We start from the raw sequence: 57671 nt of genomic DNA, 5'->3' as shown, positions 1-57671 counted from the left end.
TCTGCCGGACGCGCCACCTTAGCCGCTGCCAAATCTTTGCTGGGACGTGTTTATCTGACAATGGCGGGGTATCCCGTGCAAGACGAATCCAAGAAAGCATTGGCGGAACAGCTATTCAGTGAGGTGATAGACTATGCCCGCGCCAATAACAAATATTGGGCACAAACGGGTGACGAATGGCAGAAAGTGTGGATCAGCGACAATGATAACAAATACCATATTTTTGAAATTCAATACATAGCTTCCAAAAACTATGGTAATCCGATGGTGTTCAACTCGGTTCCGCAAGTGAATGATTCGTATACAAAACTAGAAATGTCCGGTAATAGAATATGGTGTGAAGCCAGACTGGCAGGACGTTTCAAATTAATGGATACGGAAGGGGTGTCTTTGGATATACGTTGTCCGAGCACGATTTATACGGATGATTTCGTGGATGACGACGGTGTGCCTTATACGGGCGGTCCTTTCTTCCAAAAGTTCTTTGAACATAAGATGAAACGCAAGATGCTAGGTTACGAAGATATTGATGCACAGATTGCAGACCGTACTTATTTCCCGATCAATTATCCGATAATCCGTCTTGAAGATGTAATGTTGATGTATGCCGAAATTGTAGGACCTACCGATAAAGCAAAATCATTGGTCAATGACATTTGCGAACGTGCCGGTGTTCCAACCGTACCCGATCATGTTACTCCCGAAAGGTTTGCCGAAATTGTAGACTGGCAACGCCGTCTTGAACTGGCTTCCGAAGGCATTCGCTGGCATGACCTCGTACGCCAAAACCGTTATGTAGAGGTATTGCAGGAAATGTTTAAGTTTAATGGCTCGGACGAGAACGGTGTGATTAGCAAACCGGAAACATACGAACTATATAAATTGGTTACAAAAGACTCATATATCTATCCGATACCCGACTCGCAAATGAAGGTAAAAGAAGGGCTATATGAACAAAATAAAGGATATAATTAGACGACACAATACTAGCATTCATTTATTAAAAGGTTGATAAGAAAAGTCCTCCGGTCTGATTCTACGGATCGGAGGACTTTTCTTTATTATTATATTTTTCTTTATTATTATATAAGGTTTACTTGTATCAATTCCCGTAGCTTTGGAACGTAAAGACCGTATGCTTTATCGGAAACATATAGACGAGGTAAGCACTTCTCCCGCATAAACTAATCATTGCATACCGTAATACTAATAAAGTCTCCTAATAGAATTAAGATATTACACTTGAGCAACCTCAATAATACACAAGTGTAACCATTAAGTCAGACTTGTGCATCATCACGGTTGCCCAACAGCAACAGACTAATCGTAAACAGGCAGGCTAATATAGAACTAACAGACTGATGAACAGACTGTTATCCAGAAAGTGCAATTTTATTTCCCCAAAGAGCGAAAACGACCTTATGTTTTCTGTAAACTTACTTTAATTTAGGGGTATTTTCAGTATTAAGTATCTGATTATAAGCGATGTGACATTTTTGTTTTTCCCCGTATAAAACTTAAAATAAAGACAATTTTGTTGCACTGAAGAAAATAAGACTGGGGAAAACTGTCCTTACATACAGCTTTCCCCAGTCTTATAAAAAATGAATCTTCTATTATTTTCCTATGGCACCAGCCCAGTCTTTGGCAAAGCGGAAATTACCGATACTTCCTTTAAACCCATTACGGTTTCTGAGTGCGACAGACTTCAGACCTGCTTTCAAAGCACCTTCTTCACCAGTAACTACTATATCAGCTTTTGGCTCGCTCTGTCCCAATTCCGGATCTACAAATAATGAAACTTCATTCTTCGTATAGTCTACCTTCAAGACCAATAAATGAGTTTTATTACAATCATAAGCCATCGGAGCTTCAGCACGTTCTTTCAACAATCCTACTGCAAATTTGATTTTATCATTTCCTTCGCGTCTCACATATACCTGACCACGATTTCCACCACCTACATAACTGGCACTGGCAGCCAAGAAGTCGGCCAAGTTTGTTCCGACTTTAGAGAAGTTCACCAGACAAGTAATATAATATGTACCTTTAGAATATACTTTTCCGGATTCAACCAATGAATATACGCTGACACGAGAGCCTTTCACACCTTGCGGAAAACCCAAAGTGATAGATGGTCCCGCTTCACTATATCCCTCATAAGTCAACGCCTTTCCTATCGTAGGACTTACCGATCCTTCAACCGGTTTAGAAGTAAAACCACCACACCAAGTATCTACGTTGATAGGCGCTCTTTTATCATTATAAACTGTTTTTTCCAAAACATCACCTTCTTTATAACCTTTCAAGAGGTCATTCTTTACGATTTGAGCATTGGCTGGTAATAGTGTAAACACCGCTAATGCCATAGATAATACTACTTTTGTCATAATTCCTTTATATTTTCAATAATACAATTAAAACTTAAAATGCAAGAGTAAAACGATATTCAAATGTGTTACTCTTTACCCCTCCTGTTTGAGGGCTAGCTTTCTCTGCTGAATATTTCATATAATACATATTTGATGCATTACGTTCTGTACTAGACCAATAAGTATCAGCTATAGACATCTGACTTTCTTCATACACTTTCTTAATTTGAGGAGCAATCAACTTGGTCAATACATTTTCCTTATTCTGCAACAACACCAATTCTTGAGCAGATGGCAAATACCAATCAGAACTTATATTGGGTGCCAAAACACTATTACGATGTTCTTTCAATACCTCCAAAGCCATAAACTCTTCCGTTTGGCTTTCACTATATAATTCTATTATTCTAGTATTATTGTAGCCTAATATCCTATCACGCTCTTTGACAGTAGTTGAAGTTGTTTTTCCAGTAGACGTATCATAAAAGTTTCCAGATAAGTCTATATATTTAGAAGCACCCACAAAGTTCTTAACAAACCAGATTCTCATCTCATTTTTAGGACCAAATGTATTCTTCGCTGTATTTAAAGAAATAACTAATCCATGAGTACAATTCGCATGTTCTCTTAATAATACATCCTGGTCTGCCGTATACCCATCCGTAGGATTCTCCATTTTATTATACAAAACAGAAGGCTGAGGATTTCCCACATAATAAACCACGCCAATACATCCTTTGACCGGAGGATTTTCATCTGTCACAGAGACAATGTTACCATCTGCATAATAAAAATCACCCACCTGCAAATGATGTTTCTTTTCCTGATGACCACCATCAACAACAAAGCGTTTATATTTGCCTTTCTCCATTTTACCTTCTGTCACTAGTAAACATTTCTTTCCATTATAATACCCTGTAATCGTTTCTGCAGATGACGGTTTTCTCAACAGGCGATACTCATCCTTAGCTGCATCATAATAAGGTAATATTTTCTCTTTTCCTATCTCAAACGAAATACTCGCCGGATTCGGTTTCGCAATATAAGGAGTTTCTTCCGGAAGTACTGTTCCCTCTGCATCCGTAAATAGATAATGCGTAGAAGGCAACTTCACCACAACCAAACTCATACGATGCGATAATTGAAAACTCAATGAATAATTTCCATTTTCACCAATTAACTCCGTCTTACCCGAAGTCATCAAATCCTGTTTTGCGTACTCTTTCTGGTCACTTTGTGCATTAGTCAAATTCCAACTATCTACAAGAGGAGCAAAGAAATCATCCTCTCCTTGCAAATCAGTTTTACCTGTCATATCTGCTTGATAAGGATAATACGCATAAAATACTACGCCTTCCAATCTTTCATCATATAATATCGGCTTACCCGACCAACTAGAACCATTGTAAGTGAGTTGCATATTATTTATTTCATCCATAATCACACCATCCTTCACTGCAAACAGTCCTAATTGATCCCCCTGCGTGAAGGTAGTCACAAATCCTTCGTCAGCCGTGCGCGTCTGCGATTCACTACTTACCAACCCTGTATCAGTCACATTCAATACAACCAGATTTTGCTGATTTACTTGTGTTTCTTCATCCTGTGAGCAGCTTGCACAACCCAATGCCAACACTGCCAACAACAGCTTTTGTATAAATTTATATTGTTTCATATCCGATTCTTAGTTTTGAATATTATTCTGCATCATCAGTTCCTTCCACTGATTCATCATCCCCATCCCATGACGCTGAATTCTTCTCTACTTCTACCACGAGTCCCGGTTTTCCTACTCCTACATTATATGTATACTGGTGTCCGCTTTCCAAAATTCCTTCACCATTGCCCGGTGTATGGGTAAACTTTCTCCCATCTTTCAACTCTACCTGAAAAAACAGTTTACCTGACATATCTTGAGGAACCGTCAACATCTGATAAGAAGCAACATAATCTTTTCTAACTTCCGATACAAACGGATGCATCACGGAAGTCTCCACACCCTCCGCAGAACTGATCTTCCCTTCGGAAATAGTTGCTTTAGTCACAGTTCTTACAGTAAATACCGCACCTTCCAAATCTTTCTCTGATACCGTATCGTCATCTCCTTTTACATTAATAATCAACTTAACCGTTCCATGGCGGAAAGTAAGTTTCCGATCGCTACGGAATTTCATCTTTTCATACGCATAAAGGAAATCCGCCTGATTATACGCCTCTTCAGTAGTCTGATCTTCCGGTACAGTCCATCCGGTCAGCAATGTCTCCGAAGCCGGATACCAGGCAAATAAAGTCTCTTCCTCCGTAGTTGTGTACCAATAAAGAGGATCGTCATTCTTGGCTGTCATTTCCTTGGAAGCCAAAACCTCATATAATTTCTGCGTAACGCCATCATAAAGAGATATTTCCTCTCCACCATTCCAAGAGGTCTTTTCTCCAATAGCACGGGTAAAGGTCATATCCGCCTTTTCCGCCATCAATTCTACCGGATACTTATTATTCTGAAAGTCATCTTCTGCCATATCGGTACACGCTCCGAAGAAACCTGTTACCATCAATAAGCAAGAAAGGGCTAATTTATTTCTTTTCATACCGTTCTTTTTTTGAATCCTTATCATGCTTTATTCACTCTGTCACTGACGCTGTCACATCCTTGTCACTTTCCACAACCCAATCGGCAATTTCAGCAGTCTTAATAGTCATGGCAGGATTTTCAAATGTCACATTGTAAGGATATGCATGACCGGCCAACAGATTTTGTGCAGGAACATATTCAGTATAAGTCTCATTATTCATTCTGACTTCCAACAACACACTTTCAGTCATTTCTTGCGGGAACAGGATGATGGAAACATTCATTTCCCCTTCCGACGGTTTGGTTACATCCACTGTCAACTCAGAATCAGGAGTAGCTCCTTCTTTAGCAACCGCCTCTCCGGTATTCACATCAAATGTACCTTCCAGTTGCAGACTTTTCAGATGTACAGTCATATCATTCAATGTAGCACCATTCTTTGCTGCGAAACGAAGAATGATCTTAGCCATCCGATGTGTAAAATTAAATGTTACGGGAGAATCCGCATATACTTCGGTAGCCTCTGCGAAAAGGAAGTCAATCTGAGGTTGTTTATCGGCAGACTGGTCCGCTCCGCTTATTTTCTTTGTTATCACTCCTTCTTCTCCCGGCAAAGTACCGTTCTCTCCCTGATAAGGATAATACGCCGCCAATGTGTATGCGCCATTACCCTTCAAACGGATATTGTTATCCACAGAACCTTCGTTTACAACACGGAATGCATTGCCATTGTCTTTACGATACTGAATATTGATATAAGTATCGACTGCATTACCACTCGCCGGTCCGTCCACAGTGACTCCGATACGGTCGTCAGCTCCCCAGCTTGAACCGACGGCACGGGTATTCTGAACATCAGTCGCATCATTGATAGTTCCCAAAATCTCGATTGGATTATAAGCACGGTCCGCTTTTCCCGATTCATCATCACTACAAGCTGTAAAAGCCAATGATACTGCCATAGCGGCAGCCAGATACATGTTTTTCATTGATGTCTTCATTTTTAAGTTATTATTTTCCGATTGTTTTTTGCAAATGTAAGCCTACTTATCGAAGTGCACAATGGACGATTGTACGCAAATGACTTGGTAATCATCCATTGCTTCCTCTTTAATTACCGTCCGGTTTTTCTATCTCCGTAAATGGACATAAATTCCATTTGAAGGTTTCAAATTTATCCGGTTGGGCAGGGTTGAATCCTTTATAATCTGCTCTCAAATAATTGGAAATATCCAATTTTGCCTTTTTCATTCCTTCCACCACACACTTCGCAGTCTCATAAGCGCCATACGTACTGAAATGAGAATTATCCTTGAACTCTCTCGTTTGTCCGGGAAAAGTTCCTGCCGGATAGTGAACATATAATTTCATGGAGCCGTCAACTCCTAAAGCATCACAAAGCATGGTTGTCATCCCATTAAGCTCTATCAAAGGAACATTTTCCTTTTGCGCTACCCAACGAATGGCGTCCGGATATTCCCCATGCGTATTTACAGATTTTCCTTCTTTGTCAAAACGACGGCGGCAAGTAGGAGTGACTAGCACCGGATTAGCTCCCTTAGCACGGGCCTCATCAATAAATATTTTCAGATTATAGACAAAAGAAAAGTAAGCCCCTGTTCCCGGTTGCTTCTGCTTTTGATCATTATGACCGAATTCAACGAGAAGATAATCTCCTTTTTTAATCTGGGACATGATTTTTTTCAAACGGTTGCCACTGATAAAGGTATTAGCGGACAAACCGGATTCGGCATGATTGGCTATACACACTTTATCCGTGAAGAAACGGGGAATCATTTGTCCCCAAGCTCCCCAAGGTTCATTGTCGTAGTCCACAACCGTTGAATTGCCACAAAGATAAACGGTCGGAACATTCTCCACAGGTTCTATTATTAAAGAGTTCAAACGGGGAGATTCTCCGTTAAATTCCAGTGTCAGTTTATCATCCCAATTAAGTTTATTCTTCTCACGGGATTTGATACGTACTCTCTCTTTCCCGGATATTTTAATATTACGCTTATTAATTGTAAACGTCTCTGTTTTCAATTCCCCTTTCTTGGTAGACAGGTTTTCTATAAACAAACGGCGCGACTCACCACGTACCGTAGTGCTGGAGGGTTCATTCTTACTGCCTATTACCACTGTCACTTTATAATTTCCATCAGGAACATTCACCGAAAAGAAGAAAGGTTTGTTACTTTTGCCATCCCATGCGGGTTGCAAATCATACCCATAGCCTTGTTCATTGTTAAACAAAGTCTGAGGCGTAACCTTCAAATATCCCTCCTTTACTTTCTTATCCGAACTAAAATCGAACTTATAGGTCTGCTTTTGGGCAACACATATCGTTGCAACCAGTAAAACATTTAGCAATAATGCAATCTTTTTCATTATATCTGAATTATTTAAAGTTGAACATTTCATCGCGTTCTCTCAATTATCGCAAAGATAGCGGGAATCAGGTAATCGGATAATGGAAAATTATACGTTAATGCAGGGAGGATTATCCATTCGCGGCTTTTCCTGTCCCCAAAATCTTGGTTCTTCTACATATATACAAAAACGGTTGAAAGCCAATGCATCTTTTCCGATGAATTGTTTTCAACCGTTTCAATAAAATACAGTTGGTTTCTTTATTACTTAAAGAATGCTTATTTCAGTTTATACACTTCCGTTCCGGCAAGCAGGAAACAACCTACACCGTAATCTTCAAAATCAGGCACACTCTTATAAGTCACCGGTTGTCCGTCTTTCGGCTCTTTACCCGTCCCTTGAACATAGCCCAAGAATCCGTTCGGATGGACAGCGTCTTTTACCATAGCATTCCATGCTTTCAAGAGAATGGGCAGGTATTCATTACGGTCCAACAAGCCATTACGCACTCCCCAAGCCATTCCATACACAAAAAGAGCCGTTCCGGAAGTTTCTTTTCCACCGAAGTTGGTAGGATCATGCAGGCTGACATTCCAAAAACCATCTTCACGCTGGCATTTCTTCAATGCCTTACTCATGGTAAGGAAATCATTTATATAATCCTGACGATGCAGCTCGTCTGACGGGATTTCGTTCAGCACACGTACCAAAGCGGCATATACCCATCCGTTGCCACGACTCCAATAGCAGTCTTCACCGTTCGGTTCCTTATAAGGAGGATTAAAATCCTGATCGCGCCACCACAAGCCATCCTTCTGATTGAACATACCCGTTTCGTCATGCTGGCTGCGTGTATAGTAATACATATCCCACATCTTATCATAATATTTCTGCTCTCCGGTCATTTTTCCGAATTTGGCAAAAATAGGCATTGCCATCTGTACGGCGTCAATCCACCACCAGTCATTGACTTGCGGAGTATTTACCATCATATCAATGGATAGTTTGATATTCTTAATCATCTCCGGTTGGGGACAGATATTATATAAATCAATATAGGTTTGTCCGCAGCAATGGTCATCGGCATTGCGGGTAGTGTTGCCATTACGCATTCCCCATTTATGGAAAGCTGCCCAATCATAAGCATATTCATAATAATCCTCACGCGGATAGATAGAATGGAGCGACATCAGTCCTTCATAATAAACACCTCGTGTCCAGATATTGCTCGGACGTACACGACCGTAAAAACTGGGAATCGTGTAATCGGCATACTTTTTCATAAAGTAACCGTTCACTTTTTTCATGACCGCCAGCGTTTCCTTCCGGTCGGGCAAAGATTGGGCACTGACAGAAACCGTCAACGCAAGAAAGAATAAGAGCACTAAATTATTTTTCATGTGTATTCAAAATGATTAATTAAACTTCATGCCGCAAAAGTAGATGGATTAATCGTACGAAACAATGTACATTTGTACATAATTCTATGTATTAGTACAAATATGCATTTTTTTGAGGAAAGAATGCCGTAATTTAGCAACGTGAAAAGAAACAGCCTCACAAAGCTAATGATACATATATAAAAACATGAAGAAAAATACACTATTGATAGGTCTCCTGCTTGTCAGCGGAACCTTAGCGGCACAAGATTGGCCGGCAGTCCAAACAGAAGCACGTCCCGGCAGCAGATGGTGGTGGATGGGAAACACAGTCGATATTCCAAATCTGACTTACAACATCGATGAATATGCTAAAGCCGGATTGGGAACATTGGAAGTGACTCCAATCTACGGGGTACAAGGAATGGACGACAAAGAACTGAAATTCCTGTCACCCGAATGGACGGCTATGTTAAAGCATACCCAGGCAGAAGCAAATAGAAACGGTATGCAGATTGATATGAATACCGGAACCGGCTGGCCTTTCGGAGGACCGGAAGTTACGTTGGAGGACGCTGCCACCAAAGCCATATTTCAGGAATACAAGATAGAAGGAGGGGAAGAAAGCACTCTCAATCTGGAGGTAAAAGCCCCTAAGCAAGCAAAGGTTGCAAAGTTGAATAAAGTTATGGCCTACAATGCACAGGGACAGAAACTGGATATTACCTCAAAAGTAAAAGATTATCGGCTCACATGGAAAGCTCCCAAAGGAGAATGGCGAATCATTGCATTATATATAGGAAAGACACAACAAAAAGTAAAGCGTGCCGCTCCCGGAGGGGAAGGTTATGTAATGAACCACTTGGATAAGGGAAGCGTTAAACGTTATCTTGACAAATTCGACAGGGCTTTTCAAAGAGATAAGGTCGCTTACCCCAAAACATTCTTCAATGATTCGTATGAAGTGTACCAAGCCGATTGGACACCTACCCTATTGGAAGAGTTTGCCCGCCGAAGAGGATACAAATTAGAAAACTACTTCCCCGAGTTTCTGGATGAAAAACGACCGGAAATAACTACACGCATCATAACGGATTACCGGGAGACAATCTCCGACTTACTGATTGAGAACTTCACCCGGCAATGGACCGCATGGGCACATAAACATGGAAGTATCACGCGTAACCAAGGGCATGGTTCACCCGCCAATCTGATTGATGTATATGCCTCCGTAGATATTCCGGAATGTGAAGGTTTCGGACTTTCCCAATTCCATATCAAAGGATTACGCCAGGATTCACTTACCCGCAAGAACGATTCGGACATTTCAATGCTGAAATATGCCTCTTCCGCTGCCCATATCACAGGAAAGCCATATACATCCAGTGAGACGTTTACCTGGTTGACGGAACATTTCCGGACTTCACTGTCTCAATGTAAACCGGATATGGATCTGATGTTTATCTCCGGAGTGAACCATATGTTTTTTCACGGCACTCCCTATTCTCCCAAAGAAGCGGAATGGCCGGGCTGGTTATTTTACGCCACTATCAATATGTCACCGACCAATAGCATCTGGCGCGACGCCCCGGCTTTTTTCCAATACATCACCCGTTGCCAGAGTTTCCTGCAAATGGGTAAGCCTGATAATGACTTCCTTGTTTATCTTCCAGTATATGATATGTGGGAAGAACAACCGGGACGGCTTCTCTTATTCGACATCCACCAAATGGCCAAGCGTGCTCCGAAGTTTATAAAAACCATCCACCAGATAACCTCCAATGGTTACGATGTAGACTATATTTCGGACAAGTACCTCCAGAATACCCGCTACGAGGGAGGAAATCTCCGTACAGAAGGAGGCAGTAACTATAAAGCAATTATCGTGCCCGCTGTAAAATATATGCCGGAGAAAGTATTGGCACATCTTGTTTCATTGGCAAAACAAGGAGCAACAATTGTATTCATGGAGAATTATCCTAAAGATGTTCCCGGATTCGGTAATCTGGAAAGTCGCAGAAATGCTTTCACAAAAGTTCAAAAACAGCTTCCCGACATCAGCGATTTTAACCAAAGCATTAGCAGTTCATTCGGAAAAGGACATATCATAACCGGTACGGATTATGCTGCGACATTAGGTAAATGCAAGGTAATGCCTGAAGAGATGAAGACGAACTTCGGTCTGCAATATATCCGCCGCCAACACAGCACCGGACACCATTATTTCATCTCTTCTTTGCAAGACAAAGGAGTTGACAATTGGATTACTCTCAGTGTAAATGAACCAACAGCCATGCTGTTTGATCCGATGACCGGAGAAAAAGGAAAAGCGCAAACCCGAATAAAGGACGGAAAGTTACAAGTATATCTGCAATTACAGTCCGGCGAAAGTGTGATTCTTCAAACATTCGATCATCCGGTTGAGACTCAAACATGGAAATATATCCAAGAGCAACCTGTCAGCCTCAGCCTCGACCATGACTGGACGTTGCGTTTTGTACAAAGTACCCCCGCTATCGAAGGAACTTTCGCTATCGATAGCCCGACTTCATGGACGGAAATCAACCATCCGAACGCAAAAATCAATATGGGTACAGGGTTATACAGTCTTGAGACAGTTCTGCCTGCGCTGAACGCCGATGATTGGATTCTCGATCTGGGAGATTTGCGGGAAAGCGCCCGCATACGCATTAACGGTAAAGAAGCGGGAACTGTCTGGGCCGCACCTTTCCGGTTAAAGGTCGGCAAATATCTGCAACCGGGCAAGAATCTGATTGAGATTGAGGTGACCAACCTTCCCGCTAACCGTATTGCAGAATTAGACAGACAAAACGTTCCCTGGCGCAAGTTTAAAGAAATCAATTTTGTAGGACTCAACTACAAAAAGAATAAATACGACAGTTGGGAAGTCCTTCCTTCAGGCCTCAATGGAGGTGTGAAACTGATTCCGATAACTATTTTGTAACCAACTTCTTTACTGCATCCTTCAATCCTTTGGAGGATGCAGTTATTACTACCTCGCCACCGGAACGGTCCGAACGTAAGATCGCCATGATGAATCCTTTATGTAACTTCTTCGTATTTCCGGTAAATAACTCATCTGTAAAATGATCCCCATTGTCCACAGCAATCAGCCTTGCAGCCCCCGAAACCTTAAAAGTAACCTCGTCTTTAGTATCAGGTACTACCCTTCCTTTATTATCCACCGCATATACCTTTACATATTGTAAGTCCATCCCATCCGCTTTCCAATCCTCCGGATTCTCTACCACCATTTTCAAAGCAGTCGCCTTACCGGTTGTTTCCAACTTATGACGTGCCACTTCTTTTCCGTTATTCCGGGCAACCGCTATAATATTTCCTCCTTTACCGTATGGTATGTTTTCCCAATAAATGATATTGCGCCGGGTGATATCCGTCCGGTCATTCTTACGTATCCCCATAGATTTGCCATTAACCAGCAATTCCACTTCATCGGCGTTGGTATATGTATATAAGTTCTGCATACTGCCTGTTGCCCAGTTCCAATGAGAAGCCAAAGATAAACTTCCCACCATAATATCATTCCATTCAATGGCTTCCTTGCCATTATCCATCACTCCGATATGCACCAAAGGCTCTTCGCAGAAAGCACTCTTTATCAGATAGGCTTGCGGATAAGGTTCCAAACAATGATTGAAGAAAGAAAAGTTCCAGCCTTTCTTCGGCCATCCGTTCGATTCCCCCCAATACTCGATAGCTCCCCAATAGGCGAGTCCCACCATCTTATCATGATCCATGCCAAAGAAAGGAGCAGCAAGTTCATTCGTTGTAGCTTCGCTCTGATATACGGTCATGTGCGGACACTTTTCCAGATATTGGGCATAGTTCAGATAACGATAATTGAAACTTGACACTTCTGTTACAGTTGCCAGCTCGGGAGGATATACTTTTGTGTTAAATTCCGGTTCATTCTTTCCGATAGCTCCGGCACGTGCCGGAAACATAGCCACAGTCGTTTTACGAGTCTTATCATAACGCTTGACAAGCATATCGAAGATACGGTAGGTGGTGACACCCCAATCACCGGTAGGAAATCCGGCTAAGTCTTCCCGCATCTGCAATTCATTTCCCAAACTCCATAATATAACAGACGGATGATTGCGGTCACGTTTGATCCATTCGGGAATCATCTGATACCATAGTTGCGTGAAAGGAACTCTACCACCCCAATAGCTATTGTCGCTCCATTTATCAATCAGCTCATCCACTACCAAAATACCATATTTATCTGCCAGTTTCAAGAACGACTCGGAATAAGGGTTGTGAGACGAACGAATGTGATTATAACCGAACCGCTTCATTAGCTGAAACTGCCGCTCGATAGCTCTGTCAAAAGCGGCAACTCCTACAGCTCCCAAATCATGATGGTTGGAAATACCTTTTAGGAACAATTTTTTGCCGTTCAGTTTAAATCCGAAATCAGGAGAGAACTCTAACGTACGAATGCCGAATGTCTCCGTCATACAATCAATAACTTTGCCATCCTGCACCAAAGAAACTTCAGCAGTATAAAGATTAGGGGCCTCACAAGACCATAACTCGGGACTGTCTACCGTTACTATCGGAAGAGAAACCTCAACTGTTTGTAATTTCGATTTTTGAGGAGCCTTCCCTCTCGTACCGGCAACCGTTTTTCCGTCAGGAGCCAATATTCGGGCATTGATTTCAATATCCAGACTTTTATTGCGAATTCCTTCCAACTCTACTTGTACACTGACTTCCGCCCTTTGCTCCGTGATTTTAGGAGTAGAGACAAATACGCCATGTCTTGCAATGGCAATGGGATTCTTGATGACCAAATGAACATCCCGAAACAAACCGCCGCCCGTATACCAACGCGATCCGTCTTTTTTACCCGTTGAAGCCCAAACAGCCACTACATTATCCTCATCATATTTAAGCAAATCAGTAATATCCGTTTCAAAACCAAGATAACCATAATCGGTACTTCCTACCTTCCTGCCATTTACCCAAACATCTCCAACAAGCATAATGCCTTCAAAGTCAAGCAAGACACGTTTACCCTTCCATGCAGGATTTACCTTAAAATGTTTACGATACCAACCTGTCCCCATAGCTTTAAAGCCACGTGCCCCTCCGGCGGACTCATCCCACGTTTGCTCTATCTGGAAATCATGGGGCAAATCCAGCACACGCCAATTATCATCATCATAAGTAACCAATTGAGCTTCTTTCAAATCACCGGCCCGAAACTTCCAGTCAAAATTAAATAATTGCGATACACGCGGCTGTTCTTGCGCAAAGACTAACACTGATTGCAGTACTAAAAAGGATAATAGAATAAAATTTTTCATCTTAGATTGTTTTCTTAGTATTATTCTTAAATAATTGTACGGATGATCCATATAGTTATCATTCACCCAACAAAGATAAACCGGAAAATCATCTATCCCTATATAAATTCTACCGAATGCATATAAAATAATACACTTACAACTTCCTCATGTACTATTTTTCATGAAATCCGCACATATATCCATAGAAATGCTAAATCATATTCCCTACTTTTGCATAGTTAATATAATAAACTCAAATATCATGAAGAAATTTCTTTTTTACCTTTTTACTTTAGGACTCTTTTCCAACTATGCTTTCAGTTCAGATAGCATTTACGTCGCCCGATATAAAGGAGACAAAGCTTGTGCCATCAGTTATACCTTTGATGACGGATTGGCAGAACAATATACATTGGCTGCTCCCCAACTGGAGAAACGGGGATTTCGGGGAACTTTCTGTGTGAATGGCGTCAAAGTCAACAAAGACAACAAACACATCACAGATACCACGCGAGTGACCTGGACACAGTTAAAAGAAATGTCCGACAAAGGTCATGAAATCACAAATCACGGATGGGCACATAAGAATTTCTCTCGTTTTCCCTTAGAGGAAATCCGGGAAGATATAGTAAAGAATGATAGTGCCATATTAGCCAATACCGGCGTCATGCCCCGTACTTTCTTTTATCCCAATAATAACAAAAAAGAAGAAGGCAAACGAATTGCCGTACAGAACCGGGTAGGAACAAGGACCAAACAACGTTCCATAGGAAGAAAATCCACTCCACGAGACTTGGAAAAATGGGTGGCGACATTAATTGCTACAAATGATTGGGGAGTGGGTATGACACATGGGTTGACGTATGGTTACGATGCCTTCCCGAATCCACAACGTTTATGGGATCATTGGGACAAAGTAAAAGCTATGGAAGATAAGATCTGGGTAGGTACTTTCCGGGAAGTAGCAGCTTATACCGAAGAACAGAAACATACGCGCCTGGACATTCGCCAACAAAAGAAAGGACTCATCATAACCCCGCAACTGGATCTGGATAAAGAGATTTTCACAGAACCGCTTACAATGGTCATTCAAAAAGAAGATGTCAGAAAGATGACAGCCAGACAAGGAAAGACAAAACTGGCAGTTCATAAAATTGGCGATAAATTCATATTCGATTTTAATCCTTTCGGAGAAGCAATCAAAGTTTATCTTAAATAAACAAGAAGGAGGGTGATACAAAAAACGCAGGATTAACGCAAATTATCGTATTATTTCAGTTATTAATCAACGACTTATAACATTATTTCTGCGATAATTTGCGTTAATCAGCGTTTTACTTTTGAATTTCCATCCACCCCGTTAGCGTACCTCTTGCGAATTGACCTTTACATTCTTAACTACAAAACGGTCAACAATATCCTTATCAAACTGGCCTTTCTTCGCCCGGATATTCAGATCCTCAAAACAAAAATCGGACAACCGATATTGGTCAGACTTTTTCACATTGAAGAAAGTAGTACAATCCAAATCTATATTACGCATAGTAATATTATTAGAATATGAGATAGGGATATCTTTCCGGTCTCCTAAATTATAGAATTGAGTCCACGGCGCCACATAGATAAAATCTCCGGCATTTCCTTTTATATCTTCCACCAAAATATATTCGTATTTCTGCGGAGTATCGGGACGCATCTTTAAATGCAGAAGAATACGTGCCTGATCCATCGTACTGCGACGGAATATTACATTGCGGTTATGTATTGACTCGCTCCCGCAGGTCAAAGCACTGTGACAATAACCATATCGGCAATCTTCAATAACAATATCATAGTTGCCGCCATTATTGACATCTTTGTCCGCCCAAGGACCTTTGCCTCCCTTTAATGCCACCGCATCATCGCACACTGACATATAACAATTCTTTATCAACACATTGTTACAGACATCCAGATCAACAGCGTCCGTACTCGGGGCCTCCATCGGCTTGCGGGGAGACGTTATATGAAGATTCAATAGTTTCACGTAACTGCATTTATAGTAATGAGTAGTCCAAAACGGAGAATTGGCAATACTGATTCCTTCTATCTGAACATTCTTGCAATTAGACAAATAAATGATACGGGGACGCTGCTCATCCATATTCGTACAGTTCGGATTCCACTCCCGACGCAACCAAAACGCTTTCCAATAACGGAAACCATTACCATTAAGCATACCTTTTCCAGAGATAGTAAAACCGTCAATGCCGTCTGCATTAATCAAAGCTGTATAATACTTTACCGTTTGTCCTTCCATGCGGGTAAGCTGAATTCGGAAATCACCCGCATCATCACTTCCTTTCAATACGGCATTTTCTTCAAGATACAAATGCGTCTTCGGTTTAAAGAAAAGCGAACCGCTTAGAAAAGTCCCTTTAGGAATCACAATAACTCCCCCGCCATTCTCCGCCGCCCGGTCAATCACATTCTGTATCTGTTCGGTTTGTAGTTTTGTACTGTCATTAACTACCCCATAATCTGTTATCCTATACTGCTTACCGAGCGAATTTATATTCACGCTCTCATTATTCCTGAACCAGTCAGGAATCAGTTTACCATCAGGGAACTTATCTTGTCCCAAAACCTGCAAGCAGCAGCAAAGTGTGATAAATGCAATGATCAATTTCATCTTCGATATTACTTTTTTTGATTAAACTTGTACATTGCAAAGTTATCACATCCACCGTAAATAGGAATGGACTAAAATAACAGAAGAATGCACTTTTGTACATTCTTCTTTAATAATTCATATAAAATCGTTCATTCCTATTAGTTTTCCGGTCTATTTTCTTTTTGTTCACCGGTTTTCTCTTCCGGTAGCTCTTCCTCCGATACAGCATCTCCGTCTACTCCGCGCTGATACACAGAAGGCGCTACACCAAAATACTCCTTAAAACATTTACTGAAATAGAACGGACTATTAATCCCTACCCGATAAGCCACTTCCGAAACCGTCAACCGTTCATCCGACGATAATAGCTCGGCAGCTTTCTTCATACGTACTACACGTAGATATTCATTAGGGGAATAACCTGTCAAGCCACGTAGTTTTCTATAAAATACCGTCCGCCCCAATTTCATAAATTGTGCAAACTCATCTACAGAAAACTCCGGTCGGGACAGATTACGCTCCATCACAATATCCAACCTTTTGGCAAACTCTTTATCCCGGTCGGTAGCACAAATCGTAGTGCGCACTCCCTTCTCACTGGAGAATTTCTCTTTCAGTTTATCACGCTGTTCTATCAAACGGAATACCCGTGCCAACAATAGTTTGATGCTGAAAGGTTTCGCAATGTATGCATCGGCTCCGGCCTCAATACCTTCCAAGTGTTTTTCCGCAGAATTCAATGCCGTCAACAAAATTATCGGTATATGACTGGTTGCAAAATCCGTTTTCAGCTTCTTTGTCAATTCAAACCCCGTCATTCCCGGCATTAGCACATCACAGATTATCAAGTCCGCATCATACGTAGTCGCTTTTTCGAATCCGGAAATTCCATCGGCAGCCACTTCCACTTCAAAATACATGCCAATCTCTTCCTGCAGGAATTGACGGATATCATTATCATCCTCAATGATCAAGATTTTCCGTTTATTCAAAGGAGTCGTCATTTTATCCTGTTCGGGCAATTCTTCCGGCAATTGTTCCGAATGGTGATTCCAGCTATCCGCTTCTTGCAACAGCACATTACCGGCAACCAGAAAATCTTTCTCTTCATAAACTGTCTTATCTGTCGGAATGCACACCGTAAACACAGAACCGCCACCTTCGTTATCTCTATACTCAATAGTCCCCTTATGCACCTGTACCAGTTCATGACTCAAATGCAAACCTACTCCAATACTGTCACCGGAGAAATTACTTTGCATAAAACGTTTGAATAACTCATTCTGCTTCTCTTTCGGAATACCGACTCCCGTATCTGAAACCTGAATTTGCAAAATCTTCTTCACCTCATCCACATTTACAGACAGGATAATAATGCCGTTGGAAGGAGTATATTTAAATGCGTTCGAAAGCAAATTATAAGTCACCTTATCCAAGTTACCCTTATCAATAAACATTTTGTAAGAAGGGACGGAAGGCTGGAATCGAAAATCCATCGCTTTTTGTTCCGCCACATCACCGAAACTCAGAAATATCTCGTAGAGGAAAGCAATTACATCCGTCTCTTCAAGGGAAAGAGCCAGTTTATTATTCTGCATTTTCCGGAACTCAAGCAACTGATTAATAAGGCGCAGCATACGTTGAGTACTCTTATCCATTGTCTTTAACGGATGTACCAACTCACGCGGAATATCAGTCACACGCTGTATCTTTTCCAAAGCCCCGTGAATCAATGTCAGAGGGGTACGGAACTCATGAGATATATTTGTAAAAAACACAAGCTTGTATTCCGTCAGTTGCTTCTCTATATTGATACGATTGCGTAAGCTATTGAAATTATGGATAATACGGAAGGCAAGATACAAGGCTATAATCAATACCAGAATATAACCGAATACCGCCCAATTAGTCTTCCAGAACGGAGGAACCACAACAATCTTCAAAGTAGTCTCATTTTCATTCCATATTCCCGAGCCATTGCAAGATTTTACATGCAACAGATAGGTTCCCGGATTGAGATACTTAAAAGATGCGAAATTAAGAGAAGACGGAGCACTCCATCCTTTATCATAATTCTCCAGCCAATACATATATTTCGTACGTCCGCTATCCGAATAGTCCAGTGTTGAGAAGTCTATCAGAATGGAGCTTTGATAATATTTCAAAGAAATCTCATCCGAATAAGCCAGTGACTGTTGCAAAGGCGAATCCTCCATTTCGGGATTCATCTGGATTCCATTCACATACAAATTAGTGAAAACAACCGGAGAAAAAGAATCACTGTTTTGTATCTTCTCCGGATCAATGACAATCATTCCATAGTTTGTTCCAAAAAGCAACTTGCCGTCTTTTCCCACACAAGCACTGTTCTCACTATATACATTTCCTAAAGTATAAGAAGAGAAATAATAATTATCAGAAGAATGAGTAACCGGATTAAACTTCGAAATACCATACTCGGTAGCCACCCATAAGTCACCGTTTTTATCTCCGAGAATGGATTGGATAACATCGTTTACCAACCCTTCGTCTGTTCCGTAATTCTCATATTTCAGCAAATCATAGTTTTCTTGTGGTTCACAAAGATTCAATCCCGACCCCGACGTACCAATCCACATACGCCCCTCATCGTCCCGATAGATACATTTAATTTCATTACTACAGAATTTACCGTTCGTGTAGCTGAACAAATGATAATTATCAGCATCGGCAATCAATGAGTCCGGATGGAAAATGCATATTCCCTCGCTGGTTCCCACCCAAACCATACCGTTCTCATCTTCTTCTATCACACGAACCATCCGCAGGCCTAACCTTTCCTGAAAAAAGTGCCTGAATTTATATCCCCCGTCCGCAGTTGGTTCAGCCAAATCAAGTCCTCCCCCGAAAGTACCTACCCACATCCGGTCTTTCCGGTCACGATAGATCGAAAAGACATCATTAGCGGATAATGTAGTCGGATTCGAAGGATCATTGACATACCATGAATCCGCTATCTTTAATCCGTTTCCACGAGTACCCATCCACATTTTCCCTTCTTTATCCTCAGTAATGGCATAAATGTTGGAATGAAAATACTGATTTGTCATCTTCGAATGGAAATCCGAGTCAATGGTATACAGTCCTCCCCTACGCGTACCAAACCAGATATCTCCGTCGGATGTCTTAGTCAGCATACGAATGGTATTCGAACGATCGAACAAATCGGGAGATTCCGGATAAATACGGGAAGTACCTTCGTTCAGAACAGAGATATGGGATAACCCGGAATACTCCGAACTTACCCAGATTCCACCGGAACGATCCTCCATCACATAAAGCAGGAAATCTGAAGCGATATGACTTTTATCGTTTATATTGGCCAGAAAATGTTCCAATTTATCCTCAGCCGTATCATAGGCAAAGAGACCATTACCATACGTAGATATCCAGATAATGCCACGCGAATCGTGCACAATATGATAACGCTCAAAATCGATATAGCTCAACTTATCTTGGGGAATCAACCGGAATTCCTTTATTCTTCCACTATCGGCTGTGATATAGGTAAGACACCCTGTGTGATTAAAAATCCAGTAATCACCACGATTATCCATCGTTAATTTGCCATTTTTGATATTCAGGCGGGAATCCGCAGCTATTTCTCCGGTACTGAAATCATACGTATACACTCCGGTAGTAGTAAGGATCACCCATTGGTCCTTCAACAGAAAATTCCCGGTAGGTGATGTTTTTCCCGCAATAGAAGCAATAGAAGCACATTTTTTCATCTTTTGCGTAGTAGCCTGATAGCAATAGACATCTCCCTCTTCCGTCAGAAAATACATATCATTCTTATAGGGCTGAGAAAAAGCAAAATGAACCAACCGGTCTTCAATCCTGTATTGACCGTTAGAAACGGATACTAATCCGCTCTGTGTCCCAATCCATATCCGCCCATCTGTATCCTCACTGACAAACCGCACTCTGTTGTCCGGCATATTGCCCCGTTCTGTTTTAAACACAGTCGATGTCATCTCTCCGTTATCCTGATGAACGATTCTCCGACAACCATTTCCGGAATGCCATAACCACACATCACCATTGTCCGCTACGAATATAGTCGAATAGTTCTGCCTCAAATCTCCGCAACCTGTATAATCAACGAAACGTGCACGCTGAAGGTCATAGCAACTGATCAATTCCGGTGTCGTAGAAATCCATAGAAAGCCATCCTTGTCTTCTGTAAGGTCAAAAATACGGTTATCAGACAACGATACTTTATCTCCGGCTTGCGGGCGGAATGTCAGAAACGAATTACCATCATAACGGCTCAGTCCATTCAAGGTTGCCAGCCATAAGAATCCTTTAGTATCCTGATATATATAGCGAATAGAATTGTTGGGCAAACCATCACTTGTTCTCATTTGTGTAGAGCGAAGTTCAGTCGCCCCGTAAATGTTCAGCACAAGACCAATAGATAAGATGAAGAATAAGATATGTCTGTTTATCATAATAGATTTTCAGATTAATAATGAATTAGACAGGCAAAAGTACTAAAAAAACAATACACAAAGGTACAGGCCATAGCTTTTTATTAAAATAGAATATTGTACGTAATTATATAGAAATTGTGATATAACCTCATTCAGACTGTACTATGCACAATATTGAATAAATATGAATGAATTTATATTGAAAAGAAGAAGAACACATCGTACTTTTGCACCAATTATCTATAAAAAATAAATCATGAGAAACAAGTTATTTTATTATTTATGTTGGCTGACAGCCGTTACAAGCAGTTTGCAGGCGCAAGCACAAAATAAAGTGGCTGCTCCGATGAAAGATGTCAATCAAGTAATCGACAACACGTTGGATAGTCTGAACAAGGCACGTACAGCCAGACCGATAGCCGGTTCCAGCCGGAAAGGCGATAATCCGGTATTATTCCTAGTCGGTAACTCCACCATGCGTACAGGTACATTGGGAAACGGAAACAACGGACAATGGGGATGGGGATTTTATGCGGGCGACTACTTCGATCCGGACAAGATCACAGTAGAGAATCACGCATTGGGAGGAACCAGCAGCCGTACTTTTTATAACCGTCTTTGGCCGGATGTCATCAAAGGGGTACGCCCCGGAGACTGGGTTATCATAGAACTTGGCCATAACGACAATGGCCCTTATGACAGCGGCCGTGCCCGTGCCTCTATTCCGGGAGTAGGCACAGACAGCCTGAACGTGACAATCAAAGAAACCGGAGTGAAAGAAACGGTATATACATACGGAGAATATATGCGTCGTTTCATCCGTGATGTCAAAGCCAAAGGCGGACATCCCATCTTGTTCTCCCTTACTCCACGTTACGCCTATGAAGATAAAGACAGTACTATCATCAAACGTGTCAATAAAACATTCGGTCTATGGGCAAAGCAAATAGCAGAAGAACAGAACGTACCTTTTATTGATCTGAATGACATTTCAGCCCGCAAATTTGAAAAGTTCGGTAAAAACAAAGTGAAGTATATGTTCTATATCGACCGTATTCATACCAGTGCATTCGGAGCAAAGGTCAATGCCAAATCTGCCGCTGACGGTATACGAGCCTACGAGGGACTGGAACTTGCCAATTACCTAAAGCCTGTCTCGCAAGACACAAAGACCGGTTCCAGCCGGAAAAAAGGACGACCGGTATTATTCACCATCGGCGACAGCACGGTGAAAAATAAAGATAACGACAAAAATGGCATGTGGGGATGGGGCAGCGTAATAGCCGATGAGTTCAACCTTGACAAAATATCCGTCGAGAACTGTGCTATGGCAGGACGTAGTGCCCGCACTTTCTTGGATGAGGGACGTTGGGATAAAGTATACGAAGCTTTGCAGCCCGGTGATTTTGTACTCATTCAGTTCGGACACAACGATGCAGGAGCTATCAATACAGGAAAAGCCCGTGCAGAACTACGTGGTTCCGGAGAGGAAAGTAAAGTCTTTCTAATGGAAAAGACCGGCAAATATCAGGTAGTATATACTTTTGGCTGGTATCTTCGCAAATTCATCATGGATGCTCAGGAAAAAGGAGCAATACCTATCGTATTGAGCCATACTCCACGCAACAAATGGAAAGACGGAAAGATAGAACGCAACACCGATTCTTTTGGAAAATGGACACGTGAAGCAGCAGAAGCTACCGGAGCCTATTTTATTGATTTGAATAAAATCAGTGCCGACAAACTGGAAAAAAAAGGTATCGAAAAGACAGCCGCTTATTACAATCACGACCATACGCATACTTCTTTAAAAGGAGCACACATGAATGCCGAAAGTATTGCGGAAGGATTGAAAATGGTTAATTGTCCGTTGAAGGATTATTTGAAGAAATAAAACATAAGAATCCCTCGATATACGTAAGAACCACGTTATATCGAGGGATTTTTATGTTTTATTTCATTGTTTCCGCACCTACATAATATCCTAGGTTAGTACCTTGGTTATACCCCATATTCTGCATAGCTTGAGACATATCATAATTATGATCTGTCATCAGATGGCGAAGTCGGTGAGTAGTCGGATGATTTGTAGAGAAAATATAAATAGAACGATAATCACTAGAGCCTAAGATAACCTCTTCACGATAATCTCCCAAGAAATCTCCGTAATAACAAGGATTATATTTGGTCCCATGATTTCCATCATTACTACCATAATGACCAAAATACACTAAACGGCTCTTATTCGTTTTATTTACATCCGGATTATCTTTATAACTTACAATACAAGCACGATCATACATTTCCCGTGTTCCTTGCCCGCTCCAATAGATAGCAGCATTATACATCACACCACTACCGATACCTGTCGGGTAATTGGTAGAAACAACTCCACCACCATTACAACTATACATACCGGACTGTAAAGATGAATAATACTCAAATCCCGGACTGTCCGGATCTACATCGCCAACAATACAACGTCCCACATCACCATTCTTACCCGCTCCGTGCCCGGTTATCAGGCTGCCGTCCCTCGCATCAATTACTTGACAAGCATATCCAAGCCCCTGCACGCTATAAGTATCCTCTTCTTCAAAGCTGGCAACTATTTGTAATCCGCTACGATTTTGGATGAATTTACCCACATACAGACAGTCACCATGTCCGTTTCCGGTACACCATAATTCTTTCCCATTATCATCAATCGCCGCCGAACCATACAGTATCTCATCTTTTCCATCACCATCCAAATCTGCAACACGGAAAGCGTGCGAACACATTGCCAACCATTTTTCGCTATGATCAGCAGTATCAAATTTCCAACGATTCACTAACTGGTTACTTTGCAAATCAAGTGCCCATACTTGCCAGTTTTTATAAATACCTCGAGAAATAATCAGGCTTGGATTGCTTTTTCTTACACCAGTCTTCTCATCAGGTATACCATCCAGATAGGCTGCTCCGATAAAGAAACGATCCATACGATTTCCATAATCATCTCCCCAATAAGAATTCCAATATTGGGCACGTGCTACTTTTGACTCATCCTCACGGCCACGAGGTATGTTGGGAGTTCGGGTAATTTCACAACCGTCAAAGCCACGACAGATAGAAATATACTCAGGACCTTCCAACACTAGTCCGGCAGTAGAATACAAACTTTTTCCGGAATACCATCCCACACCGTTCGTATCTCTTAAACGATAATCATTCACGAACCCATTGGCATCAGTAATAATTCTTCCGTTAGGGAATTTAGTACCTTCGGATGAACGGAATGCAATTTCACACAAACCATCTCCATCGAAATCATATAAGATATAAGAGGTATAATGTGAACCGGAACGAATGTTTAGTCCTAAATCTATACGCCATAAAAAGGTACCATCCATTTTGTAAGCCTCCAAAAGAGTGGTCCCATTGTGCCATCCTCCTTGATTAGCTCCATCATACGGTTCTCTCTTGACTACAATTTCCAATTCTCCATCTCCATCCAATTCACCCAATTGTATATCATCAGGAGCATACGTCAATGCTGCATCAGGTACATCACTTCTTAGCACAATTTCCCGATAAAATTTTGTTGCCATATCAGAAGTATACGTATAGTCGCATAATGTTTCTTCTTGACCGGCCAATGTCACCCGATAATAATTAGTCTTTGTGGGATCAATATTCTCATCCACCCAACAAGTAGTCTTCGTTATCGCTTCTTCATTCAACTTAACTTCTTCGCCCCCATCCTCCGACTTATAAATATCGAAACCTACATCTTCCGGATCTGTCAATAACATTCTCCAACTAACTAACGCAGAAGAAATTCCTGTTGCATTATGTTCATTAGTATCCGACATAGGGTCATAGCTCACCCACATTGCACGGCTTCCCGTAATAATCTCCGTAGGCAGGTCTTTCAATGGTTCTTCCACAATATTATTATTGAAATCCGGTTCCTCATCCACTATCGGTTCAGTATCCGAACATGCTCCAAATGTTAATAATCCAAACAGTCCTAGTATATATAATAACTTCTTCATATTCTGCTTTTAATATTAAACAATCATTTTTCAATTCCGGGGTAACCTCTACCACCCCGGATTCTGTGTCAAATTAGGATTCTTTGCTTTCTCACTTTGCGGAATAGGAAAGAAATACATCTTATCATCCCATTGTCTATTCACAGTAACACGCCTATATGAATACGAATCCCCACTCTTATATATTTTCATTTCATCAATACTGCTGAAATGTTTGTCGCCTTCCTTCCAACGGCGCACATCCCAAAAACGATGTCCCTCGAATGCTAACTCTACCATACGCTCATTTTGGTATTTCTCCCACCATAACTTATTATCCAGACCTGCGGGAAATTTAGGCATATTTACCTTTGTACGCCGACGAGTTTTGCTCACCATCTCATTGGCAGGAATAGGGAACTCATTATTGGTAGCATAAGCAGTACCTAAATATTTGAATAACGCTTCTGCGTAATTCAGGTAGAACTCACCCAAACGATATATAATCCATGTATGATTATCCGTCGTAGGTTTCGCTGTCGTAGTATTAATACTTGTTTGGCAATATTTTTTCAAATAATAACCTGTAGGCGTCCCTCCGCTCAGGGGTTCCGCATTTGCACCTCCCTGATAGGTTTCCAACGCAGTTTCATTCCAATTCGGCCATTTTGTATCACCATTCTTAGCAATAGTTTTCTCAAATCGAGGATCACGTCCTTCGTAATAAGGTTTATTTTTATCATAATCCGCTTTCTTATCAGGTCTTTCACCACCGTCCTTCAACTCATAGGCATCCACCAATGTCTGTGTAGGGCAGTTTCCACCTCGACAGTTCTCCAGTCCGACAGGAAAATTATATTTCTCAAAAGAATTGGTAGCACGTATGGCACGACAACCGAAAATGAGTTCATCGATTGCAATACTATAACTTTTTGCATCCCATAAATTCTCGTAGTCATCTATCAGTCTCATACCGGCATCTTCGCAAGTCTCGATCAATTCCTTATTGGCCTTGGCCGCGCGATACCACAACTCCTTGTACCCTTGACTCCCTTCCTGGTGAGAATTGAATAACGGACTTGCAGCATACAGAGCCGTACGCGCTTTCAACGCCAGTACAGTACGCTTGTTGGCACGCCCTGTTTCCGCCGATTCACCGGAAGGTACCAAAGCCCCCAGGTTATTATAATCCGGTATAATCAGATCTTTTATCTCGTCACATTCTTTAATAATCCAGTCGAATACCTCTTGGGCAGGTTTACGTGTTAGCGTATTCACCTCAGTGGTTGACAATACATGGTCGGTAAATGGTACATCCCCATATTGTCTTACCAAATTAAAGTAGAAATACGCCCGTAGGAAACGGACTTCATACTGATAGTTATTATAGCGATACATTTCAGCTTCATAGTCAGAAATTTGTTCATACTCCGAGAATGTCAGTCCGGTAAATTCCTCCAGATAATTGTTACAATTAGCAATTGCTTTATAACAGGAAGTCCACATACTGCTTTGCGCATTCACCGGACTCCATGCCCCATTGTAAAAAGTCTCAATAGCATTGCCTGTATAGGAATATTGTGATTCATCCGTAGCAGAACCAAGAATAGCACCACTATAATTTCCGAAATCAGAGTCGAGCGACTGGTAAATGTTAGATACCAATCCTCCTACATCATAAAAAGTACGCTTTACATAACCCGCATCATAAGGATTGTATTCCGAATATTCCATCTGGTCCGCACAAGAAGAAAAAGCGAAGATGGTCAGAATACCATATATCAAATTATTCAGTTTCATTCTTTACCTCGTTTTTAATAATTAAAACCCTATCTTAACACCTACTATCACACTCTTAGTCAATGGATTCGTCGCACCGTAAGATTCAGGATCCGCCACGTCAATATGGTCAAAGCAGAGCAAATCTACTCCCCGTACATACAATTTGGCACTACCTAATATTTTTGTCCGCTTCATCAGACGTTGAGGGAATTTATAATAAACTTCCACATTGCGCAATTTCAAGAATGAACGGTCGGCAAGCCAGATCGTATTAGTCTGATAATTATTGGCATTACTCTGCGAACTCAGACGCGGATATTTTGCATTCAAGTTCTCCGGAGTCCAGCGATTTTCATAATAGTGCGTGGAAAGTGATGTATTGTTAATCAACGGCCAAAACATACTCTTTGTATTCAAGACGGCAGAATAGTTTCCTGTTCCCTGAAACATAGCATCTAATCCAATCCCCTTCCATTCTGCTCCCAAATGGAAAGAATAATAAATTTCCGGAGCAGCCGTACTATATCCAATAGCGGTCACATCGTTTGCATCAATCACTTCATCTCCATTTACATTCTTATATTTGATATCACCGGGAACTACTGTACTGAAGTTCTGTACCGGGCTACTCGCGATCTCTGCCTCATCTCTGAAAATTCCTTCTGCTACCAAGCCATATACTTGATTCAACCGGTGTCCTGTCCGTTTCAAATTATCATATAAACGCGGTTCTTCTCTCTGTTCCTTAATCTCGTTCCGGTTAAAAGCAAAGTTTCCTCCGGCATTAACAGTCCAGTCACCCCATCGCTTCGTATAATCCAAACCGAACTCAGTGCCCCAACTATCCACAATACCAGCATTTTCATAAGGAGAATCCATACCAAGTACTGTTGAGTATTGACCGCTAGGGTCCACCCAAATATCTTTTCGACGTTGATAATATCCTTCTACCGTCAAATTCAATCCTTTGAACAGTGTCGCATCCACCCCCACATTATATTTATAAGCTTTCTCATGTGTCGAATTTATTGTAGCCAACCGATTCATGTAAGTAGTTCCAAAATTGGATCCATAACCGACATCAAACAGATAGCGTGTACCCGTTGTCGTATAGATTTGTTCCCAATAGTTATACACTGAGTTGTCACCGTCTTTCGGTAGATAATCAGCATTAATAACACCAAACGAAGCACGTAACTTTAAAAGATCAACCCAAGAAACCTCTTTCATAAAGTCTTCTTCCGAAAGCACCCAAGCTGCAGAAACAGTTGGTGAGAAAGCCCATTTATGTCCTGGAGCCAATAGATTTGAGGCCGATCCGACCAATGCCAGATCTACATAATAACGCTTATTGAAGCCATAGTGAGTATACCACGATACATTTTGACGATATATACTGGTATTCACTCCATAAGTGTCACGAAATTCATACTCCCATTTCAACTGCGAATAAACATCATGTTTGCCGAACGAACGATTATAATCAAAACCTCCGGAGAAATTGAACTGACGTGCCCAATCGTTTGTATCGGCACCGGTTGCCATCTCACTGGGTTTTCCACCTGTAACAACTGTGTACAACGGACCACCGGCGCTTGAATCCTGCCAGCTAGGTGTATATCCCCTATAAGCATACGTCTTGCTATGATCTTCCCAGATGGAAGAGTAGTTGTCATAAGCCAAACGAAAACTCACACCTAGCCCCTTCACTAATCCGGACAAATCTTGAGATAAAGTCAGATCTGCCAACAAGCTACGTGTATGTCCCTTACTATAAGCTGCTCCTTGCGATTGTGCCACCGGATTCATCGTACCTGACCAAGTGGAACTTCCTCCCCACGAGCCATCATCTGATAGTATAGGAAAGGCTGCGGAAGGAATCGAATAAACCATATCCCACAAATCCGTACTAGAGGTTCCCGGACGACTTGATTCAGACAATGAGCCGAGAAGATTTAATTTGAGTTTGGTAGTACTCGTCAGGTCAATATCTAAATTTGTGCGTAAGTTAGCACTAGAATATTTGTCTTGTGTAGAATAACCGTCATTCATATTAGTATTGGCAACAAACCCTTTGTCTGTCATCAACCCCAACATAGCATAGTAACGGAATTTACTGCCACCTCCTGTAAACTCAATATTATATTTATTAGAAACTCCCATATCACGAAATGTTTCATCAATCCAATCCACATTCGGATAAAAATAAGGCAATTGCACATTGATACGATCACCTAGTCCCTTCACTCTTCCATAACGGAACGCATGAATTTCGAGAGGAGTATAACGTACGTCTAATCCTTCGTAACCTCGTGCCTCGTTCACAGCTTCAGCATAAGTAGCCGCATTTACAAAATCAGGACGACGTGATTGGAAATTGATTACATGATCGTAAGTAAACTTTATTTCCCTCGAATGATATTTTCCCCGTTTGGTTGTTATCAGAATAGCTCCATTAATACCTTTATAACCATATAACGCCACTGCAGCGGCATCTTTCAATATAGAGACCGATTCTACCTCTTCCGGTGACACAAGGCTCATATCACGTTCCAACCCGTCTACCAAAACTAACGGTGAACTGCTAGATAGGCTTTGTAAACCACGTACGTAAAAAGTAGGTTCCGTACTGGAAAAGTTACCCGCATTCTGTAAGGCTGTTAATCCTAGTCCCTGTCCGAAAAGAGAGTTAGAGATATTCTTTGACGCCCTTTTATCAAATTCTTCATTATAAACGGTAGAGACTGCCGCAGTCGATTCATGACGACTGAACGTCCGGTTAGCCCCTACATCTACAGTGACGGAATCTCCAGACACTCTTCCTTTATTATCCATATTCTGTGCTCCTATCGGCATACCCAAAGATGCCAACAGAGCCAGTACCAGCATTTTATTATTTTTCATATCACTGTTCTAAAATCAATTTTACTCATGTTTCTCATCACCAGCCGGGATTTTGAATCAAACCGTATCCTTTGTTGATTTCATTCTGAGGAAACGGAGACAGATACCATTTCGGATCGAATCCCTGCGTCCACCAAACACGTGCTCTGTTATGCAACTCAAATTTCTGATATTCGAATCTCGTAGGCTGCATGGCATTTTTACCAAACGCATCTGTTCCATCTCTCCAAGGTTTCTCTATACGGTTACCCGCCTCATCCAAGCGATAAATTAATAGGCCATGCAGTTTCTTTTCAAAGCGATCTGCACGTTTGTAACGAATCAAGTCAAAATATCGACTGTCTTCCATACCTAATTCACAAGCACGTTCGCGAAGTATTTCCTCTAATAAAGCATCTTTATCACTCGTCAGATTCTTATTCGGGAGACAATCTTCCAGTTTACCTAAACCAACGCGCTTACGTACTTCATTCACCCAATAAAGAGCATCTGTGAAATTATTATCGGCTTGTAATAAAGCCTCTGCATACGTCAAAAAGAGATCAGACAAACGAAGATAAACCCAATGAATAGGCTGGCGTTCATAATCACTATCGCTCAAATAATATTTCATATTATCATATCCGGTAGCAAAACGCATATTTTCCAATGCAGGAGCCGTCTTTGCATCTGTACCTCCCACCCACAATTCCCATGGGTAATCACTCATTTTAGGAGAAGACCATCCCAAATTTCGAGGTATATTGTTCACAATAACAGATTCGTATAACCGTGGATCACGAGTCAGTATGAGATTGGAAAGAGTATTTTCTCCATTAACAAACTCGCCAGTCAAAAACATATCGTTCAACTTACCTTCTGTATCCGCCTTATTCCAGTCAAAAGGTGTTCCATCCGCCCAAGGAAACATTTCAACATACTCTTGGGTGGGAGTATAAGAGTTACGTCCATTATTACACCAAGTACGCCATATATAAGTAGAGGACCCACCCGGACGTTCATAGCCCGCTACACGTACGGAATGCAAGACCTCAGGACTATCCAGAAGGATATATCCCATCCGGTAAGCATACCGATATTCAGTAGGAGTAGGATTGTCACCTGTTGCTTTCCGCAACTCATAGAAGCCATTTGCCTCTATGGCGTTGAAAAACTGCCTGCAATATTCAAGACATTTATTCCACAAATCGGGACGTTTACCTCCATACCACACCAAATGTTGTTGCTCCGCCTCACTACGTCCACCGGCATATCCTTGAGTATCATTGAACAAAGGAGAAGCAGCAAACTGCCATAGCTTACATCTCAATGCCATAGCCCCTGCTAATGTCCAATGACCACCATCGGAATTAAAATCAGCTCCTTCATACGACCATTTCAGGCCACCGGAGCCAATAGCCTCCTCCAGCATTTTATCCATATAGTTCACGGTTTCTTCCACCGTGGCGCGCGGTAATTGGTAGTTTGTCTCTGTTCCCGTAAACGATGAATAAATGAGCGGTAACCCGCCATAGTGGCGGAACATATCAAAATAGCGAGCAGCAATAAGGCATTTTGCTTCTGCTTTCATCTGCACTTTTTCATCTTCTCCCATACCAGGAACTCTGTCTACGTTTTCCAACAGTAACCAGCACCACCGCACAGTCTGCCAAACACCTTCACGAGTATATCCGAAAATATCCCCACGAACACCGTAATTAGCAGTATGTGTACCACTATAATAACTGTTATAAATTGTAGTTCCCGAATAGTGAAGTTGCCAACAATCAGTCAATGCATCAAACTTTCCTGTATAGGGATTAGAAGAATCCGGAAAGTCGTCAACAGAGGAATTTACGTAAGGTAAACCATAATATTGGCGGCTATAACAGGTGTTCAGAAACTGCCGGGTATAAGTAACACTATTGAATATAGTATCTTGAGTAGCAGATCCACCCGGTGCTTTTTCGAGAAAGCTGTTACCGAATTTAATCTCGTCTACGCAAGAAGTCGCTCCTATACCAAGCACTCCTGCTATCATTGCTCCGATAAACCATTTATATTTTTGTTTCATAATAATCAATCTTTAAATCTGTTTTTAGAATCCCAGTTTCAGCCCCAGTGTATATGTCTTTGTCAATGGGTACGAAGGTGCATTACTAGCTCTTGCTTCCGGGTCTCCCCATAGATAAGGTGTAAGAGTCCATAAATTATAACCGCTAAACGATAGCTGACAAGTACTCATCCCCAACTTCTTCATCAAAGGGAACTGAAAATTATAAGCAATAGTAAGGGTCTTGAGACGCAAATATTTGGAATCCTGCTCGTAAAGGGTTGATTCCGCATAGTTGTTATCAGCATTCTCCCATGTAGCACGTGGATATTTCGCATCTTGCGACGGATTCTCTTTTGTCCATGTATTCGTCAAGTGATAGGCAAGCAAACCACCCGCAACATTACCGGAACTAGATAAAAAAGGCCGACGGAACACATCCGAAATCATTCGACTCACATTCCATGCACCGGTCCATTGCGTATTCACTTCCAGATTCTTCCAAGAAAATCCGAGATTCATACCTACCATGTATTCCGGATCATCCGTAAATCCGTAATCATAGCCCATATCATTTTCATCGATTTTTCGATCACCATTCAAATCGACATACACAGCATCCCCGTCTTGCAGAACAACCGAATGAGTAGGAAACGGACGATGGAATGTTTGTTCATACAGTGCCGGTGTCTGTTCATCATAATAACGCCAGAAAGCATATTGCTTACGTGAGCCGATACGATGTCCTTTTTGGTACAGATAGTCGTACTCCTGAGGAGCTTCTTTACGCTCGATAATTTCATTTTGATTATAAGAAAGGTTTATACCCGCCCAATAACGGAAATCTTTTCCAATCTTATCGTTCCATTTCAACGAAAGTTCCCATCCCCAGTTATTTACCTCACCTAAATTGGAGAAAGGTTGAGCAAAACCTAACATACTCGGAGCTGTTCCGTCTTGCAGAAGGATGTCCCACCGGTGTTCCTTATAGTATTCTATTGTAGCAGATAAACGATCGTTTAAAAAGTTGATATCAACACCATAGTTCTGTTTAAACGCTTTTTCCCATGTCACATTCGCATTGTTAATCGCCCACTCATGTGCTCCTAAACTCACAGTAGAAGTCTGTCCTCCCTGACCGAAAAGATATCCATAGGCAGCCTGTAATTGAGCAAGATTACCAGTTCCATAACCAGAGTTACTTACATATCCGTTCAAATTAACATGATAAGGATTAGCAGTATACATAAAACGAGAGCCACCGATTTTATCGTTACCTACTAAACCGAAACTGGCGCGTAGTTTCAGAAAGCTTATTACCGGTTTGACAGGTTCCCAAAACTTTTCTTCACTCGCTACCCATCCTACGGAAGCTGCCGGAAAGAGAGCAAAACGATTGTCCGCAGCAAAGTTCTCCGAACCATTATAACCCATGTTAGCTTCTACCATATAACGGTTTTTCCAGTCATAAGTTACACGTCCTACCAAACCGACATATCCTCGCGGAACATCCGAATATTCTTTAGGATAATATTCTTTAGACTGATTATAAAGCACCAATGCCCCTATATTATGATCACCAAACGAATGATTATAATTCAATGCGGCTTCCATATACCAGTTACGTGATTTTCCCCGAGTAATTCCATAGCTCACATTAGTATACTTACTACCGTCTATCGGTCGTAGTCCAACACTTCCATCACTCTGCAATACCGGTGTATAAGTCATTTCCGTACCACCCGACAAATTCTTATTAATGGTAAATGAGCTATTGTATGAACCTTTCAATTTGAATGAAAGTCCTTTAGTGATAAAATCCAATTTCTGATTCAAAATAAGGTCGGCATTCAACGAGTTGTTGATACTATGTGCTGCCCCACCCCCATAATAAGTGAATGGATCTGCATCACCGACAAAAGGTAAGTTCAACCCATCGGACTGTGAGTCAGTAGTAGTATATACCAATTTATCATTTACAAAGCCGGCACTTCTAAACGGAGTAGAATAATAGATATTTTTAACCATTCCGGATGACCCTTGACTAGTGCGTGGCTTCTCAGAAGAATTAACGTTTCCTGCCACATTGAACGAGATAGTAGTGGTTTTCGTTACATCTATATCTAAATTACTTCGGTAATTGAAACGGCGATATTGATAACTGATGCCATAAGGCAAACTAAACTCATTGAAAAGTCCGCCTTGCGTATAAGCACCTGCTGAGATAAAATAACGTACCTTATCCGTACCTCCGGAAATATTCAGATTATGCTGGCTCTGCAGAGTAGCGTCTCCCATGATATAATCAATCCAATTGATACTTGGAAAACGGATAGGATCAGAACCATCCCGGAATTTCTGAATAACTCCATCCGAGAATGTCTTGACAGGTTTTTCCCCCGCAGGTGTATCATTGGCCATCATTTGATTATAAAACATTGCATATTCATAAGAGTTGGCAGTTTCCACCATTTTAGTAGGCATTTGTATAGAAGCAGAAGTACTAAAAGAGATGTGTGCCTTTCCTTCTCTACCGCGCTTGGTAGTTATCAAAATAACGCCATTAGCTCCGCGTACACCGAACACAGCAGTAGCAGAAGCGTCCTTCAAGATAGATATAGACTCAATTTCATTCGGATCTATATCATTCATACTACGTTCCACACCATCTACCTGAATTAATGGAGACGCATCTCCCCACGTCGCTTTACCACGAATAAAAACCTCGGCGGCATCTGCACCCGGTTCACCGGATGTTTGAATGGTAGTCAGACCTGCCATCTGACCTCCTAATACATTAGATACAGAACCGATAGAAGTACGTGTCAGGGCTTCGGTCTTAACACTTGCCACAGCACCTGTCATCGTTACTTTCTTCTGCACACCATACGCCACGATTTCCACCTCTTGTAAAGTGGTAGCGTCTTCAGATAAAACCACTCGCATATTATTCTGGGCTACTACCACTTGTTCGGTATACCCGATAAAGGTGATTTTCAGCTTCGCCCCTGCTTTCGCATTGATTTTAAACACACCGTCGATATCAGTAATAGTACCGACAGAAGTACCTACAACAAGGACATTGGCCCCAATCACCGGCTCGCCTTTATCGTCCACCACAGTTCCCTTAATACTGCCTTGTTGCTGAACGATGTCAACAGCAGCTACAGCCTGTCCTTGATTGCCGAAAGTCGGCATCAGGGCGAAAGAGAAAAACAGGGCAACAGGTAAAGTTGTTCCTTTTATTAAGTTTTTCTTATTCATATATTTCTATTTTCATGATAGAGGAGTATGAGGCGGCAAAGTATATCCATGCCGCCTTATTTCCTTTATTTGAATATAATTATCTGTTTAGAAAGCAAGCATCAAACGACATGGTTTGCCACCGGAACCACGCTCACGCAACGTTATATCCTGACCATTCTCTGAAAGTTTATGATACCACATATAAGTTACAGCACGCTCATTACTGCTAAAATATCCGGCATCAGTTGTCAATGCTGTTCCTTTTGCGGAATTGATGCTTGTATTAATAGCATTTAATGATTTAGCCACTTGTTCTAACTCTACAATGCTTGGAATATACCAGTTGGTAACCACAGAAGGAACAGTTACTTTCGAACGGTAATTGTTAAGATTAACATAAGCATTGTCACAAGGGAACTGCCGTATATTTTCATAACAGTAAGTCAACAGGAATGTGTTGTTGTAACCCATAAATCCCGGAATAGCAGCATAAGGAGCACCACCCTTATTTGATTCATTTAAATTGCTTACAAGGCGATTCTGCCATTCTTCGTCAGTCATAAACCAATCACCGAACAATGCATCAGCAGCCCCAGTAGACGGATTTTTAGTTCCCCATTGAAAAGCAGATTCAGTCATATCTTCCAACGCTATAACCAACCCGTGACTACAAGCCGGATAGTCGTTATGCAGAATATCATTAGTTTCCGTATAGGTACTGGAATGTGTTACCGATGGTTGCGGATTTCCCACATAACATACAATACCGATTACATTTTCAGGAACAGTTTCAGTATCTTTGCTGACAATTGAACCATCTGCACAATAATAATCCCCTACAGCAAGTATATATTTGTACTTATTAGGATCATTGATTGTATATACTTTAGCCGTTCCATTATTCAATGTAGCAGTAGCCGCATATGACATCTCCTTTGTTCCTATATATGTACCTTCAATAGTAAACTCTATTCCCGGTTTCACCAAAAAGCGATAAGTATCTGTACTTTCTTGATAAAAAGGAGTCACTTCATTACCATTCAGTTTTAAAGAATTAACAGTAACAGGCAATTCATAATCATCAAGGGTTACGTCTCTATTGGCAAAGTCATAAACAAGTTTAGGCATTTTCAATACAGTCAAAGCCATACGGTGCATCATTTTAAAGTTGATTTCACCTTTAAAACGATTGTCTACCACAGCACTACCGGAACTTGTCATCAAGTCGTTTTTGGTATATTCTTCGTTGGACTGATTATTACCCAGCACCCAACTATCAACATATTGAGCAAACGGATCTTCTTGACCGACATTAAATATCACATCTGCGTCATACGGATAATAAGCATAAAAATCCATATCTTTAAAATCGGCACCTTTATATTTGATGGGAGTTCCTTCAATTTCCCAACTGCCGTTCTTCATCGTAAACTTCCGGTTGCTAATATCTGTCACTATTTCGCCTGCATCTACTCCAAAGACACCGATCGCATCGCCTTCAGAAAAGGCAGTAGTATATCCGTTTTCAACTGCACGTGTTCCCGGAGTAGTATCTATAAATCCACCATCGGTCACACTGATGCGGAAATCATTAGAAGAACCTGTTTCGTTAACATTCAAATCTTCTTGCGAACAAGAAGAGAGACTTGCAATACCTGCAATCAAAAGTGCTGATATATAATTATATATTTTCATATTCGTATTTTTTATTTATTGAATGATTAATGTATATATAAATAGGTTTAAAAGATAGGCTATTGTTTTTCAGTAGCAGTAATTTCCCCTTCTTCTACATTCCAATTAGGATTCTCTGTCGTAGCTCCTGTATCAGGAGCGGTGGATTCGGCTTCAATATCTTCTTCTTCCGTAGTCCAATCATTTATTTGCGTACCCTCTTTCGTGATACTAAATACATACTCTTTTTGATCCACCGACATATTTGCCGTAATTGTATAATTATAAGAAACACCCATATCCAACTTCGTTAATTTGGGAAATTCTACTTCATACAAACGACCTTCCATTCGTGCTTGAATACTCACCTTGTTATCTACAGTTTGCGGTAATAAAATAGCCTGCATCTTATATTCATCTATCGCCCCCACATTACCCCAATAAATGTCAGTAGGCTTTGCAGTTTCGTTAACAGTTGTTGCCCCTGTCATTGTATTGAATGTACCTTCGAGTTTCAAACCGATGAGATAGCAATCAATATCCGAAAGCTCAACTCCATCACCAGCTTTAAACTCCACTTTCAGGCGGCTCATCTTGTGATTAAATGACAACTGCACATTTGGCTGAGTAGCACTTGCTTTTGCTGTAGCATAAAGAAAGTCAAGGTATTTCCTCTTTGCTTCCGTAGCTTGACTTTCACTATCAGTCAAAACCTGCACTACCCCTTGACTGATACCGGATGTACCAACAAATGGACAATAGGCAGCAACATCATATTCTTGTGTACCTAACACCCAAATTTCTTCTGCTACTCCACCTTTCGCTACAAACATACTATTTGCATCACCGGTGTATTTGTAGTGAATGTTCTGTTGATTATTTCCACAAGAGATCCCTATAGAATCTCCAACTTCCCATTGGGTATCAGTTGCTCTAGTCGGTGCCAACGTACTTCCTGTTGAGTTATTGATCACTGCACTAAAAGAGACTTTCACCCCCGTCTCTCCCGCAAATTTGATGTCAGATTCCTTAACATCAGTACTACATCCTGCTAAGAATAACAGAATAATAGCAGTCATTACATAGTTTTTCTTCATACCATGCATTTTAAAGTTTTTATAAATATGTATTGTTGATTAAATCCATTATAATATGGAATGAAAAGAAGTTGCCGACAAAATTCATTTTGCATCGCAACTAAAGTAGAAAATGCTTGTTTTTCATTGTGTATCATTTTTATTATACTTAAGTTAAACAAAAGTTAGATTAAGTTTTAATCAGGCATCATTATTTATATTATATACCTAAAAACTGATGCAAACTTAGAGAACAATACAGTTATTAACAATACAATATTGTACATAAGCATAAAAAATACTGCCTTTTGTACAAATGAATATGGGATGAATAGGACATATATGGAATAAACAGGCAAAAAGAACATCTCATATCCGTTCTATTACATATTTTGATAAATTCAGAAAACCCGGATCAGAAAAAACAAGTAGAATCTATCCGTAATACAGTCCAAGTTTCATGTCCGACTATTGCTTTTTACTAATTATTTTTGTATCTTAGAAGTTTCCATCTTCTCAAAAACAAATGGTCCCATTATAAGGTGACAACTACCCGAATGCATAAACTATACTAGTTTTATGCACTGAAAATCTTTAATCTTCGCACTGAAAACCCTTGAAAACAACGATGAAATGATGGAAACCTTATTGTATCATATCAAGAATAACTGAAGCATCCACCGCAAAGGCCGTTCCATGACGGATTCCTTTCGGAAAAGAGACTTGATCGGAAACGTCTTCCCACGTTTCTCCATGATCGAGGGAACGGACAGCCCCATAACGATGGTCACGATACTTATCAAAATACACATAAAGAGTATCACCTATAAAAAGAGGAGCAGGCCCCTCCGCCCAATAGTTGCCTGTGATGGGAGCCGATACTTTGGTTGGGAATCCTTTCCTTATATTCTCCGTACGTGTCACACGCAGATTTTTCTCCGGCGGATTAGAGTTCTCATTCTTAACTACCATAATCAGATCGTTCCTCTTTGGATCTTTCACAATAGCAGCATCGATAACGCTGAAATCCGGATTGAAAAACATGGCAGTCTTCGAGAAAGATTTGAAATCCTTAGTCGTTACATAATAGATACGGTGGTTCAGTCCCTTTTCACTTTCACTGGTAGGCACTTCCTTATGACGGCCGGGGATCGTAGTTGCCCAGAAGATATAATAGGTTTGTGACGATTCATCATAAAACAGTTCGGGAGCCCAGCAGTTATGTGCGGCAGGTTCATTCATCATCACAGGAATAGCCTTTTGCTCACTCCAATGAATCAAGTCACGGGAAGAAGCATAACCAATAATCCGGTCCGTCCAACTGGAAGTCCAGACCATGTGAAAAGTTCCATCGGGAGCTTGACAAATACTAGGATCACGCATCAATTTATCTTTGCCCACAGTAGGAGTTAAAAAGGAACGACCACCATTCAAAGCCGTCCAGGTCAGTCCATCATAACTATAAGCCAGATGCAAGCCATCTTTACTGTTATTTATAAAATAGGAAAAGAGATAAACGGTATCTCCGGCGGTAACGTTCATTATAGACCAGACGGTCAAAATCATCCAGACAATTACATTTTTCATGGTTCATTCTAAGATTAATAGATTCAGCTCGCAAAGATACCGTATCTTCCAAAGATACCGAAAAGCAAAGGGATAGATTAATTGGTATATTCATACAATTTTGTACACATACATCTATACATCCCATTTTTGATACGATTGTTTATGTTTCTGTACATCTTTATATTTCAAGAAGTTCGAAAAAGCCCTACTTTAGCACCAGAATTTAAAAGATAACGAAAATATATCAATCTTACATATCATGATAAAACATTTTCTAGGCAGTATTATTCTTGCATTTCTTTCGATATTGACCGTTACAGGTCAAAGCAATGCTCTTGATCTATCCGGTAAGTGGGATTTCCAAATAGACCGGGAAGATACAGGCGTAAAAGAGCAATGGTTTCGAAAAATATTGGAAGACCACATCAATCTGCCCGGTTCCATGCCCGAGAAGTTAAAAGGTGACGAAGTGACCGTACACACGCAATGGACAGGAAGTTTATACGACAGTTCCTACTATTTTAATCCTTATATGGAGAAATACAGAATGGAAGGGCAAGTAAAACTACCATTCTTCCTGACTCCGGACAAACATTATGTAGGTGTGGCCTGGTATCAGAAAAACGTAACCATACCATCCGATTGGAAAGGTGACAGGATCATTTTATTTTTAGAACGTCCTCATATAGAAACCACCGTTTGGGTAAATAACCGGGAGATAGGAATGCAGAATAGCCTCTGTGTGCCGCACGTTTATGACCTGACTGCTGCCGTTGCTCCGGGAAAATCTTGTCGGATTACCATCCGCATTGATAACCGTATCAAGGATATCAACGTAGGACCGGATTCTCATAGTATTACCGACCAGACTCAGGGCAATTGGAATGGTATCGTAGGACGCATAGAGTTACAGACCACTCCTAAAGTTCATTTTAGCGACATACAGATATATCCGGACCTGAAAGACCGGAAAGCCACAGTGCGAATCAGTCTGTACGCACCAGCCTCTGCCAAAGCAACGTTACAATTATCCGCTGAAAGTTTTAACTCGGATAAAAAGCATTCTGTCCCTACTGTACAACAGAATATCTCAGTACGTTCCGGAGATAACAAAATCGAAATGGAACTACCGATGGGAGAAGGTTTTCTGACTTGGGACGAATTTGACCCGGCACTCTATAAACTGACAGCGACACTGACCTGTGGCAAAGAGAGAGAAGCCAAAGAAGTACAATTCGGTATGCGTGAATTTACCATCAAAGGTAAATGGTTCTATGTGAACGGTCGGAAAACAATGCTTCGCGGCACAGTAGAGAATTGTGATTTTCCGCTTACCGGCTACGCTCCTATGGATGTAGCTTCATGGGAACGGGTATTCCGCATTTGCCGCAACTACGGGCTGAATCATATGCGTTTCCACTCTTTCTGTCCGCCGGAAGCCGCATTTATTGCTGCGGACCTTGTCGGTTTTTATTTGCAGCCGGAAGGTCCAAGCTGGCCTAATCACGGTCCGAGACTGGGCAACGGCCAGCCTATCGACAAGTATCTGATGGACGAAACGATTGCCTTGACCAAGCAGTATGGAAACTACGCCTCTTATTGTATGTTGGCGTGTGGGAATGAGCCTTCCGGACGCTGGGTGTCATGGGTAAGCAAATTCGTCGATTATTGGAAAGCAACCGACCCACGCCACGTATATACAGGAGCTTCCGTAGGCAACAGCTGGCAATGGCAGCCCCATAACCAATATCATGTAAAAGCCGGTGCACGCGGACTCAGCTGGACCGGTGCACAGCCGGAAAGCACATCGGACTACCGTAACCGAATTGATACGGTAAAACAGCCGTATGTTTCCCATGAAACCGGACAATGGTGCGCATTCCCGAACTTCAGCGAGATACGTAAATATACCGGAGTAAACAAAGCCAAGAACTTTGAAATCTTTCGGGATATATTGAATGATAACCACATGGGAGGTATGGGACACGATTTTATGATGGCTTCCGGCAAGCTGCAAGCGATCTGTTACAAGCATGAGATAGAAAAGACATTGCGTACTCCCGACTATGCGGGATTCCAACTATTAGCTCTCAATGATTATTCGGGTCAGGGAACGGCACTGGTAGGATTGCTGGATGTATTCTTTGAAGAGAAAGGATACATTAATGCCGCAGAGTTCCGCCGTTTTTGCAGTCCGACCGTTCTGTTGGCACGTATACCCAAGTTCACATACACCAATAACGAAACGTTTCATGCAGATATTGAAATATCCCACTTCGGAAAAGAGGCTTTGCAAAAAGCAAATACAGTCTATTGCGTAAAAGATAAATATGGCAAGATATATGCTCGCGGAGTGGTTAGTACACGGGATATTCCTATCGGCAATCTATTCTCGTTGGGCAGCATAGACATGAAACTGAACGATATCCGTACTCCCCAAAAACTGAATCTGGAAGTACGTTTGGGAAACAGTGATATTGTCAACGATTGGGACTTCTGGGTATATCCTGACAAAGTGAAACTTACACAAGGAAACGTATACACAACGGACACATTGGACGAGAAAGCGATATCCATCTTGCAGGAAGGTGGAAACGTATTGATAACAGCAGCCGGGAAAATAAAATACGGCAGGGAGGTCAAGCAATATTTCACACCCGTTTTTTGGAATACATCTTGGTTCAAGATGCGCCCGCCGCATACGACAGGTATTTTCCTAAATGATTATCACCTGCTTTTCCGTGACTTTCCGACTGAATATCACAGTAACCTGCAATGGTGGGAACTATTGAACAAAGCGCAAGTTATGCAGTTTACGCATTTCCCCGCTGAGTTCCAACCGACTATTCAAAGCATAGACACTTGGTTTATCAGCCGTAAAATAGGAATGCTATTCGAGGCTAATGTATTGAACGGCAAACTGATAATGACCAGCATGGATATCACTTCCCAACCGGAGAAAAGGATTGTTGCCCGTCAGATGCATAAAGCGATTCTTGATTATATGAATTCGGATGCTTTCCGCCCGAATACACGCATAAGTCCCGAACAGATTCAGACATTATTTACTAAAATAGCCAGAGATGTGAAATCTTATACGAAAGATTCACCGGACGAGCTAAAGCCTTCCATTGTTAACTGATATAATATATGAAAAATAAAGGTATACTTTCTCTATTTATAACAGGGGCATTGCTTATCGCATGCACTCCTGCCAAACAAACCGGAAAAGACTTCCAATGGGGAGAACTTCCGCAACAGCCTGATTTATCATGGGTTGACAGTGTCGGTAGCCGGCAAGAACCTATCAATCATATAACCCTATCTGCCAATTCTTTAGGTGCGGTAGCAGACAGTACTGTACTCAGTACGGCAGCTATCCAAAAAGCAATCGACAGTTGTGCCGTCTCCGGCGGGGGAACCGTCACTCTCCAACCGGGATATTATCAGACAGGGGCACTCTTTATCAAAAGCGGAGTAAACCTCCATTTGGACAAGGGTGTGACTTTACTGGCCAGTCCTCAAATTCACCATTATCCGGAATTCCGTTCAAGAGTTGCAGGAATCGAAATGATATGGCCATCGGCAGTTATCAATATCATAGATGAGAAAAACGCATCTATCAGCGGAGAAGGTACACTGGACTGTCGGGGAAAGGTATTTTGGGATAAATACTGGGAAATGAGGAAAGAATATGAGGCGAAAGGACTGCGCTGGATTGTCGACTATGACTGCAAACGTGTACGGGGAATCCTCGTTGAACGCAGCTCGGATATCACATTAAGCGGATTCACTTTAATGCGTACCGGTTTCTGGGGATGTCAGATTCTTTATTCCGACCATTGCACCATCAACGGATTAACAATCAATAATAATATCGGAGGACACGGTCCCAGTACGGATGGCATCGACATCGACTCATCCACCCATGTATTAGTTGAAAATTGCGACATAGATTGCAATGATGATAATATCTGCATCAAATCCGGACGAGACGCAGATGGCCTGCGGGTGAACCGTCCTACCGAAAAAATTGTGATACGTAACTGTATAGCCCGCAAAGGCGCCGGCCTCATCACTTGCGGAAGTGAGACTTCAGGAAGTATCCGTAATATATTAGGATACAATCTGGATGCAGAAGGAACTTCTACGGTACTGCGACTGAAAAGCGCCATGAATCGCGGAGGAACGGTCGAAAACATCTACATGACCCGAATCAATGCTAAGAATGTGCAACAGGTTCTGGCGGCGGATCTAAACTGGAATCCCAATTACAGCTACAGCGTCCTGCCTAAAGAATATGAAGGCAAAGAAATTCCCGAGCATTGGAAAGTAATGCTGACTCCCGTTAATCCGCCGGAAAAAGGATATCCACATTTCCGGAACGTGTATCTGTCTGATGTAAAAGCAGAAAACGTAAATGAATTTATCTCTGCTTCCGGATGGAACGATTCCTTACGCCTGGAGAATTTCTATCTCCATGCCATCAAGGCAACGACAAACAGTCCCGGAAAAATATGTTATACGAGAAACTTTAATTTATCTGACATTACATTGTATGCCAAAAACAGAAACGATATGGAACTGAAAGAAAATGAACAAAGCAATATCCAGTTCAGTTACGCCAATCCGACAAATTCTGACGACAGAACCGCCGAACACCTGTAATGGACAAGGGCAGTCAGATATCCGATAAAGTTCTTATCCATTATTGACTGCTCGTTCCAACTGCTTTAATGCCTGTTCCAATGTAGCACGCGGGCAAGCAACATTTAACCGCATGAAGCCTTCGCCCTCCTTGCCGAATGTTGTTCCGTCATTCAGTGCCAGATGCGCTCTTTCTACAAACAGGCGATTCAAACTCTCTTGATTCAATCCCAGTTCCCGGCAATCCAAAAAGATAAGATAGGAAGCCTGCGGACGAATCATCTTGACGGCAGGAATATGTTCCCGCAAATAGTTTTCGGTAAAGTCTACATTGCCTTTGATATATGCTATCACCTGATCCAGCCATTCCGTACCATGGCTATAAGCCGCCGCCACACTCAGATAGGCAAACAGATGACCTTCACAAAACTCACTCGCTTCCATGTAGGTACGGAAACGTTGAAGAAGTTCCTCATTTTCGATGATTACATAAGAGCTTGCCAGTCCCGGCATATTGAAAGCCTTGCTCGGAGACATAAAAACAAGTGAGTTCATCCGTGCCTTCTCTGAAATCAAAGCAAAGGTAGGATGTTTGTATGGAGGCAGGGTTAAGTCAGCATGAATCTCGTCAGAGATAACCAATGTGCCGCTTTCATAGCAGATGTCGGCTATTTGAGACAGTTCTTCTTTGGTCCATACACGTCCACCCGGGTTATGAGGGTTGCTTAGAATAAGCAATTTGCATCCTTGAATATCTTGACGGAAACGGTCGAAATCAATGTAATACTGTCCGTCCCTCAACACTAACGGGCTGAATACAACTTCTCGTTCATTTTTCTGCGCCACAAGGAAAAAAGGATGATAGACAGGCGGCATTACCATCACTTTATCTCCTTTTTCCGTGAAACAGTGGATAGCAAAAGCCAACCCGCGAACAATGCCGGGAGTAAACGTCAGCATTTCTTCGGTGACCGACCATCCGTGACGTTCTTTCAACCAATGGATAATGGAAGCCGCCCATTCCTTACAGGCGAATGTATATCCCAGCACTTCATGCTCCAACCGCTTTTTCAAAGCCTCTATCACAAATGGAGCCGTACGGAAATCCATATCGGCTACCCACATAGGAATCAGGTCATTGCGTCCCCAACGGCCTTCCACTCCATCCCATTTTACGGAATCCGTACCGTTACGGTTTATTATTTCATCAAAATTATAGTTCATACTGCATGATGTTTTTATGTTATATGAGACAAAAGTAGTACTTTTGTCTTCAATTCAAAAAGGAATCTATGACGAAAGCTTTATTTTTTGATATAGACGGTACACTGGTCAGCTTCCATACTCACCGTATCCCGTCTTCCACTATCGAGGCTCTGGAAGCCGCCCATGCGAAAGGACATAAAATATTTATCGCTACCGGACGTCCGAAAGCCATTATCAACAATCTCTCCGAGCTACAGAAGCGGAATCTCATTGATGGATACATCACGATGAACGGAGCCTATTGTTTTGTCGGAGAACAAGTTATTTATAAGAACGCCATCCCCCAGGAAGAGGTAAAAGCAATGGGAGATTTCTGCGAAAAGAAAGGAGTACCCTGCATTTTTGTAGAGGAACATCATATTTCCGTTTGCCAGCCCAACGAGATGGTAAAGAAGATTTTTTATGATTTCCTACACGTGGATGTTATCCCAACCGTCTCTTTTGCAGAAGCGACCGGCAAGGAGATTATACAAATGACTCCTTTCATTACGGAGGAAGAAGAAAAAGAAATCCGCCCGTCAATCCCAACTTGCGAGATAGGCCGCTGGTATCCCGCCTTTGCCGATATAACCGCCAAAGGAGATACCAAACAAAAAGGCATAGACGAAATAATCCGTTATTTTGATATCAGACTGGAAGACACGATGGCATTCGGAGATGGGGGAAACGACATCAGCATGCTCCGTCATGCTGCTATCGGCGTGGCTATGGGGCAAGCTGAAAAGGACGTAAAAGCTGCCGCCGATTACGTAACGGCTCCGATCGACGAGGATGGTATCAGCAAAGCGATGAAACATTTCGGAATTATTTAACAAGGGGGATTTACTCTATTTATCAACATGAGCGTAGACACTAACAACGCAGAGTTTCAAGATGCCTTGAACCTGATTCAATATACACGCCAATCTGTTTTTCTAACCGGAAAGGCGGGTACAGGAAAATCTACATTCTTGCGTTACGTCTGCGAAAACACCAAGAAGAAATATGTTGTACTTGCTCCGACAGGTATTGCCGCCATCAATGCCGGAGGAAGTACGATGCATAGTTTCTTCAAACTGCCTTTTCATCCACTGCCGCCGGATGACCCGAATCTCAGTCTCCAACGGGGACGCATCCACGAATTCTTTAAATATACGAAACCGCATCGAAAGTTACTGGAACAGATAGAACTGGTGATTATCGACGAAATTTCAATGGTACGGGCGGATATTATTGATGCAATCGACCGTATTCTGCGTGTATATTCTCATAACTTACGCGAACCTTTCGGTGGAAAGCAGCTGTTACTGGTGGGTGATGTTTTTCAATTAGAACCGGTCGTAAAGAACGATGAACGGGATATATTGAACCGCTTCTATCCTACTCCCTATTTCTTCTCCGCACGAGTATTCGGTCAGATAGACTTGGTATCCATCGAGCTTCAGAAAGTATACAGACAGACCGATCCTGTTTTTGTCAGCGTTCTCGACCATATCCGTACGAATACGGCCGGAGCAGCCGATCTGCAACTGCTGAATACCCGATACGGGAGCCAGATTGAGGAATCGGAAGCCGATATGTACATCACTCTTGCTACAAGACGGGATACAGTAGACTCTATCAATGAGAAGAAGTTGGCGAAACTGCCGGGAGATCCAATCACTTTCGAGGGAGTTATCGAAGGAGACTTTCCCGAAAGCAGCCTGCCTACCTCGCAAGAACTTGTACTCAAACCCGGTGCCCAGATTATCTTTATCAAAAACGATTTCGACCGCCGATGGGTGAATGGAACGATCGGTGTCATATCCGGAATTGATGAGGAAGAAGAAACGATATACGTTATCACCGATGACGGAAAAGAATGTGATGTAAAACGGGAATCATGGCGGAACATCCGCTACCGTTACAATGAAAAGACCAAAGAAATAGAAGAAGAGGTATTGGGCAGCTTTACTCAATATCCTATTCGGCTGGCTTGGGCGATAACTGTTCATAAGAGTCAGGGGCTCACTTTCAGCCGGGTAGTCATCGATTTCACAGGTGGTGTATTTGCCGGAGGGCAAGCATACGTGGCACTCAGCCGGTGCACTTCTCTGGAGGGGATTCAGCTTAAAAAGCCCATCAGCCGGGCAGATGTTTTCGTCCGGCCCGAGATTGTGAACTTTGCCGGACGGTTTAATAATCGTCAGGCTATTGACAAGGCTCTGAAACAAGCACAGGCCGATGTACAATATGTTGCCGCCGCACGTGCTTTCGACAAAGGAGACATGGAGGAATGCCTGGAACAATTCTTCCGTGCTATTCATTCCCGTTATGATATAGAAAAGCCTGCTCCCCGTCGGCTGATCCGTCGCAAACTGGGTATCATCAATACGCTGAAAGAACAGAACAGGAGACTCAAGGAACAATTACAGGAACAGCAGGAGCGTCTGCGGCAATATGCTCATGAATATTTATTGATGGGTAACGAATGTATTACCCAAGCCCACGATGCGCGAGCTGCCATTGCCAATTATGACAAAGCGCTCAGCCTCGATCCCAATTATGTGGACGCCTGGATACGAAAGGGGATTACCCTCTTTAATAATAAAGAATATTTTGATGCGGAAAACTGCTTCAATACTGCCGTAAGCCTCCATCCCGCTAACTTCAAAGCTGTCTATAACCGGGGGAAACTCCGTCTGAAACTTGAACATATGGAAGGGGCTATTGCCGATTTGGATAAAGCCACCAGTCTGAAACCGGAACACGCAGGCGCGCACGAACTTTTCGGAGATGCACTGATAAAAGCAGGAAAAGAAGGAGAAGCTGCACTGCAATGGAGAATTGCGGAAGAACTAAGGAAAAAGAAATCATAAAACTCTCCTTTTATCCTTTATTATCAAAAAGTTTTATTAGTTTTGTTTCTTGTATATTCGTCAAACTCTTAAAATAAAAGTAAATGAAAAAAGGTTTGAAAATCGCAGCTATCACTGTAGGAGTTATTATCATCCTCATGCTCCTTCTCCCTTTCGCCTTCCAAGGTAAGATAGCCGATATCGTAAAGACAGAAGGCAACAAAATGCTTAATGCACAATTTGATTTTGAGAGACTTAACATTAGCCTGTTCCGCAACTTTCCACAGGCTTCTGTCACACTCGAAGATTTCTGGCTGAAAGGTACAGGAGAATTCGCTAACGATACTCTCGTACAAGCCGGAGAGGTTACCGCAGCTATCAATCTATTCTCACTTTTCGGAGATAGTGGCTATGATATTTCTAAAATCTTCATTGAAGATACCCGGCTGCACGCTATTGTATTGCCGGACGGACAAGTGAACTGGGATATCATGAAGCCGGACACCACAGCAACAGAGGAAACGCCTACGGCAGAAGAGGAATCTTCTCCTTTCAAGGTGAAGCTACAACAGTTTGTCATCAAAAACATGAACTTGGTTTATGACGATCAGCAAGGAAAAATGTATGCTGACATCCGCGACTTCAATGCCGTTTGTTCCGGCGATTTGGGAAGTGACCGTACCACATTGCAACTGGAAGCGGAAACCCAATCTTTGACTTACAAGATGAACGGCATTCCTTTCTTGGCAAATGCCAATATTTCCGCTAAAATGGATATAGACGCCGACTTAGCCAATAATAAATATACATTGAAGGATAATACTATCCGCCTTAATGCCATTCAGGCAGGTATTGACGGCTGGGTTGCCCTACAAGATCCCGCTATCGACATGGATTTGAAACTTAATACGAATGATATCGGGTTTAAAGAAATTCTTTCGTTGATTCCGGCCATCTATGCTACTGAGTTCTCAAGTCTGAAAACTGACGGGACTGCTACTCTGACTGCTACTGCCAAAGGCGTTCTGCAGGGAGATACCGTACCCGCATTCAATATCGATATGCAGGTCAAGAATGCCATGTTCCGCTATCCGGCTCTGCCGGCTGGTGTAGATCAAATCAACATCAGCGCCAATGTTCAGAATCCGGGAGGAAATATTGACTTGACTACCGTTACCATCAATCCGTTCAGCTTCCGTCTGGCAGGAAATCCGTTCAGTCTGACTGCCAACGTGAAAACTCCAATCAGCGACCCGGACTTTAAAGCGGAAGCAAAGGGCATCCTTAATTTAGGTATGATCAAACAAGTGTATCCACTCGGTGATATGGAGCTGAATGGGACGATCAATGCCGATATGCAGATGTCCGGCCGTCTTTCTTATATAGAAAAGGAACAATATGAACATATACAGGCTGCCGGTACGATCGGATTGACAGGCATGAAACTTCAGATGAAAGATATGCCGGATGTAGAAATCCAGAAATCCCTTTTCACTTTTACTCCGAAGTATCTTCAGTTGAGCGAAACGACCGTCAATATCGGAAAGAATGATATCACAGCCGATAGCCGCTTCGAGAACTATATCGGATATGTACTGAAAGGAACTACCTTGAAGGGAAATCTGAACATTCGCTCCAATCATTTTAATTTGAATGATTTCATGGGTGATTCTGCCGAAGAAACAGCCGCAACACCGAATACAGCCACAACAGACTCGGTTGCTACTTCAACCGGAATCTTTGAAGTCCCCCGTAACATTGACTTCCAAATGGACGCTAATCTGAAAGAAGTATTGTTCGATAAGATGGCCTTCAACAACATGAATGGCAAACTCATTGTGAAAGACGGTAAGGTAGACATGAAAAACCTTTCCATGAATACAATGGGAGGAAATGTAGTAATGAATGGATATTATTCTACCGCCAACGTGAAGAAACCGGAGATGAAAGCCGGATTCAAACTGTCGAATATCGTTTTCGCACAGGCTTACAAAGAACTGGATATGGTACAGAAGATGGCTCCTATCTTTGAAAACCTGAAAGGTAATTTCTCCGGCAGTATCAATGTATTGACTGATCTGGACGCAACTATGAGCCCTGTATTGGACACAATGCAAGGGGACGGCAGCCTCTCCACCCGCGACCTCAGCCTGAGTGGAGTAAAAGCGATTGACCAGATTGCCGACGCTGTGAAGCAGCCGAGTCTGAAGGAAATGAAAGTGAAAGATATGACGCTGGATTTCACTATCAAAGACGGACGTGTGGAAACAAAACCGTTTGATATCAAGATGGGTGACTACAACTTGAATCTTTCAGGTAGTACAGGACTCGACCAAACCATCGATTATACAGGAAAGATCAAGCTGCCCGCTTCTGCCGGTAACATTTCCAAGCTGATGACTCTCGACTTGAAGATCGGAGGCTCGTTTACCTCTCCTAAAGTCAGTGTTGATACAAAGAGCATGGCAAGCCAGGCTGTTGAGGCCGTAGCCGACGAGGCTATCAGCAAACTGGGACAAAAACTAGGTCTGGATTCAGCCGCTACCGCCAATAAAGATTCTGTCAAGCAGAAAGTGACGGAAAAGGCGGCAGAGAAAGCACTGGATTTCTTAAAGAAGAAACTCAAATAAAAAAGGAGAAAAAGGTTATGCTTCTGAAGCTATATGATAAAAATAATAACCCGCAGGATTTACAACGAATCATTGATATCCTGAATGATGGCGGACTTATCATCTATCCCACCGACACGATGTATGCTATCGGTTGTCATGGTTTGAAAGAACGTGCGATAGAACGGATATGTCGTATTAAGGAGATAGATCCGCGCAAGAATAATTTGTCAATTATCTGCTATGACCTGAGCAGTATCAGCGAATATGCCAAAGTCGACAATAATGTATTTAAGCTTATGAAGCATAACCTTCCGGGACCATTCACCTTTATTCTGAACGGAACAAACCGGTTGCCTAAGATTTTCCGTAACCGAAAAGAAGTAGGTATCCGTATGCCGGACAATCATATTATCCGAGAGATAGCACGGCTGCTGGACGCTCCCATCATGACTACCACCCTGCCTCATGAGGAAAACGAGGACTTGGAGTATATGACCGATCCGGAACTTATAGACGAAAAGTTCGGAGATATCGTGGATCTTGTTATTGATGGAGGTATCGGAGGCATAGAGCCGTCAACTGTCGTAAAATGCACAGAAAACGAACCGGAAATCGTGCGTCAGGGAAAAGGCTGGCTGGAGGAGAATTGAACCATTTATAATTGTTCATACTCTGATTGTTCATATAGAAAACGGGCTGCATCAACGTTGAATTGATTGCAGCCCGTTTTTATAGAGTATATTCCACTTCTTACTTAATCAAAGACTCCGGATCCAGATGAGCGGATTCAATGTCTTTAAAGTAACGATAGGTACCTACTTTCAGTTCTACCGTAGCAGCATCGTCACACACGATGATACCCTTTTCGTGCATCTGCAGAGCACTGATAGTCCACATCTGAGTGATAGCTCCTTCTACCGCATGATACAAAGCACGTGCCTTGTTATGGCCATTAACGATAATCATCACTTCCTTTGCGGAAAGCACAGTACCGACTCCCACTGTCAATGAAGTCTTAGGCACTTTATTGATATCATTGTCAAAGAAACGGGAGTTAGCGATAATTGTATCCATTGTCAATGTTTTCTGACGAGTGCGTGAAGTCAGCGAGGAGCCCGGTTCGTTGAAAGCAATATGCCCGTCAGGACCGATACCACCCATAAACAGGTCTATGCCACCGTATGATTTAATCTTCTCTTCATAACGTGCACATTCCGCATCCAAATCAGGAGCGTTACCGTTCAAAATATTTGTATTCTCCGGCTTAATGTCAATATGGCTGAAGAAGTTATTCCACATAAAAGAATAGTAGCTTTCCGGATGTTCCTTCGGTAAACCTACATACTCATCCATATTGAACGTTACGACATTCTGGAAAGAAACAATGCCCTTCTTATTCAGGTCGATCAAAGCCTTATACATTCCAAGTGGGGAAGAACCGGTAGGACATCCTAATACAAATGGTTTTTCAGGGGTTGGATTAGCAGCTTTTATTTTTGCAGCAACATAATGTGCAGCCCACTGAGACACAGACTGATAGTCCGGTTGAATAATTAATCTCATAAGTCGATTGTTTTATAGGTTAGTTAATAAATAATATCTCATTCACTGTTTTATCGGTCTTTCTTCAAGCGGTCCGCCATTGCTCGTGCCAGATTTTCGCACTGAGTATAAGTGATATCCCTCATCGCCTGCTTCATCTCCACAGGATCGCCCACTAACTCGAATTTGCTCTTTTCAGCAAATTCAGCCAGACGTTTCACAGCAGCACCTGCCCATGTAAAGGAACCGAAGTAACCTAAATAGCGACCTTTCACCTCACGCAACAGAATCTTTGAAAGCAACGCATCTACTTCGGGGAATAGCTGATTGCTGTAAGTAGGCGAACCGATGATTAATCCTTTATAACGGAAAATATCTGCTATGATATAAGAAGGATGGCTCTTCGTCACATTGTACATGACTATATTTTTGATTCCTTGTGCCGAAAGCTCTGCAGCGATAGCCTCAGCCATTTGTTCCGTATTTCCATACATACTTCCGTACACAATCACCACACCTTCATCCGCATCATAACGGCTCAGTCTGTCATAGATACCAATCACTTTGGCAATATTCTCTGTCCATACGGGTCCGTGAGTAGAGCAGATAGCAGAAATAGGAAGTCCGCCCAGTTTTTGCAAAGCCTTTTGTACAGGGCTTCCATACTTACCTACAATATTTGAATAATAACGTACCATTTCTCCCCAATATCTGTCTACATTCATGCCAGTATCCAGAAAACCGCCATCCAATGTACCAAAGCAGCCGAATCCGTCACCGGAGAAAAGAATTCCTTCCGTTTCATCAAAGGTCATCATCGTTTCAGGCCAATGCACCATCGGAGTCATATAAAATCGCAGTTTGTGATGTCCTAAAGCTAAGAAATCTCCATCCTTCACCAGATACTGTTCACCAGTCACTCCGTAGAAGCCTTCAATCATACCAAAGGTCTGCTTATTACCCACAATAATAATTTCCGGGTAATGTTGCTTTATCAATCGGATAGAGCCGGAATGATCCGGTTCCATGTGATTTATAATCAAATAATTGATGGGACGTTCGCCAATCACCTGCTTTATTTTACGCAAGTAGACTTCAAAATAACAGATATCTACCGTATCCACCAATGCCACCATTTCATCATCAATCAGATAAGAGTTATATGAAACTCCATAGGGCAATGGCCACATCGCTTCAAACCGGTGTTTGTTACGGTCATTTACTCCCACATAGTGGACATTTCCTTTAATTCTTGTTTTATGTTCCATTCTTCAGTTATTAAGTGGTAAACTTATCATCTGCAAAAATAATCCTTTTTTCCGAATCCTTATACTTCTTGCCTTGATAAGCATCTCTTTCTTTCATTCTTTTTTGTAAACGTGCCACAAATTCATAATTTTTCAATCCCCAATCCGGTGCTATTAATAATTCTTTAGGAGATTGAGAAACAAAACGTTCCACCACCATATCAGGTCGGAGGTGTTCTATATAATCGATTACCAGATCAATGTATTCGTCCACTTCCGTAAACAGATGGAAATCGTCCGGAGCTTCAGCGTACTCATGCGCCATTCGAGTACCCCGAATTAACTGTAACTGATGAATTTTAAGGGTAAATAGAGGCAATTGGGAAAGGATTCCGGCTTGCTCTACCATCGTTTCACGCGTTTCTCCCGGAAGTCCAAGAATAATATGCCCACCTGTCAGAATACCACAGGCAGCCGTTCGTTCTACAGCCTCCACTGTTTCCGCATACGTATGCCCACGGTTGATACGTTGCAAAGTTTTATCACAAGTACTTTCTATACCATATTCTACCATGAGGAAAGTATGTTTATTCAGTTCTTCCAGATAATGCAACAGTCCTTCCGGCATACAATCCGGTCGGGTTCCAATCACTAGCCCTACAACACCGTCAACCTTTAGAGCTTCTTCATATTTGCGTTTTAGCCCCTCCAACTCCGCATACGTATTTGTATATGCTTGAAAATAGGCTAAATACTTCATCTCCGGATATTTGTGCGCAAAAAAGTATTTTCCTTCCTGCAACTGAGTAGTAATGGACTTCTCCGTCCGACAGTAATCGGGATTAAAAGTTTGATTGTTACAATATGTACAGCCTCCCCACCCTTTCGTTCCATCCCGGTTAGGACATGTGAACCCGGCATTCAATGATATCTTCTGTACTTTATAAGAAAAGTATTTCCTCAAAAACGTTGGAAAGTCATTATATAATATAGGTGTGGACATATTTACTCCCTTCTTTTAATATTTGATCGGCAAACATAGGAAAAATCAGTGAGTTACAGAAAGTTAGTGCAAAATATCTTCAATATATTAAATATTTCATAATTACCATAAGATAAATTAATAATTATTGCGATTCAAAAAAGTATTTAGTTAATTTTGCCATGATTTTAGGCATTGACGGGAGGATACTTGTGAAAGTCTTGTGCAATTTATTCCCCAATTATGATTTCATCTCACCATACCCCATGCAACTCTCGTCAATAAAATTATCCTCTCTATATTCCAAATAAGAATATGGAGAGGATTTTTTAATAATACCTCATAAGACCGCTTCCCAGCCATTCCGAATCAGGTTACCATTTCAATAAATACCATATAAAGAACAAATATTACACACTGCAACATCGAATTAGCCATACCTTTGCAGTGTTCAATAAGTAATTATTGGCTTCAATTTATAACTATAAAACCAAAAATTTATCATCAAACAATAACTATTAAATTAAAACATGCTGAGATTGTTTAACCCAATGAAAGACATGCGCACCTTGCTGCTAATGTTATTTGCAATGATATCAATCGGAATATCAGCGCAAACACTTACCTTAAAAGGTAATGTGAAAGACACTACGGGAGAACCGGTTATCGGAGCTTCTATTGTTGAAAAAGGAAATACCACCAATGGAACAATTACCGACTTGGATGGTAATTTTTCTCTTAAGATTGACGGTAAAAAGACGATTGTGATTTCATATATCGGTATGAAAACACAAGAGATAGCCGTTCAAGGAAGAAAACTAATCAACGTAACTATGAGTGATGACTCCAAAGCTTTGGACGAAGTCGTTGTTATCGGCTATGGTACAGTGAGTAAGAAAGACCTCACAGGTTCCGTTGCATCAGTCAGTGCAAAAGATATCGCGGCAGTGCCTGTATCAAGTGCGACTGAGGCTTTAACCGGAAAAATGGCGGGAGTTAATATCACAACCACTGAGGGTTCTCCCGATGCAGATATCAAAATACGGGTACGTGGAGGAGGTTCTTTGTCACAAGATAACTCACCTCTTTACATCGTAGACGGATTTCCCGTGTCCAGCATTAGTGACATCGCTCCATCCGAGATCCAAAGTATCGATGTACTGAAAGACGCTTCCTCGACCGCCATCTATGGTGCTCGTGGGGCAAACGGTGTCATCATCATCACTACCAAGAGCGGTAAAGAGGGTAAAACACAAGTAGACTTCGGAGCTTCTTACGGTTTTAAAAAAGCTACAAAGTTCACTAAAGTACTAAGCCCATACGATTATGTAGCTTACCAATATGAATTGGATGCGAACAACTTATCAAATTTTATCTATGGAGAATACGGTGATTTAGACATTTGGAAAAGTGTAGAAGGCACTGACTACCAAGATGAAATTTTCGGGCGTACCGGTAATCAAGCTCAATATAATGTGAATGTAAGCGGCGGAAGCAAACAATTTAAATATAATGTAAGCTATGCTCATAATGACGAAAAAAGCATCATGCTTGGTTCCGGTTATCGTAAAGATAATGTAAATGCCAAAATTAAGGCGGAAGTGAATAAATGGATCACTTTAGATGCCAACGTGCGAATGAGTTACACGACAACCGATGGCTTGAGTGGCGGTTCGGACACCAATGAATCCAATGCTTCCACTTCTATCGTTGCCAATGCAATCCGCTATCGTCCGGTAGAAAAACTGACTGTAGGAGGTGATGAAGAAGTTTATAATCAAAAAAGCCCGTTGGAACGTCTTGTAGCTACTTATAAGCAACGTAATGTTTCCAACTATAACTACAATGCCGGAGTAAACTGGAAACCACTTATCAACTTTACTTTCCGTTCCGAATTCGGTTACGGATGGAAGTATGACGATATAGAACAAGCATGGGGTTCAGATGCCACACAAAATTCAAATTATGGCTATAATGGTCAGCCACAGGCATACGTTGCAAAAGAAACAATCAAGAATTGGCGCAACTCCAATACACTAACTTACGAAAACAAGAAACTTTTCAACGGACGTGACCGTATCAATGTATTAGCAGGTCATGAAATCAGCAGTAGTTGGAGTAAAGCATACAAAATGGTTTCGGTAGGATTCGACTCAAATGCCAAAGTAGAGGATATTCTATCTAAAATGGGTGGAGGAACAGCTCTTCCCACACAAACGACGTACTCAGCTAAAGATAACTTACTTTCATTCTTCGGACGTATCAACTATACGCTGAGCGACAAATATCTTTTTACAGCTACAATACGCGCGGATGGTTCCAGCAAATTCGCTAAAGGAAACCAATGGGGAGTATTTCCATCGGCTGCTTTCGCCTGGCGTATGTCCGACGAAGCATTTATGAGCAATACACGCAATTGGCTTTCTTCACTCAAACTAAGATTAAGCTATGGTACGGCAGGTAATAACCGTATCAGTTCCGGATTGATTAATGAGACTTTCTCTCTAGCGGGAAATACATCTAAGCCCCCGTATTGGAATAATATCAGTAATTCTATGTTAACTCCGGGTACTAATCTCAGCAATCCCGAATTAAAATGGGAAACTACCATCACACGCAATTTGGGATTTGACTTCGGTTTCTGGGATAACCGCATATCAGGTTCTTTAGACTTTTATTGGAATACGACCAAAGATTTGTTGATGCGTACGGAAATACCATCCATCAGCGGATATAATTACCAATATCAAAATTTTGGCAAAACATCAAACAAAGGAGTTGAACTCAGTATGAACGCCGTGCTTTTGGACAAAAAGAAATACGGATTGAACTTCAACTTTAACATTGCCTACAACAGAAACCGCATTGACGAATTAAACTCCGATAATCCATGGCAAAGCAGTAACTGGGCTGGTAGTACTATCGCCCGCTATGAAGACTTCCGTGTAGAAAAAGGAGGACAATTAGGCGAAGTATGGGGATACAAAACCAACGGATACTTCACTGCTTACGATCCCGTTACCAATCCGACAGGCGAATTAATCCTAAACGGTACCACATGGGTATTAAAGGATGGAATTACAGACAATAGTCC

General features: G+C 41.7%; 31 protein-coding genes and 1 pseudogene (2 of these 32 only partly in view). 11 read left to right on the top strand and 21 right to left on the bottom strand.

The genetic code is table 11. The annotated features are described in order from the left end of the window. Positions 1 to 975 carry the 3' portion of a RagB/SusD family nutrient uptake outer membrane protein gene (locus ACNOGP_RS08655; protein WP_270539891.1) on the top strand. 630 nt of this gene lie to the left of the window's left edge, so the window shows 975 of its 1605 coding nt (coding positions 631–1605); its start codon lies off the left edge, out of view; its stop codon occupies positions 973 to 975. 641 nt (positions 976 to 1616) lie between these two features. On the opposite strand, the gene ACNOGP_RS08650 is transcribed toward ACNOGP_RS08655, so the two are convergent. The 6 genes from ACNOGP_RS08650 to ACNOGP_RS08625 form a co-directional block, all read right to left on the bottom strand. Next, the gene (locus tag ACNOGP_RS08650; RefSeq protein ID WP_186966788.1) at positions 1617 to 2390 is read right to left on the bottom strand and encodes a hypothetical protein; all 774 of its coding nucleotides are present in this window, start codon (positions 2388 to 2390) and stop codon (positions 1617 to 1619) included. Between the two features lie 34 nt (positions 2391 to 2424). Continuing rightward, positions 2425 to 4047: a fimbrillin family protein gene (locus ACNOGP_RS08645; RefSeq protein WP_418214571.1), complete on the bottom strand. Its 1623-nt coding sequence runs from the start codon at positions 4045 to 4047 to the stop codon at positions 2425 to 2427. 22 nt (positions 4048 to 4069) lie between these two features. Continuing rightward, on the bottom strand, positions 4070 to 4960 hold the full coding sequence (locus ACNOGP_RS08640; RefSeq protein WP_418214570.1) for a fimbrillin family protein: 891 nt from the start codon (positions 4958 to 4960) through the stop codon (positions 4070 to 4072). 34 nt (positions 4961 to 4994) lie between these two features. Next, entirely contained in the window at positions 4995 to 5933 is a 939-nt protein-coding gene (locus tag ACNOGP_RS08635) for a fimbrillin family protein (protein WP_418214569.1), read from the bottom strand. A gap of 121 nt (positions 5934 to 6054) precedes the next feature. Continuing rightward, entirely contained in the window at positions 6055 to 7335 is a 1281-nt protein-coding gene (locus ACNOGP_RS08630) for a rhamnogalacturonan acetylesterase (RefSeq protein WP_272720278.1), read from the bottom strand. Positions 7336 to 7595: 260 nt separating this feature from the next. Continuing rightward, the gene (locus ACNOGP_RS08625; protein ID WP_418214568.1) at positions 7596 to 8717 is read right to left on the bottom strand and encodes a glycoside hydrolase family 88 protein; all 1122 of its coding nucleotides are present in this window, start codon (positions 8715 to 8717) and stop codon (positions 7596 to 7598) included. A 187-nt stretch (positions 8718 to 8904) separates the two neighbouring features. Here ACNOGP_RS08625 and ACNOGP_RS08620 point away from each other — a divergent pair, with 187 nt between their 5' ends. Then, positions 8905 to 11661: a glycosyl hydrolase gene (locus tag ACNOGP_RS08620; RefSeq protein ID WP_418214567.1), complete on the top strand. Its 2757-nt coding sequence runs from the start codon at positions 8905 to 8907 to the stop codon at positions 11659 to 11661. Here the strand turns inward: ACNOGP_RS08620 and ACNOGP_RS08615 are convergent. After that, the gene (locus ACNOGP_RS08615) at positions 11651 to 14053 is read right to left on the bottom strand and encodes a glycoside hydrolase family 2 TIM barrel-domain containing protein (RefSeq protein ID WP_418214566.1); all 2403 of its coding nucleotides are present in this window, start codon (positions 14051 to 14053) and stop codon (positions 11651 to 11653) included. The two genes, ACNOGP_RS08620 and ACNOGP_RS08615, sit on opposite strands and share 11 nt — an antisense overlap. 244 nt (positions 14054 to 14297) lie before the next feature. On the opposite strand from ACNOGP_RS08615, the gene ACNOGP_RS08610 reads away from it, so the two are divergent. After that, positions 14298 to 15254 (top strand): polysaccharide deacetylase family protein, encoded by a 957-nt coding sequence (locus ACNOGP_RS08610; RefSeq protein WP_418214565.1) that lies wholly within the window; start codon positions 14298 to 14300, stop codon positions 15252 to 15254. A 141-nt stretch (positions 15255 to 15395) separates the two neighbouring features. Here the strand turns inward: ACNOGP_RS08610 and ACNOGP_RS08605 are convergent, their stop codons facing one another. Beyond that, entirely contained in the window at positions 15396 to 16706 is a 1311-nt protein-coding gene (locus ACNOGP_RS08605) for a glycoside hydrolase family 28 protein (RefSeq protein ID WP_418214564.1), read from the bottom strand. A gap of 140 nt (positions 16707 to 16846) precedes the next feature. Then, complete coding sequence (locus ACNOGP_RS08600) at positions 16847 to 21181, bottom strand: two-component regulator propeller domain-containing protein (RefSeq protein WP_418214563.1); 4335 nt, start codon at positions 21179 to 21181, stop codon at positions 16847 to 16849. A 238-nt stretch (positions 21182 to 21419) separates the two neighbouring features. On the opposite strand from ACNOGP_RS08600, the gene ACNOGP_RS08595 reads away from it, so the two are divergent. Continuing rightward, positions 21420 to 23057 (top strand): rhamnogalacturonan acetylesterase, encoded by a 1638-nt coding sequence (locus ACNOGP_RS08595; protein ID WP_418214562.1) that lies wholly within the window; start codon positions 21420 to 21422, stop codon positions 23055 to 23057. Between the two features lie 58 nt (positions 23058 to 23115). Here the strand turns inward: ACNOGP_RS08595 and ACNOGP_RS08590 are convergent, their stop codons facing one another. From ACNOGP_RS08590 to ACNOGP_RS08555, 8 genes and pseudogenes are all read right to left on the bottom strand, one after another. Further along, entirely contained in the window at positions 23116 to 25203 is a 2088-nt protein-coding gene (locus tag ACNOGP_RS08590) for a hypothetical protein (protein ID WP_143864914.1), read from the bottom strand. Positions 25204 to 25251: 48 nt separating this feature from the next. Continuing rightward, complete coding sequence (locus ACNOGP_RS08585) at positions 25252 to 26982, bottom strand: RagB/SusD family nutrient uptake outer membrane protein (protein ID WP_418214561.1); 1731 nt, start codon at positions 26980 to 26982, stop codon at positions 25252 to 25254. 21 nt (positions 26983 to 27003) lie between these two features. Next, positions 27004 to 29868 carry a SusC/RagA family TonB-linked outer membrane protein gene (locus tag ACNOGP_RS08580; RefSeq protein ID WP_272720269.1) on the bottom strand — a complete coding sequence of 955 codons (2865 nt, stop codon included), beginning with the start codon at positions 29866 to 29868 and terminating at the stop codon, positions 27004 to 27006. Positions 29869 to 29905: 37 nt separating this feature from the next. Beyond that, complete coding sequence (locus ACNOGP_RS08575; protein WP_418214560.1) at positions 29906 to 31921, bottom strand: RagB/SusD family nutrient uptake outer membrane protein; 2016 nt, start codon at positions 31919 to 31921, stop codon at positions 29906 to 29908. Positions 31922 to 31945: 24 nt separating this feature from the next. Next, complete coding sequence (locus ACNOGP_RS08570) at positions 31946 to 35164, bottom strand: SusC/RagA family TonB-linked outer membrane protein (RefSeq protein ID WP_143864910.1); 3219 nt, start codon at positions 35162 to 35164, stop codon at positions 31946 to 31948. A gap of 87 nt (positions 35165 to 35251) precedes the next feature. Beyond that, a complete protein-coding gene (locus tag ACNOGP_RS08565) occupies positions 35252 to 36841 on the bottom strand; it encodes a fimbrillin family protein (RefSeq protein ID WP_418214559.1) in 1590 nt (529 codons plus the stop codon). 59 nt (positions 36842 to 36900) lie between these two features. Continuing rightward, positions 36901 to 37917: a fimbrillin family protein gene (locus ACNOGP_RS08560; RefSeq protein WP_418214558.1), complete on the bottom strand. Its 1017-nt coding sequence runs from the start codon at positions 37915 to 37917 to the stop codon at positions 36901 to 36903. A 630-nt stretch (positions 37918 to 38547) separates the two neighbouring features. Continuing rightward, positions 38548 to 39483, bottom strand: a pseudogene (locus ACNOGP_RS08555) (glycoside hydrolase family 43 protein); the annotation flags it as partial. A gap of 241 nt (positions 39484 to 39724) precedes the next feature. On the opposite strand from ACNOGP_RS08555, the gene ACNOGP_RS08550 reads away from it, so the two are divergent. Both ACNOGP_RS08550 and ACNOGP_RS08545 read left to right on the top strand, forming a co-directional pair. Beyond that, positions 39725 to 42607: a sugar-binding domain-containing protein gene (locus ACNOGP_RS08550; protein WP_418214557.1), complete on the top strand. Its 2883-nt coding sequence runs from the start codon at positions 39725 to 39727 to the stop codon at positions 42605 to 42607. 8 nt (positions 42608 to 42615) lie between these two features. After that, on the top strand, positions 42616 to 44133 hold the full coding sequence (locus ACNOGP_RS08545) for a glycoside hydrolase family 28 protein (RefSeq protein ID WP_418214556.1): 1518 nt from the start codon (positions 42616 to 42618) through the stop codon (positions 44131 to 44133). A gap of 33 nt (positions 44134 to 44166) precedes the next feature. Here ACNOGP_RS08545 and ACNOGP_RS08540 read toward each other — a convergent pair whose 3' ends face one another. Further along, positions 44167 to 45336, bottom strand: coding sequence for a MalY/PatB family protein (locus tag ACNOGP_RS08540; RefSeq protein WP_418214555.1), 1170 nt, complete (start codon positions 45334 to 45336; stop codon positions 44167 to 44169). 68 nt (positions 45337 to 45404) lie between these two features. Between ACNOGP_RS08540 and ACNOGP_RS08535 the strand changes: the two genes are divergently transcribed. The 4 genes from ACNOGP_RS08535 to ACNOGP_RS08520 all read left to right on the top strand — a co-directional run bounded on the left by ACNOGP_RS08535 (position 45405) and on the right by ACNOGP_RS08520 (position 51456). Next, entirely contained in the window at positions 45405 to 46190 is a 786-nt protein-coding gene (locus tag ACNOGP_RS08535; protein ID WP_418214554.1) for a Cof-type HAD-IIB family hydrolase, read from the top strand. 27 nt (positions 46191 to 46217) lie between these two features. Next, positions 46218 to 48215 (top strand): tetratricopeptide repeat protein, encoded by a 1998-nt coding sequence (locus ACNOGP_RS08530; protein ID WP_418214553.1) that lies wholly within the window; start codon positions 46218 to 46220, stop codon positions 48213 to 48215. An 83-nt stretch (positions 48216 to 48298) separates the two neighbouring features. After that, entirely contained in the window at positions 48299 to 50824 is a 2526-nt protein-coding gene (locus ACNOGP_RS08525) for an AsmA-like C-terminal region-containing protein (protein WP_418214552.1), read from the top strand. A gap of 17 nt (positions 50825 to 50841) precedes the next feature. After that, positions 50842 to 51456 (top strand): L-threonylcarbamoyladenylate synthase, encoded by a 615-nt coding sequence (locus tag ACNOGP_RS08520; protein WP_007764827.1) that lies wholly within the window; start codon positions 50842 to 50844, stop codon positions 51454 to 51456. 100 nt (positions 51457 to 51556) lie between these two features. Here ACNOGP_RS08520 and nagB read toward each other — a convergent pair whose 3' ends face one another. From nagB to ACNOGP_RS08505, 3 genes are read right to left on the bottom strand one after another with little or no spacing between them, the layout of a single operon-like run. Beyond that, positions 51557 to 52369, bottom strand: coding sequence for a glucosamine-6-phosphate deaminase (gene nagB, locus ACNOGP_RS08515; RefSeq protein ID WP_007764825.1), 813 nt, complete (start codon positions 52367 to 52369; stop codon positions 51557 to 51559). 50 nt (positions 52370 to 52419) lie between these two features. After that, positions 52420 to 53616 carry an FprA family A-type flavoprotein gene (locus ACNOGP_RS08510; protein ID WP_418214551.1) on the bottom strand — a complete coding sequence of 399 codons (1197 nt, stop codon included), beginning with the start codon at positions 53614 to 53616 and terminating at the stop codon, positions 52420 to 52422. A gap of 10 nt (positions 53617 to 53626) precedes the next feature. After that, on the bottom strand, positions 53627 to 54598 hold the full coding sequence (locus ACNOGP_RS08505; RefSeq protein ID WP_272720259.1) for a TIGR01212 family radical SAM protein: 972 nt from the start codon (positions 54596 to 54598) through the stop codon (positions 53627 to 53629). 509 nt (positions 54599 to 55107) lie between these two features. Here ACNOGP_RS08505 and ACNOGP_RS08500 point away from each other — a divergent pair. Then, positions 55108 to 57671 carry the 5' portion of a SusC/RagA family TonB-linked outer membrane protein gene (locus ACNOGP_RS08500; protein WP_418214550.1) on the top strand. Its footprint extends 700 nt past the window's final position, so the window shows 2564 of its 3264 coding nt (coding positions 1–2564); its start codon is at positions 55108 to 55110; its stop codon lies off the right edge, out of view.

Origin of the sequence: Bacteroides difficilis, from assembly GCF_048319815.1 — a bacterium.
GTDB classification, from domain to species: Bacteria; Bacteroidota; Bacteroidia; order Bacteroidales; family Bacteroidaceae; genus Bacteroides; species Bacteroides zhangwenhongii.
This window is presented reverse-complemented; position numbering and strand designations above follow the sequence as displayed.

Coding starts and splice junctions, on each gene's coding strand:
- ACNOGP_RS08545 (WP_418214556.1), top strand. CDS start 42,616: ATGAAAAATAAAGGTATACTTTCTCTATTTATAACAGGGGCATTGCTT.
- ACNOGP_RS08565 (WP_418214559.1), bottom strand. CDS start 36,841: ATGAAAATATATAATTATATATCAGCACTTTTGATTGCAGGTATTGCA.
- ACNOGP_RS08580 (WP_272720269.1), bottom strand. CDS start 29,868: ATGAAAAATAATAAAATGCTGGTACTGGCTCTGTTGGCATCTTTGGGT.
- ACNOGP_RS08540 (WP_418214555.1), bottom strand. CDS start 45,336: ATGAACTATAATTTTGATGAAATAATAAACCGTAACGGTACGGATTCC.
- ACNOGP_RS08640 (WP_418214570.1), bottom strand. CDS start 4,960: ATGAAAAGAAATAAATTAGCCCTTTCTTGCTTATTGATGGTAACAGGT.
- ACNOGP_RS08600 (WP_418214563.1), bottom strand. CDS start 21,181: ATGATAAACAGACATATCTTATTCTTCATCTTATCTATTGGTCTTGTG.
- ACNOGP_RS08570 (WP_143864910.1), bottom strand. CDS start 35,164: ATGAATAAGAAAAACTTAATAAAAGGAACAACTTTACCTGTTGCCCTG.
- ACNOGP_RS08585 (WP_418214561.1), bottom strand. CDS start 26,982: ATGAAACTGAATAATTTGATATATGGTATTCTGACCATCTTCGCTTTT.
- ACNOGP_RS08530 (WP_418214553.1), top strand. CDS start 46,218: ATGAGCGTAGACACTAACAACGCAGAGTTTCAAGATGCCTTGAACCTG.
- ACNOGP_RS08525 (WP_418214552.1), top strand. CDS start 48,299: ATGAAAAAAGGTTTGAAAATCGCAGCTATCACTGTAGGAGTTATTATC.
- ACNOGP_RS08615 (WP_418214566.1), bottom strand. CDS start 14,053: ATGAAAAATTTTATTCTATTATCCTTTTTAGTACTGCAATCAGTGTTA.
- ACNOGP_RS08620 (WP_418214567.1), top strand. CDS start 8,905: ATGAAGAAAAATACACTATTGATAGGTCTCCTGCTTGTCAGCGGAACC.
- ACNOGP_RS08575 (WP_418214560.1), bottom strand. CDS start 31,921: ATGAAACAAAAATATAAATGGTTTATCGGAGCAATGATAGCAGGAGTG.
- ACNOGP_RS08520 (WP_007764827.1), top strand. CDS start 50,842: ATGCTTCTGAAGCTATATGATAAAAATAATAACCCGCAGGATTTACAA.
- ACNOGP_RS08645 (WP_418214571.1), bottom strand. CDS start 4,047: ATGAAACAATATAAATTTATACAAAAGCTGTTGTTGGCAGTGTTGGCA.
- ACNOGP_RS08625 (WP_418214568.1), bottom strand. CDS start 8,717: ATGAAAAATAATTTAGTGCTCTTATTCTTTCTTGCGTTGACGGTTTCT.
- ACNOGP_RS08610 (WP_418214565.1), top strand. CDS start 14,298: ATGAAGAAATTTCTTTTTTACCTTTTTACTTTAGGACTCTTTTCCAAC.
- nagB (WP_007764825.1), bottom strand. CDS start 52,369: ATGAGATTAATTATTCAACCGGACTATCAGTCTGTGTCTCAGTGGGCT.
- ACNOGP_RS08605 (WP_418214564.1), bottom strand. CDS start 16,706: ATGAAATTGATCATTGCATTTATCACACTTTGCTGCTGCTTGCAGGTT.
- ACNOGP_RS08595 (WP_418214562.1), top strand. CDS start 21,420: ATGAGAAACAAGTTATTTTATTATTTATGTTGGCTGACAGCCGTTACA.
- ACNOGP_RS08590 (WP_143864914.1), bottom strand. CDS start 25,203: ATGAAGAAGTTATTATATATACTAGGACTGTTTGGATTATTAACATTT.
- ACNOGP_RS08550 (WP_418214557.1), top strand. CDS start 39,725: ATGATAAAACATTTTCTAGGCAGTATTATTCTTGCATTTCTTTCGATA.
- ACNOGP_RS08535 (WP_418214554.1), top strand. CDS start 45,405: ATGACGAAAGCTTTATTTTTTGATATAGACGGTACACTGGTCAGCTTC.
- ACNOGP_RS08635 (WP_418214569.1), bottom strand. CDS start 5,933: ATGAAAAACATGTATCTGGCTGCCGCTATGGCAGTATCATTGGCTTTT.
- ACNOGP_RS08560 (WP_418214558.1), bottom strand. CDS start 37,917: ATGAAGAAAAACTATGTAATGACTGCTATTATTCTGTTATTCTTAGCA.
- ACNOGP_RS08630 (WP_272720278.1), bottom strand. CDS start 7,335: ATGAAAAAGATTGCATTATTGCTAAATGTTTTACTGGTTGCAACGATA.
- ACNOGP_RS08510 (WP_418214551.1), bottom strand. CDS start 53,616: ATGGAACATAAAACAAGAATTAAAGGAAATGTCCACTATGTGGGAGTA.
- ACNOGP_RS08505 (WP_272720259.1), bottom strand. CDS start 54,598: ATGTCCACACCTATATTATATAATGACTTTCCAACGTTTTTGAGGAAA.
- ACNOGP_RS08650 (WP_186966788.1), bottom strand. CDS start 2,390: ATGACAAAAGTAGTATTATCTATGGCATTAGCGGTGTTTACACTATTA.